At 28.0% G+C, this 57,671-nt stretch carries 61 protein-coding genes, 5 tRNA genes and 1 pseudogene (1 of these 67 cut by a window edge); 29 read left to right on the forward strand and 38 right to left on the reverse strand.

Features of this window, described 5'->3' with window-relative positions; translation table 11 throughout:
* The 7 genes and pseudogenes from BP769_RS05535 to BP769_RS05565 all read right to left on the reverse strand — a co-directional run.
* A pseudogene (locus BP769_RS05535) lies at nt 1-749 on the reverse strand (DNA-directed RNA polymerase subunit B); the annotation flags it as partial.
* A gap of 413 nt (nt 750-1,162) precedes the next feature.
* Entirely contained in the window at nt 1,163-1,396 is a 234-nt protein-coding gene (locus BP769_RS05540) for a DNA-directed RNA polymerase subunit H (RefSeq protein ID WP_413823834.1), read from the reverse strand.
* 84 nt (nt 1,397-1,480) lie between these two features.
* Nucleotides 1,481-1,554 (reverse strand) — tRNA-Lys (locus BP769_RS05545).
* Between the two features lie 150 nt (nt 1,555-1,704).
* Nucleotides 1,705-1,776: transfer RNA gene (locus tag BP769_RS05550), tRNA-Asp, on the reverse strand.
* Between the two features lie 187 nt (nt 1,777-1,963).
* A tRNA-Tyr gene (locus BP769_RS05555) sits at nt 1,964-2,037 on the reverse strand.
* An 11-nt stretch (nt 2,038-2,048) separates the two neighbouring features.
* A tRNA-Pro gene (locus tag BP769_RS05560) sits at nt 2,049-2,123 on the reverse strand.
* A gap of 149 nt (nt 2,124-2,272) precedes the next feature.
* Nucleotides 2,273-2,346 (reverse strand) — tRNA-Thr (locus BP769_RS05565).
* Between the two features lie 166 nt (nt 2,347-2,512).
* On the opposite strand from BP769_RS05565, the gene thiM reads away from it, so the two are divergent.
* On the forward strand, nt 2,513-3,385 hold the full coding sequence (gene thiM / locus BP769_RS05570) for a hydroxyethylthiazole kinase (protein ID WP_413823831.1): 873 nt from the start codon (nt 2,513-2,515) through the stop codon (nt 3,383-3,385).
* 23 nt (nt 3,386-3,408) lie between these two features.
* Entirely contained in the window at nt 3,409-4,041 is a 633-nt protein-coding gene (gene thiE / locus BP769_RS05575) for a thiamine phosphate synthase (protein ID WP_413823828.1), read from the forward strand.
* Nucleotides 4,042-4,078: 37 nt separating this feature from the next.
* On the opposite strand, the gene BP769_RS05580 is transcribed toward thiE, so the two are convergent.
* On the reverse strand, nt 4,079-5,308 hold the full coding sequence (locus tag BP769_RS05580) for a phosphoglycerate kinase (RefSeq protein WP_413823826.1): 1,230 nt from the start codon (nt 5,306-5,308) through the stop codon (nt 4,079-4,081).
* Nucleotides 5,309-5,341: 33 nt separating this feature from the next.
* Nucleotides 5,342-6,019 (reverse strand): triose-phosphate isomerase, encoded by a 678-nt coding sequence (gene tpiA / locus BP769_RS05585; RefSeq protein ID WP_409198568.1) that lies wholly within the window; start codon nt 6,017-6,019, stop codon nt 5,342-5,344.
* A gap of 166 nt (nt 6,020-6,185) precedes the next feature.
* On the opposite strand from tpiA, the gene twy1 reads away from it, so the two are divergent.
* On the forward strand, nt 6,186-7,100 hold the full coding sequence (twy1, locus tag BP769_RS05590; RefSeq protein WP_413823824.1) for a 4-demethylwyosine synthase TYW1: 915 nt from the start codon (nt 6,186-6,188) through the stop codon (nt 7,098-7,100).
* A gap of 89 nt (nt 7,101-7,189) precedes the next feature.
* On the opposite strand, the gene sucC is transcribed toward twy1, so the two are convergent.
* From sucC to BP769_RS05630, 8 genes are all read right to left on the reverse strand, one after another.
* Nucleotides 7,190-8,299, reverse strand: coding sequence for an ADP-forming succinate--CoA ligase subunit beta (gene sucC, locus BP769_RS05595; RefSeq protein ID WP_413862213.1), 1,110 nt, complete (start codon nt 8,297-8,299; stop codon nt 7,190-7,192).
* Nucleotides 8,300-8,339: 40 nt separating this feature from the next.
* The gene (locus tag BP769_RS05600) at nt 8,340-8,891 is read right to left on the reverse strand and encodes a 2-oxoacid:ferredoxin oxidoreductase subunit gamma (RefSeq protein WP_413823819.1); all 552 of its coding nucleotides are present in this window, start codon (nt 8,889-8,891) and stop codon (nt 8,340-8,342) included.
* A 5-nt stretch (nt 8,892-8,896) separates the two neighbouring features.
* Nucleotides 8,897-9,757 carry a 2-oxoacid:ferredoxin oxidoreductase subunit beta gene (locus BP769_RS05605; RefSeq protein ID WP_413823817.1) on the reverse strand — a complete coding sequence of 287 codons (861 nt, stop codon included), beginning with the start codon at nt 9,755-9,757 and terminating at the stop codon, nt 8,897-8,899.
* Nucleotides 9,758-9,760: 3 nt separating this feature from the next.
* On the reverse strand, nt 9,761-10,894 hold the full coding sequence (locus BP769_RS05610) for a 2-oxoacid:acceptor oxidoreductase subunit alpha (protein WP_413823815.1): 1,134 nt from the start codon (nt 10,892-10,894) through the stop codon (nt 9,761-9,763).
* A 1-nt stretch (nt 10,895) separates the two neighbouring features.
* Nucleotides 10,896-11,102 carry a 4Fe-4S dicluster domain-containing protein gene (locus tag BP769_RS05615; protein ID WP_413862215.1) on the reverse strand — a complete coding sequence of 69 codons (207 nt, stop codon included), beginning with the start codon at nt 11,100-11,102 and terminating at the stop codon, nt 10,896-10,898.
* Between the two features lie 227 nt (nt 11,103-11,329).
* Nucleotides 11,330-11,701 carry a dihydroneopterin aldolase family protein gene (locus BP769_RS05620; RefSeq protein ID WP_413823812.1) on the reverse strand — a complete coding sequence of 124 codons (372 nt, stop codon included), beginning with the start codon at nt 11,699-11,701 and terminating at the stop codon, nt 11,330-11,332.
* A gap of 37 nt (nt 11,702-11,738) precedes the next feature.
* Nucleotides 11,739-12,473 carry a class E sortase gene (locus BP769_RS05625; RefSeq protein WP_413823809.1) on the reverse strand — a complete coding sequence of 245 codons (735 nt, stop codon included), beginning with the start codon at nt 12,471-12,473 and terminating at the stop codon, nt 11,739-11,741.
* A gap of 26 nt (nt 12,474-12,499) precedes the next feature.
* The gene (locus BP769_RS05630; RefSeq protein WP_413823807.1) at nt 12,500-13,219 is read right to left on the reverse strand and encodes an archaetidylserine synthase; all 720 of its coding nucleotides are present in this window, start codon (nt 13,217-13,219) and stop codon (nt 12,500-12,502) included.
* 418 nt (nt 13,220-13,637) lie between these two features.
* Between BP769_RS05630 and BP769_RS05635 the strand changes: the two genes are divergently transcribed.
* The 19 genes from BP769_RS05635 to hemA all read left to right on the forward strand — a co-directional run bounded on the left by BP769_RS05635 (nt 13,638) and on the right by hemA (nt 30,087).
* Nucleotides 13,638-14,267, forward strand: coding sequence for a hypothetical protein (locus tag BP769_RS05635; RefSeq protein ID WP_413823844.1), 630 nt, complete (start codon nt 13,638-13,640; stop codon nt 14,265-14,267).
* 2 nt (nt 14,268-14,269) lie between these two features.
* Nucleotides 14,270-15,343: a rod shape-determining protein gene (locus tag BP769_RS05640; RefSeq protein ID WP_413862217.1), complete on the forward strand. Its 1,074-nt coding sequence runs from the start codon at nt 14,270-14,272 to the stop codon at nt 15,341-15,343.
* Nucleotides 15,344-15,543: 200 nt separating this feature from the next.
* Entirely contained in the window at nt 15,544-16,173 is a 630-nt protein-coding gene (gene rnhB / locus BP769_RS05645) for a ribonuclease HII (RefSeq protein ID WP_413862219.1), read from the forward strand.
* A 152-nt stretch (nt 16,174-16,325) separates the two neighbouring features.
* Nucleotides 16,326-17,690 carry an FAD-dependent oxidoreductase gene (locus BP769_RS05650; protein WP_413862221.1) on the forward strand — a complete coding sequence of 455 codons (1,365 nt, stop codon included), beginning with the start codon at nt 16,326-16,328 and terminating at the stop codon, nt 17,688-17,690.
* 161 nt (nt 17,691-17,851) lie between these two features.
* A complete protein-coding gene (locus BP769_RS05655) occupies nt 17,852-18,691 on the forward strand; it encodes a MotA/TolQ/ExbB proton channel family protein (protein WP_409198555.1) in 840 nt (279 codons plus the stop codon).
* A gap of 86 nt (nt 18,692-18,777) precedes the next feature.
* The gene (locus tag BP769_RS05660; RefSeq protein WP_413862223.1) at nt 18,778-19,188 is read left to right on the forward strand and encodes an ExbD/TolR family protein; all 411 of its coding nucleotides are present in this window, start codon (nt 18,778-18,780) and stop codon (nt 19,186-19,188) included.
* Nucleotides 19,189-19,231: 43 nt separating this feature from the next.
* Nucleotides 19,232-19,858 carry an IMP cyclohydrolase gene (locus BP769_RS05665; protein ID WP_413862225.1) on the forward strand — a complete coding sequence of 209 codons (627 nt, stop codon included), beginning with the start codon at nt 19,232-19,234 and terminating at the stop codon, nt 19,856-19,858.
* Nucleotides 19,859-19,993: 135 nt separating this feature from the next.
* Nucleotides 19,994-20,758 (forward strand): coenzyme F420-0:L-glutamate ligase, encoded by a 765-nt coding sequence (locus BP769_RS05670; RefSeq protein ID WP_409198552.1) that lies wholly within the window; start codon nt 19,994-19,996, stop codon nt 20,756-20,758.
* 28 nt (nt 20,759-20,786) lie between these two features.
* Nucleotides 20,787-21,542: a DAPG hydrolase family protein gene (locus tag BP769_RS05675; RefSeq protein WP_409198551.1), complete on the forward strand. Its 756-nt coding sequence runs from the start codon at nt 20,787-20,789 to the stop codon at nt 21,540-21,542.
* 5 nt (nt 21,543-21,547) lie between these two features.
* A complete protein-coding gene (locus tag BP769_RS05680) occupies nt 21,548-22,018 on the forward strand; it encodes a hypothetical protein (protein WP_409198550.1) in 471 nt (156 codons plus the stop codon).
* Nucleotides 22,019-22,059: 41 nt separating this feature from the next.
* Entirely contained in the window at nt 22,060-22,962 is a 903-nt protein-coding gene (cofD, locus tag BP769_RS05685) for a 2-phospho-L-lactate transferase (RefSeq protein WP_413862263.1), read from the forward strand.
* Nucleotides 22,963-23,077: 115 nt separating this feature from the next.
* Entirely contained in the window at nt 23,078-23,845 is a 768-nt protein-coding gene (locus BP769_RS05690; RefSeq protein WP_413827003.1) for a GTP cyclohydrolase III, read from the forward strand.
* Nucleotides 23,846-24,020: 175 nt separating this feature from the next.
* Nucleotides 24,021-24,728 (forward strand): MJ0144 family RNA dihydrouridine synthase-like protein, encoded by a 708-nt coding sequence (locus tag BP769_RS05695; RefSeq protein WP_413827068.1) that lies wholly within the window; start codon nt 24,021-24,023, stop codon nt 24,726-24,728.
* Between the two features lie 102 nt (nt 24,729-24,830).
* Complete coding sequence (locus BP769_RS05700) at nt 24,831-25,226, forward strand: DUF134 domain-containing protein (RefSeq protein WP_413827001.1); 396 nt, start codon at nt 24,831-24,833, stop codon at nt 25,224-25,226.
* A gap of 60 nt (nt 25,227-25,286) precedes the next feature.
* Nucleotides 25,287-25,586 (forward strand): hypothetical protein, encoded by a 300-nt coding sequence (locus BP769_RS05705; protein ID WP_409198547.1) that lies wholly within the window; start codon nt 25,287-25,289, stop codon nt 25,584-25,586.
* A gap of 168 nt (nt 25,587-25,754) precedes the next feature.
* Nucleotides 25,755-27,356 (forward strand): methyl coenzyme M reductase system, component A2, encoded by a 1,602-nt coding sequence (gene atwA / locus BP769_RS05710; protein ID WP_409198546.1) that lies wholly within the window; start codon nt 25,755-25,757, stop codon nt 27,354-27,356.
* A gap of 232 nt (nt 27,357-27,588) precedes the next feature.
* Nucleotides 27,589-28,071 (forward strand): methanogenesis marker 9 domain-containing protein, encoded by a 483-nt coding sequence (locus tag BP769_RS05715; RefSeq protein WP_413826998.1) that lies wholly within the window; start codon nt 27,589-27,591, stop codon nt 28,069-28,071.
* Between the two features lie 125 nt (nt 28,072-28,196).
* Nucleotides 28,197-28,814, forward strand: coding sequence for a precorrin-2 dehydrogenase/sirohydrochlorin ferrochelatase family protein (locus BP769_RS05720; RefSeq protein ID WP_413826996.1), 618 nt, complete (start codon nt 28,197-28,199; stop codon nt 28,812-28,814).
* A gap of 67 nt (nt 28,815-28,881) precedes the next feature.
* Entirely contained in the window at nt 28,882-30,087 is a 1,206-nt protein-coding gene (gene hemA / locus BP769_RS05725) for a glutamyl-tRNA reductase (RefSeq protein ID WP_413826993.1), read from the forward strand.
* Nucleotides 30,088-30,153: 66 nt separating this feature from the next.
* Here hemA and BP769_RS05730 read toward each other — a convergent pair whose 3' ends face one another.
* The 12 genes from BP769_RS05730 to eif1A all read right to left on the reverse strand — a co-directional run bounded on the left by BP769_RS05730 (nt 30,154) and on the right by eif1A (nt 40,698).
* Nucleotides 30,154-31,278, reverse strand: a complete 1,125-nt coding sequence (locus tag BP769_RS05730) for an AAA family ATPase (protein WP_409198542.1) — start codon at nt 31,276-31,278, stop codon at nt 30,154-30,156.
* Between the two features lie 91 nt (nt 31,279-31,369).
* Nucleotides 31,370-31,510 (reverse strand): hypothetical protein, encoded by a 141-nt coding sequence (locus BP769_RS05735; protein ID WP_413826991.1) that lies wholly within the window; start codon nt 31,508-31,510, stop codon nt 31,370-31,372.
* A gap of 51 nt (nt 31,511-31,561) precedes the next feature.
* Nucleotides 31,562-31,729, reverse strand: a complete 168-nt coding sequence (locus BP769_RS05740; RefSeq protein WP_409198540.1) for a hypothetical protein — start codon at nt 31,727-31,729, stop codon at nt 31,562-31,564.
* Between the two features lie 255 nt (nt 31,730-31,984).
* Complete coding sequence (locus BP769_RS05745; RefSeq protein WP_409198539.1) at nt 31,985-32,209, reverse strand: histone family protein; 225 nt, start codon at nt 32,207-32,209, stop codon at nt 31,985-31,987.
* Nucleotides 32,210-32,499: 290 nt separating this feature from the next.
* Nucleotides 32,500-33,336, reverse strand: a complete 837-nt coding sequence (locus BP769_RS05750) for a TIM barrel protein (protein WP_413826989.1) — start codon at nt 33,334-33,336, stop codon at nt 32,500-32,502.
* A gap of 103 nt (nt 33,337-33,439) precedes the next feature.
* Nucleotides 33,440-34,453: a phosphorylating glyceraldehyde-3-phosphate dehydrogenase gene (locus BP769_RS05755; RefSeq protein ID WP_413826987.1), complete on the reverse strand. Its 1,014-nt coding sequence runs from the start codon at nt 34,451-34,453 to the stop codon at nt 33,440-33,442.
* Nucleotides 34,454-34,601: 148 nt separating this feature from the next.
* On the reverse strand, nt 34,602-35,117 hold the full coding sequence (locus BP769_RS05760) for a DUF2284 domain-containing protein (RefSeq protein ID WP_413828405.1): 516 nt from the start codon (nt 35,115-35,117) through the stop codon (nt 34,602-34,604).
* Between the two features lie 108 nt (nt 35,118-35,225).
* Nucleotides 35,226-36,305, reverse strand: a complete 1,080-nt coding sequence (locus BP769_RS05765; protein ID WP_409199061.1) for a DNA topoisomerase IV subunit A — start codon at nt 36,303-36,305, stop codon at nt 35,226-35,228.
* 29 nt (nt 36,306-36,334) lie between these two features.
* Nucleotides 36,335-38,110: a DNA topoisomerase VI subunit B gene (top6B, locus tag BP769_RS05770; RefSeq protein WP_409198535.1), complete on the reverse strand. Its 1,776-nt coding sequence runs from the start codon at nt 38,108-38,110 to the stop codon at nt 36,335-36,337.
* A gap of 488 nt (nt 38,111-38,598) precedes the next feature.
* Complete coding sequence (locus tag BP769_RS05775; RefSeq protein WP_413823796.1) at nt 38,599-39,240, reverse strand: KH domain-containing protein; 642 nt, start codon at nt 39,238-39,240, stop codon at nt 38,599-38,601.
* A gap of 284 nt (nt 39,241-39,524) precedes the next feature.
* Nucleotides 39,525-40,298: a serine protein kinase RIO gene (locus BP769_RS05780; protein WP_413828404.1), complete on the reverse strand. Its 774-nt coding sequence runs from the start codon at nt 40,296-40,298 to the stop codon at nt 39,525-39,527.
* Nucleotides 40,299-40,383: 85 nt separating this feature from the next.
* Nucleotides 40,384-40,698 carry a translation initiation factor eIF-1A gene (gene eif1A / locus BP769_RS05785; RefSeq protein ID WP_409198532.1) on the reverse strand — a complete coding sequence of 105 codons (315 nt, stop codon included), beginning with the start codon at nt 40,696-40,698 and terminating at the stop codon, nt 40,384-40,386.
* Between the two features lie 242 nt (nt 40,699-40,940).
* On the opposite strand from eif1A, the gene glp reads away from it, so the two are divergent.
* From glp to BP769_RS05800, 3 genes are read left to right on the forward strand one after another with little or no spacing between them, the layout of a single operon-like run.
* Nucleotides 40,941-42,167: a gephyrin-like molybdotransferase Glp gene (gene glp, locus BP769_RS05790; RefSeq protein ID WP_413826976.1), complete on the forward strand. Its 1,227-nt coding sequence runs from the start codon at nt 40,941-40,943 to the stop codon at nt 42,165-42,167.
* A gap of 36 nt (nt 42,168-42,203) precedes the next feature.
* A complete protein-coding gene (locus BP769_RS05795; RefSeq protein WP_413862227.1) occupies nt 42,204-42,665 on the forward strand; it encodes a GyrI-like domain-containing protein in 462 nt (153 codons plus the stop codon).
* A 28-nt stretch (nt 42,666-42,693) separates the two neighbouring features.
* Nucleotides 42,694-42,921 carry a hypothetical protein gene (locus BP769_RS05800; RefSeq protein ID WP_413823788.1) on the forward strand — a complete coding sequence of 76 codons (228 nt, stop codon included), beginning with the start codon at nt 42,694-42,696 and terminating at the stop codon, nt 42,919-42,921.
* 121 nt (nt 42,922-43,042) lie between these two features.
* On the opposite strand, the gene BP769_RS05805 is transcribed toward BP769_RS05800, so the two are convergent.
* Nucleotides 43,043-44,065, reverse strand: coding sequence for a multidrug transporter (locus BP769_RS05805; protein ID WP_413826972.1), 1,023 nt, complete (start codon nt 44,063-44,065; stop codon nt 43,043-43,045).
* 736 nt (nt 44,066-44,801) lie between these two features.
* On the opposite strand from BP769_RS05805, the gene BP769_RS05810 reads away from it, so the two are divergent.
* Nucleotides 44,802-46,058: a hypothetical protein gene (locus BP769_RS05810; protein ID WP_413826970.1), complete on the forward strand. Its 1,257-nt coding sequence runs from the start codon at nt 44,802-44,804 to the stop codon at nt 46,056-46,058.
* A gap of 24 nt (nt 46,059-46,082) precedes the next feature.
* Here the strand turns inward: BP769_RS05810 and BP769_RS05815 are convergent, their stop codons facing one another.
* From BP769_RS05815 to BP769_RS05845, 7 genes are all read right to left on the reverse strand, one after another.
* Nucleotides 46,083-46,604 (reverse strand): resolvase, encoded by a 522-nt coding sequence (locus BP769_RS05815; protein ID WP_413826967.1) that lies wholly within the window; start codon nt 46,602-46,604, stop codon nt 46,083-46,085.
* Nucleotides 46,605-46,623: 19 nt separating this feature from the next.
* Entirely contained in the window at nt 46,624-48,192 is a 1,569-nt protein-coding gene (locus BP769_RS05820) for a DUF530 domain-containing protein (RefSeq protein WP_413826965.1), read from the reverse strand.
* 174 nt (nt 48,193-48,366) lie between these two features.
* The gene (gene metG, locus BP769_RS05825; protein WP_413826962.1) at nt 48,367-50,364 is read right to left on the reverse strand and encodes a methionine--tRNA ligase; all 1,998 of its coding nucleotides are present in this window, start codon (nt 50,362-50,364) and stop codon (nt 48,367-48,369) included.
* 816 nt (nt 50,365-51,180) lie between these two features.
* Nucleotides 51,181-51,402 (reverse strand): hypothetical protein, encoded by a 222-nt coding sequence (locus BP769_RS05830; RefSeq protein ID WP_413826960.1) that lies wholly within the window; start codon nt 51,400-51,402, stop codon nt 51,181-51,183.
* A gap of 33 nt (nt 51,403-51,435) precedes the next feature.
* Nucleotides 51,436-52,101 carry a ribose-5-phosphate isomerase RpiA gene (gene rpiA / locus BP769_RS05835; RefSeq protein ID WP_413826957.1) on the reverse strand — a complete coding sequence of 222 codons (666 nt, stop codon included), beginning with the start codon at nt 52,099-52,101 and terminating at the stop codon, nt 51,436-51,438.
* 89 nt (nt 52,102-52,190) lie between these two features.
* Nucleotides 52,191-52,625 carry a UPF0179 family protein gene (locus BP769_RS05840; RefSeq protein WP_413826954.1) on the reverse strand — a complete coding sequence of 145 codons (435 nt, stop codon included), beginning with the start codon at nt 52,623-52,625 and terminating at the stop codon, nt 52,191-52,193.
* Entirely contained in the window at nt 52,625-53,665 is a 1,041-nt protein-coding gene (locus BP769_RS05845) for an NAD(P)-dependent glycerol-1-phosphate dehydrogenase (RefSeq protein WP_413826952.1), read from the reverse strand. Before BP769_RS05845 ends, BP769_RS05840 begins: the two co-directional genes overlap by 1 nt.
* Before the next feature lie 187 nt (nt 53,666-53,852).
* Here BP769_RS05845 and proS point away from each other — a divergent pair, with 187 nt between their 5' ends.
* The 3 genes from proS to thiD are packed head-to-tail and all read left to right on the forward strand — an operon-like array spanning nt 53,853 to nt 56,735.
* Nucleotides 53,853-55,259, forward strand: a complete 1,407-nt coding sequence (gene proS / locus BP769_RS05850; protein WP_413826950.1) for a proline--tRNA ligase — start codon at nt 53,853-53,855, stop codon at nt 55,257-55,259.
* A gap of 42 nt (nt 55,260-55,301) precedes the next feature.
* Entirely contained in the window at nt 55,302-55,973 is a 672-nt protein-coding gene (gene cofC / locus BP769_RS05855; protein ID WP_413862229.1) for a 2-phospho-L-lactate guanylyltransferase, read from the forward strand.
* A 6-nt stretch (nt 55,974-55,979) separates the two neighbouring features.
* On the forward strand, nt 55,980-56,735 hold the full coding sequence (gene thiD, locus BP769_RS05860; RefSeq protein ID WP_413826945.1) for a bifunctional hydroxymethylpyrimidine kinase/phosphomethylpyrimidine kinase: 756 nt from the start codon (nt 55,980-55,982) through the stop codon (nt 56,733-56,735).
* A gap of 86 nt (nt 56,736-56,821) precedes the next feature.
* Here thiD and BP769_RS05865 read toward each other — a convergent pair whose 3' ends face one another.
* A protein-coding gene (locus BP769_RS05865; protein ID WP_413862231.1) for a TldD/PmbA family protein crosses the window boundary here: on the reverse strand, nt 56,822-57,671 show its 3' portion. 455 nt of this gene lie beyond the right edge of the window; the window shows 850 of its 1,305 coding nt (coding positions 456-1,305); its start codon lies off the right edge, out of view — the gene reads right to left on this strand; it ends in the stop codon at nt 56,822-56,824.

Genomic DNA, 57,671 nt, shown 5'->3' on the forward strand with positions numbered 1-57,671 from the left:
TTGAAGTTTTCAGATATTGCTGTGATGATTTTTTCATCAGTAGATAATCCTAATGCTCTAAGTAAAATCACAAGAGGTATTTCTCCAGGTACATATGGGAAAGAAATTCTTAGGAAAACACCACTTTTACGTGGTTTTTTATATTCTAAAGATATTCTTGCTCTGAAACCACTTTTAATAGAAGTTACTATTGCTTTTGCTCTTCTATCTTCAAATTCTCCAATTCTTTCTAATATGATTTTGTTTGGAGCAATTTCTTCCATTGTAACTACTGCTCTTTCAGAACCGTTTACTATGAAATATCCACCTGGGTCTTTTGGATCTTCTCCTTTAGCAACTAATTCATCAGCATTAAGTCCATGTAAATGGCAAATATCAGATTTAAGCATAAGTGGTAATTCACCTATGTATACTTCATCTTCTTCAGTGAGTGGATTTTGTGGTTGTCCTTCTTCGTCTAATGTCATTTCTAAGTACATATGTGCTGAATAATTTAAGTTTCTTAATCTTGCTTCAGTTGGATAAATCATACTTTTTGATCCATCTGCTTCTTTAGTGAATGGTTTATGGATATGTAATTTACCTGTTCTTACAGTATATTTACCATTTTCTAAGCTTATTGGATCGGTTATATCAATAATTTTTTGTATACGATTGTTAACAAAGTCGTTGTAAGATTTTAAATGGTGATCTACCAATTGGTATTCATCAAAAAATGAGTTTACTAAACCCCATGTATTTTCTTTCATGGACTTCCTCCAGATTTATAATAATTAAAATTTTTTTGTAAATAAAAAAAAATTGTTAAAATTCTTTATAATTATTTTTTTAAAATAGATTAAGTACTCTTAATTATATTATAATAGTTAAGAAGTTTTAAAAAAAAATTTTATCTAGATAATTTTCTTGAATTTAATTATTTTTTTATACAAAATATTTTTTTTATAATTTTTTCCTTGATATTTAATAAATTTAAATATCAATTCGTTAATTTTTCTTGCTTGAAAGGTTTAATTTGTAGTTATTATTGTTAATTAAAAATTGAATCCTAAAAAATAACCAGCTTTGAACCCTTAAATTTTTAATTTGAAATTTTTACCTATTTTTTATAGTTTTATAAGAAAAAATGATTTAGTTTTAGTAAAAAAAATTTTATCTTTTTTTACTCTTCAACTAGTCTGTAGGTTAAAAAGGTTCCTGCAGTTTGACTATCTCTAGTAATTCTTAAAATATCTCCTGGTTTAGCATCTATAGCTTTTGCAACAGGATCTTTTGCTTTAATTTTAGGTAATTCTTCAACATCATATTCTAAGCTTTTTGTAAATTTCTTAGTTTCAGAATCAGTTAAAATTTCATGCTTTGGAACATAATGATGTTCTAGAATATTCATCTTCACAATATTCCTCCAAATAGAATAAATTAAATTCGAAATTCGATTAAAATATCTAGTAATTAATATAAAGTATGTAAAAAATTAGAACGGGCCCGACGGGAATTGAACCCGCGGCCGCTTGGTTAAAAGCCAAGCGCTCTGCCAGACTGAGCTACGGGCCCTTGATTACAAATGAAAATAATTGTTATATTAATACTATAGTATTTACGTTTTTGTAGTATTTAAATGTAGGTTTTAATATTTAAAATTATAAGTTTTTTATGTCCTTTTGAATAGGCATATGCACTCTATAATAGGCTTAAATATTTAAACGCCCTGGCCGGGATTTGAACCCAAGTCGCGGGCTCGACAGGCCCACATGATAGCCCCTACACCACCAGGGCAAATATTACAAATCATGAACAAAAATCTTAAATTTTGCCCATTAATACAGTATTGATTTTACATATATATAAAGGTATTGTTTTTTAATTATTTTTTAAAATAAAAATAATTATTTCACATCTTAAACAAAATAGTTAAGATAGAATAGGATTAAATTTTATCCTTTTCACCAATACAAATATGAAATCCCGCCTGCCGGACTTGAACCAGCAACATTTGGATCTACAGTCCAACGCTCTGCCAAATTGAGCTAAGGCGGGTAGATATTTGATGGGACCGCCCGGATTTGAACCGGAGTCTCAGGCTCCCAAAGCCCAAAGGATCGACCAAGCTACCCTACGGTCCCAAGATATAATATATTATGTTTTCATTACTTATAAATATAACTCTTATTTGATTCAATTTAATAAAATTTATGTTGAAAATTAATTAAAAATTGTGAAAAATAATTTATCTTAATAGATAATATTTTTTTATTAGATAATATATTTATCAAGCCCCGGGTGGGAATTGAACCCACGACCACGAGATTACAAGTCTCGCGCTCTACCAGACTGAGCCACCGAGGCATCATAAATAAAATATTCAACATTAAGTTGTTAGTTTATTTTCATTTAAATACTTTTCGGTTATTTGAAAAAAAGAATAATTTATCATGAATATTCATGACAAATTATTTAAGTTACAATAACAAAAATAATATCTCCAAAGAAAATTTTTAAAATGAGGATAACAATGAAAAAAAAAGCTAAAACCATAACCAATGAAATACTAAAAGCTTTAGAAACTGTAAAGAGTGAAAAACCATTAACAGTGGGATTAACAAATAATGTAACCATAAATGATTGTACTAATGCAATGTTAGCAGTAGGGGGAACTGCAGCAATGTTTGATGACGATGAAGATGGTGCAGATTTTGCAGCAATAGCACAATCCTTTGTAATAAACATTGGAAAATTAAACAGTATGTCCATCAAAATAATAAAAGAATCTTGTAAAAGAACTGATGAGAACAATACCCCTGTAATAATAGATCCAGTAGGAATAAGTGTTACAGAAAACAGAAAAAACATAATTAAATACTTAATAAAAAATCATAAAATTACATGTATTAAGGGAAACATGTCTGAAATAAGAGCTGTTGGAGATTTAATGGAAATAACCAAAGACAGTACAACAGGAGCAGTTGGAGTAGATGCTAATGATAATGATTTAATTAGTGAAAAAAATCTCAGAGAAAATGCTGCAATAGTTAAAAAGATAGCTAAAAACTTAAACATTATTATAGTCGCAAGTGGACCAATAGATTTAATATCAAATGGAGAACAAACTTATAGTATAAGTAATGGTGATGAAATGATGTCATTAATCACTGGTAGTGGCTGTATGTTAAGTATGATAGTTGGTGTCTATGAAAGTGTAAACAACCCATTCATTGGAGCAATAGCTGCAACAGCCCATATGGGAATTGCTGGAGAAAAAGCTAGTGAATATGTTAAAGAAAATAATTTAGGTACTGGTAGTTTTAGAACTATGCTTATAGATTATTTATACAAAACTTCTCCAGAAGATTTAAAGAAAGAAGCAAAAATTAAAGAAATATGTTAAAAAAATAAAGGAAATGATTAATTATGAATAAAGATATTGATTATAGTTTATACTTAGTAACTAATAATAAAAATAAAACTGAAGATGAATTTTTAAACATTATTGAAAAAGCAGCTAAAGGTGGCATTACAATGCTTCAAGTTCGTGAAAAAGAATTACCTTTAACTGAATTTTTAGAAATAGGTAAAAAAGTTCAGAAAATAGCTAAAAAATATAATATTCCATTTATTATTGATAATAATGTAGCTATAGCAATGGATTTAGAAGCTGATGGAGTTCATGTAGGTCAAAGTGATATTGATGCTGCTGAAGTTAGAAAAGCAATTGGACAGGATATGTTACTTGGTGTTTCAGCTCAAACTGTAGAACAAGCAAAAAAAGCTGAAAATGATGGTGCAGATTATATTGGATCTGGTGCTGTTTTTCCATCTCCAACAAAACCTAATGCTCCACATATAAGTCTTCAAGATTTGAAAAATATTGCAGATTCTGTAAATATTCCAGTTGTTGTTATAGGTGGAGTTAATGAATCTAATGTTAAAGATTTTAAAGGTACAAATATTGAAGGGATTTGTGTTGTCTCAGCGATTATGGAAAGTGAAGATCCTGAATTTACTAGTGAAAATTTAAAAAAAGAATTTGATGCTATAAAATAAAAAAAAAGGAAATTAAAATAATATTTAAAATTTAATTTTATTTTTCAAAATTTTTTGCAGAATCTTCTAAAGCTTTAACTGCTGGTAATTTTTTTCCTGCAAGTAAACTTATACAAGCTCCACCACCACTACTTACATGATCCATTTTATCTTCATATCCTAAACTAGTAGTAGCTGCAGCAATATGTCCTCCACCAATTATACTATAACCTTTAGATATTGCTATAGAATTTATTATATCTTCAGTGCCTATTGCAAATTTCGGATTTTCAAAGACCCCTGCTGGACCATTAGCAAATATTGTTTTTGCATCTCTAATTATTTTTGCATATTCTTTAATTGTTTCTTTACCTATATCAAAGATTGAATGATTTGTTATTTGGTTAATAGGTAAGTCTTCTCTTTCTCCATCTACAGTTACTGCTACATCTTTTGGATATACTATTTGATTGGGGAATTCTTTAAGTAGTTGTTTTGATTTATCCACCATATTATAGTAACCTTTATTTTTAATGAAATCTTTATTAACATCTTTAATATCAGTTCCAGCTGCCCATAATAAAATATTTGCTATTATACCTGAAGTTATAACTGTGTCTGCTGTTCCATTTCTTAATACATTTTCCATTACCATTATGGAGTCGTCTGCTTTCATTCCTCCAAGAACAAATACACATGGTTTTTTAACATTATCTAATGCTTCAGTGAGTATTTTTAATTCTTTTTCCATTACTCTGCCTGCTGCTGAAGGAACTTTTTTAGTGAATCCTACAAGTGAAACTTGTGATCTGTGTGCTGCTGCAAATGCATCGTTTATAAATAAATCTATAAGTGGGGATAATTCTTTTACCATTATTGATTTTGATTGTTCTTCTGGAGTTCTTTGAAGTGTTTCTTCTGAGAAAAATCTTGCATTTTCAAGAAGGAGTAATTCACCTTCTTTTAAATCTCTTATTGCTTTTTTTGCTCTAACTGAAAATATTGAGTCTACATATTTAACGTGTATGCTTAGGATATCTGTTAATACTTCAGCGTGTTGTTTTAGAGTTGTGAAATCAGTTTTTCCTGGTCTGCTTTGGTGGGCTAGAATAACTGTTTTTGCACCTTTGTTTGATAATTCTTTTAATGTTTCGGAATGTAATTTTTCTCGGGTGTCATCTAAAATTGTTCCAGATGAGGGGTCTACAGGTGAGTTTATATCAATTCTTATAAGAACTGTTTTTCCTTCTATTTCAAAATCATCTAATGTGTTAAAGTTAATTGACATATTATTTTTCCCTACCTAATTATTTTACTCCTATTATATTTTACTTACTAAATCCAGTAATGCTTCTTTTGGATTTTTAGCTTTTATTATTCCACTAGCTAAAAGAACTCCTTCTGCTCCAAGTTCTATAGCGGCTTTCATATCTTCTCCGGTTGATATTCCTGCGCCACATAAAACTTTAACATTTTTGTTAATATTTTTTACTTTATCTACGGTTCCTGTGATGATTTCAGGTTCTGCTTTAGATACTGGTATTCCTGTTCCTATTAATTCTGGAGGTTCTACTGCTACGTATGTTGGTGAGAGTGTTGCTATGGCTTCACTTGTTGCAACATTGTTTGAGCATACACATGTTTTTAGGTTTGATTCTTTTGCTTTAGTAACTAAAGATTCTATATCTGCTAATTTCATTCTTTTTTCTGAATGATTTAGTAATGTTCCATCTATGCCATTAGCTAAAAATGATTCTAATAGATTTGATCCTGTGTTTCCACCTGGTTTTATTGGATCTATATGTTGTGCATAAACTGGTATGCTTGTTTCATCTTTTATTTTTGTTATATCTATTGCTTGTGGTGATGCTATCATTGGTATTCCTGTTTCATCATAAGCACTTTCTAAGTCTTTTGCTAATGATAATGCTTTGTCTCCACTAGATTCTAAATAAGTTTTATAATTTAATATTACAATAGGTTTATCATTTTTAGACAAATTTAATTACCCCATAAAAATTTTTTAATTTTTGAATTCCTTGAATTTTTTTTAGAAAATAATCTTTTTAAAGAATTCTAAACGTATATAATAAATAATATTATGTATAATTATATTTATAATTAATTTTAATTAGGTATATTTTTAAAAATTTATGGTTTTTATTATGTCATTAACTAAAAAGCAACAAGAAAAATTAGAGTATAGTGGTTATCGTTTTGTAGGTGAACATGGTCATTCTGCAGCCAAGATTTGCCATTGGCAGAAAAAAAGTATTTTGAATGAGGGAGTTTGTTATAAAGAGAAGTTTTATGGTATTGAAAGTCATCGTTGTCTTCAATTTTCTCCTGCAGTTCCTTTTTGTAATCAGAAGTGTAGTTTTTGTTGGAGGGATTTGTCTTTAACTGAAACTGAATGGGATGGGGATTATGATGATCCTAAGACTATTATTGATGAGGCTATTGCTGCTCAGACTAAACTTTTATGTGGTTTTTGGGGTAATGATAAAGCAGATAAAAAGAAATTAGAGGAAAGTAAGAAACCTACTAATGCTGCTATTTCTTTAGCAGGTGAACCTACTTTTTATCCTGAAATTGATGAGTTAATTGGGGAGTTTAATCGTCGGGATTTTAACACTTTTCTTGTTAGTAATGGGATGAATCCTAAAAAATTGGAAGAGTTAGAAAATGAACCTACACAATTATACATTTCCTTAGATGCACCTGATGAGAAAATTTATAAAGATGTTTGTAACCCTCAAATAAATGATGGTTGGAATCGTTTAAATGAAACCCTTAACTTTTTAAATAGTTATGATAGTAGAACATGTATACGGACAACATGTGTTAAGGGAAAAAATATGGTTAAAGCAGAAGATTATGCGAAACTTTTAGAAAAAGCAAACCCTACTTATGTAGAAATAAAAGCGTACATGTGTGTAGGATATTCAAGAGAAAGATTAACACTTGAAAACATGCCAACATTCCAAGAAGTAAAAGATTTTGCAGAAGAAATTTGTCAATACACAGGTCAAAAAATAATTAATGACTCTGAAATAAGTAGAGTTGTATTATTAAAATAAAAATTAAATGGCTCTATATAATCCCATAGAGTCTAAAATATTTAAAAAAAAAGTGAAAATTAAAAAAAAATTTTAATATTAAAATTTTTTTAATTTTTAAGAGAATTACAAATTTCAACAGCCTTTTTAGCAGCTTTTTCCATACTTGTTTCATATGGAATTCCTGCATCATCTAAAATCTTTTGACCTTCTTTTTCATTAGTACCAGTTAAACGTATTACAATATGAACTTCTTTATTAGTTGCTTTAATAGCATCCACTACACCTTTAGCAACATCATCAGCCCGAGTAATACCACCTAAAACATTTAAAAATACTACCTTCACAGGAGGGTAAGTTAAAACTAAACTTAAAGCTTTTTTAATAGTACTTTCAGATGATCCCCCACCAATATCTAGAAAAGTAGCAGGTTCACCACCAGCAAGTTTAATCATGTCCATTCCAGTTAAAGTTAAACCAGCACCATTACCTAATACTGCAATATCTCCTTCAAGAGTAACAAATGCAAATTCTTTCTTTTGGAAGTTTAATTCTTCCATAATATCTTTATGACGGAATAAAGCATCATTTTCAATTTCTAATTTAGCATCAGCAGCAATAAAACCTTCTGGAGTTAAGGCTAAAGGATTAATTTCCGCAGTATGAGCATCATATTTATCAAATACTTGATAAAGTTCCCAAATTACATTACCAATCCCTTGAATAAATTTAGAATCAACACCCATTTTAATTGCAATTTCACGAGCTTCAAATGGGAAAAATTCTCTTAAAGGATCAACATGATATTTAATAATTTTTTCAGGATTAGTTTTTGCTAATTCTTCTATTTCCATTCCACCTTCAGCACTAACCATTATAATAGGTCTTTTATTAGCTCTATCTATAGTAATGGATAAAAAGAATTCTTTAATAATATCTGCTTTTTTTTCAATTAATAAATGATTAACTGTTTCATCTTTAATTTTAGAACCTAAAAGTTCAGTAGCTTCCTGAAAAGCTTCACCAGGAGTATCTGCAAATTTAATACCTCCAGCTTTACCTCTTCCCCCAGTTAAAACTTGTGATTTAATTGCAACAGGAACTCCAAATTCTGTAGTAATAGCCATAGCTTCTTGAGGAGAATATGCAACTTCCCCATCTAAAATTTGAATACCTTCCTTTTTAAAGATTTTTTTTGCATTATTTTCATAAAATTTCATGATTATTCCCCAATAATTTTTTTTATACTATTTATTTAAATTAAATCAAATTATATCCTGCTTCAAATGCTTCTTGGTTTTTCTTTTCAGTTCCCTTAGGAACACTAGATAAAATTGCTTTTAATGCAGCATCTTTAGAAATTATTTTTGTAGCTTTAACTATTGCACCAACCATAACAATATTAGCAACTACTCTTAAACCAATATCATTAACAGCTGTTTCTGTTGCAGGTGCTTTGAATAATTTTATATTATGGTCTTTGATAAATTTAACAAGTACTGGATCATCTTCTTCAACCATATCTGGGTCTATAATTAATATTCCACCATCTTTTAAATCACCCATATATTTTATTAAAGCAGTATGTGACATTGCAACAAGGATATCTGGTTCTTGAACTTTAGGATAATAAATTTCATCATCACTAATTACAACTTCAGTTTTAGATGCTCCTCCTCTAGCTTCAGGACCATAAGATTGTGTTTGAACTGCATTTATATTATCATATAATGCTGCAGCTTTACCTACAATGATTCCAGCCATTATAACTCCTTGACCACCAAATCCAGCAATTCTTATTTCAGTTCTCATATTAATCATAACTCCTCATATGCTGTTCGTTTTTTATATGGTTTTTTAGAAGTTTCCTCATCTAATTTTTGAACATTATCTGTGAATTCAGGTTCTTGTCTATTGATAAATTCTCCAATAATAATTTTATCTTCAATTTCTTCTGGAGTCATTTTGTCAGCTTTTCTTTTATTAATACTATTTTCTTTTAAGTATTCGAACATTGAAGTTGCAGTTTTCATTTTGTTTTTTCTTCCATAGTATGTTGGACATTGTGTAACTACTTCAATGAATGCAAATCCATTAGTATTTAATCCTTTTTTAATTGAGTTAACTAATTGTAGTGGATTTGTTGATGTCCATCTAGCTACATAAGATGCTCCTGCAGCAACCACTAATTCGGATAAGTTAAATGGAACATCTTTAGAACCGTAAGGTGCTGTAGTTGCATAACTTCCTTTTGGTGAAGTTGGACTGATTTGTCCTCCAGTCATTCCATAAATATTATTATTAACACAAATGACGGTTAAGTTAATATTACGTCTTGCAGCATGAATTAAATGGTTTCCACCTATAGATGCACCATCTCCATCACCAGTAAATACTATAACATCTAAATCAGGATTTCCTACTTTTAATCCTGTAGCAAATGGTAATGCTCTTCCATGTGTTGTGTGTAATGAATCACATTTCACATAACCTGGTATTCTAGATGAACATCCTATTCCTGAAACCATAGCAATATTATCAAAATCAATATCAGTACCTTCTAATGCTTTAAAGAAAGCATTCATAACCATACCATTACCACAGCCAGGACAGAATATGTGAGGAAGTCTATCTTCTCTTAAATATTTTAAAAATGGACTTTGTTTTTCTTCAACCATTATTTATACCCCCTTGATTTCCTTAATCTTTGTTAAGATTTCATCAGGTTTGTGGAGTTCTCCTCCAATTTTTCCAAATAAATGAACATTTGCATCGGATTTAGCTACTCTTTCTACTTCATGAACCATTTGTCCAAGATTTTGTTCAAGTACTAATAAATCATCTGCTTGTTTTGCTATTTTTTCTAGTTCTTCATCTGGGAAAGGCCATGGTGTGTTGATTTTTAATGAACCTACTTTAAGACCTTCTTCTCTTGCTTGGTTAACTGCTGTTTTTGCAGATCTGTATGGTGAACCATAAGTTATTACTATTAAATCTGCATCATCACAATCTTCTTCTTTAAAAGATACGATATCTTCCCGGTTTTTTAATATTTTATCACATAATCTTTTAACAAGTTGTGAGTGTGTTTTTGGATTATTTGTATCTGGGTATCCTTTTTCATCATGTGTTAATCCAGTTATTGCTACGTTATATCCATCACCAAATGCTGGCATTTTTGGTGTGCCATTTTCTGGAGCTTTAAATGGTAGGTAATCTTCTGGAGATTCTTCAGGCATTTGACGAGTTTGAACATTAATATCGTTAGGTATTGACATTTTTTCTCTCATGTGTCCTACTGCTTCATCCGACATTACAAATACTGGGCATCTGTATTTTTCGGCTAAATTGAATGCTTCTATTGTGAAGTCAAAGAATTCTTGTACTGATGATGGTGCTAATGCGATTGGTTCATAATCTCCATGTGATCCCCATCTTACTTGCATCATATCTGATTGACTGGACATTGTAGGTTGACCTGTAGATGGTGAACCTCTTTGTACATTTATTATTACAATTGGAGTTTCTGTAATGAATGCATAACCAATGTTTTCTTGCATTAATGAGATTCCTGGTCCTGATGTTGCTGTCATTGATTTAGCACCACTCCATGATGCCCCAACTAGTGCTCCTGCAGATGCTATTTCATCTTCCATTTGTACAAATGCACCATCAACTTTAGGTAATTCTCTTGCTAATGCTTCTGCTATTTCTGTTGAAGGAGTTATTGGGTATCCTGCAAAGAATCTGCATCCTGCATAAATTGCACCTTTAGCACAGGCTTCATTTCCTAATAAGAAATATTCTTCAGACATTTTAGTCCTCCTTTTTATCTACAGCAATTGCTTGATCTGGACATGAAAGTTCACATAAGCCACATACATTACATTTTTCTTCATTTTTTGGGAAAGGTAAATAAACATCTTTTGAGTTTTTTTCTTTAGATTTCTCAAAAACATTCTTTGGGCATGTAATTATGCAAATGTCACATCCTTTACATAATTTTGAGTTTATATATATCATAAAATCGTCCTGAAATAAATTTTTTTTAAATATCTTATTTAATCCTATAATAAATTTTTTTTTAAATTTCTAATTAATATTGATTTATTAATTAGACAAACACTTTATTATATAGATTTAATAATTAATAAAATTTATTAAAAAAAAAGAATTGAAAAGAAGTGAATTTTTATTTTAAAACATGTTTTAATTTGTTATATTTAGTATTTATTTGATTATTTATACTTTTATTCAAATATATCTTCAACATACATTAAAGGATAGTTTAATTCTTCTATAAATTCAATACGTATTACTGCTAAAATATCCTCAATTTTAGAGTATATTTTAATGTCTAACATGTCACCATTAAGTGTAGTATAATCAAAATCTGTCATTGCTTCATCTAATTTTGATAAATCTATTTTAACATCTATTTTTTCTATAGCAGGTTGTAATTCTAATGATTGTTTGATTGCATTTTCTAAACTAGGTGCTGTTGCTTTACTTATAGGAGTTCCTACAAATTGATGGAATAATGCACCCATTGTTATTGCCCCTTCAAATATTGCTCTTTCTCTATTAGTTATATTATTAAAATATTCTTCATTTACATCCATTATGTTTACTCTCCTTTTTTATTAAAGCATGCCTTTTTTAGAAATTATAAAAACTATTTAACCATCCTAATTTATTAGCCATAATCTGTGAAGATATTGGGAAGAAATTATAATAGAATAATATTGCTGACAATATCAATATAACAATTAATATAATCATTCGATATTCTTTAGGATAGAAATATGTGAATAATAATCCTAATGCTAAAAATATAATACATATGTACAATCCATAATCTTTTTGAGGATTTTCTTTTAATATTGTATTATTTATTTCACCTACACTGGTTAAATCTCCTGAAACTATTAATCTTTCACTTGTTGATCCAATTGGATTACATGTTATTAAATCTATTTTTTGCAAAGTATTGTTTACTTGCATTTTATATGATGCTGGAACTATTTTTGTTGAATTTACAGTATAGTTTGCTTCACCTATACCTGGCCAATCTAATGTAATAATGTCTCCAGGTTTTAATTCATTTAACCTTAAGAATGGTGATCCTTGAAGTGTTCTATGTCCAAATAATATTACTTCCCCATGAGTTGGAGTGTAAGATTGTTCTTCTTTATAAACTCCTTGAGATATAGAAACATTATTAATTTTTTCTTGAACACCTAATTCTGGAATTGTTAATACTGGAGATTCAATATTTCGTTCTACAACTATTTTTGAAGAAAAATAGGTTACCTCTGTAAATGCATACATAGCAAGGATAATTAATGCTATTATAACGATTAATGTTTTGATATCTAATTTATTATGTAACATCTGTTAATGATTCCCTTTTTACAAATTTATTCATTTAAATTATCAATTGTGTTATTTAGATTATAATAAAGGAATATGATTAAATAGATTAATACAATTATAAATAAAATTAATGCTGGTATATTTATATTGAATAATGCTAATTTTAGTGGTGTTAATATTATTAATATTACTGAAATTGCAATCATAGGATAATTATCCACTTTTGGATATTTGAAATTACTAACCATCAATGTAGCAACAATAATCATTAAAATATATGCAAACCATATGTTGAAAACTCCTGTTAAATATAACGCTGTTAGTAATAATGCTATTCCTGGTATAGGGAAACCTATGAACCCTTTATATTCAATTTTTTCACCGATTACGTTGAAACGTGCTAATCTTAAAAGTCCACATAGTACCATGTATAAACATATGATAATAGTTAAAATTTCAAGATTTGGTGCTAGTTTCATTCCTAATGTATATAATAGTACTGCTGGAGCAACACCAAATGAAACGATATCTGCTAGAGAATCAATATTTTTACCAAATCCTAAATCATCATGAAAACCTAATTTTCTTGCAACCCATCCATCAACACTATCAAAAATTATTGCAATGATAATAAAAAATGCTGATAATGAGAAATAATTATTTATTGCCATTAGAATCCCTAAAACTCCGAATATCATGTTTAATGATGAAATTAAATCAGGTATTCGGATAAAATTAAAAATTCCGGTTTCTTGTAATTGCATTTTATCTTTTAACCTCTAGAGTAATTATATAACCCTAACCTTTTTTTTAATAAATAATATTTAAGTTAATTGTATACACAGATTTCTTTAAACTTTTATAAAAATTTTTTTAAAATTTTATATAGTAATGTAATGTAATAATATATATAATATAGAAATTTTTTTAATTAAATTAAATTTTTAAAACTTTTTTTATAGATTAATATATTAAATATAAATATTAGTAAAATATAGATAATTATTAAATGTTAGCACTATAAATTTAATTTTTATTAAATCGTTTAGAAATTGTTATATTATCTAAAAATAGTGTAACATATTTAAAAAATTAATATAACCTTATATTCTTATATAAATAAAATATACTTAATTTAATAGGGTTAGCATTCGAAAAAGAATGTTTTATGATGTGTATATAATGATAGAAGATAAAATTCAGATCCTCAGACAAGCTGCAAAAGTTTCATCTGAAGAAGATGTTGAAAAAGTATGGTGTGTTATAGCTGGAAATGATAAACTAGTTAATGACATAGTATACACAGCAATTGCATCTAAAAAAACTGTTAAAATTCTATTTAGAGAACATATCTCATTTACTGAAGGTAAAATTAATAAAAAATTTGATTTCATTATTTTAAAAGGAGATTCCTATAAAATTAGAGAAATCAGTAAATTATCTAAAGAACAAGGCAGTGCATCTATTGTAATTGCCCCTTACTATATTGAAAATGAAGATAATTTAATGACATTAGTAGGTCCTGAAGATAGAATAAAAAAATTTGTTAATGATACTGGAAGAGAAAATGCACCCATTTCAATTTTATTAGAAGATCAAACTACAGGGTTTATAGAAACTGAATTAAATATTTCAAAGGATATACCCAAATTTTTACAGAATATCGTAACTCCTCTATTCAATATGGATGAAGCAGTATTAAATACAATTCTCATTTCAATTGAACATGACGAGGATGTCGCTAAAATTCAAAAAATCGCTACATCAAATAAAATTTTTGTTATAGACTTTAAAGACATTATGGAGGAATAACCGTGAGTATTTTTGGAGATACCGAGGTACAAGAATCAGAACCAAAAAAAACAATAGTTAAAAATAGCTTAGGAATAGATTTAGGAACTTTAAATACAGTGATTGCAAAACCATCTGGAGACAAATTTGATTTATATCAAATCCCTTCCGTTGTTGCTGTTAAAAAAGATGATCCAACAGCAGTTTTATCTGTAGGAGAAGAAGCAAAAAGAATGTTAGGCAGAACTCCTGAAGATATTACCGCAGTAAGACCATTAAAAAAAGGAGTTATTGAAAATATAGCTCAAGCTCAAGCTTTATTAATTAAAGCCATGGAAATTGGTATTAAAGATGGTGAAAGTGTTGGAAGAATCGTTATTGGAATTCCAGGAGATTCATCTGAAGTAGAAAAAAATGCTGCTGAAGAAATTGGTAGAAAAGCAGGAGCAGAATATGTTCTAGTTATTAGTGAAGGATTAGCTGCAGCAATAGGTGCAGGATTACCTATAGCAGAACCTAATGGAACAATGGTTATTGATATTGGTGCTGGTTCAAGTGATTTAGTTGTTATTTCTCTTGGAGGAATTAATGATATTGAAACCGTCCGTTGGGGTGGAGACGATATTGATGCAAGAATTGTTGAATTAGTTGCAGAAAAATTCAATGTTGCAATAAGTATCCATGATGCTGAAGCTGCAAAAATTGAAGTTGGTATGGTTCATTGTAGTGAAGAAATGGAAAACTTAAGTGTAGAAATCATTGGAAAAGCAATGGATACTAACAGACCTAAAAAAGTAGTTATTGATTCAATGTTAGTTGCAGATGCAGCTGAACCAATAATGGTTGAAGTAATGAATGGATTACAACTCATATTAGAAAGATTACCTCCTGAATTAATGATGGGAATCTATTCAAATACTGTTGCTGTAGGTGGAACTTCCAGATTACGTGGAGTTAAAGAAAGAATATTTGATGAAGTAGAAATACCAATCAAAATATCCGATGACCCAATGACTGTTGTTGCAAAAGGAACTGCAATCGTAGCTGCAGAACCATTAGCTTTAGAACCAGAAGTACGTCTTAAAGCTATGAGATAAATTTCTCCTATAAACACGGGAAAAACTCAATAAAAGAAATTTGAATTCATTGAAAGATATATAAAACATAATCTTTTAATGAATAAACAAATTTTTTTTTAACTATTTTTTAAATTCTTTATATAAATCTTAAAAAAATAATAATAATAATTTTTATTTTTTAGAAAAAATTTTGTTTAAATGTTTGGTTATAGATAATTATGAATATTCTAGGATTAGATGAAGCTGGAAGAGGCCCTGTATTAGGCCCTATGATAGTAGCAGGTATTGTGATTCCTGAAGAAAAAACAAAAATATTAGAACGAATGGGTGTTAAGGATTCTAAAAAATTAACTCCTAAAAGAAGAACTACTCTTGCTCGTAAATTAGTGAAAATGTTTGAGTATGAAACTGTTGAAGTAACTGCAATGGATATTGATAATTTACGATCTAAAGATGTGAATTTAAATGAAATTGAAAAAATTGCTATGATTAAAATTATTGAAAATTTGAAACCAGATGCTGTTATTATAGATTCATTAGATGTTAAACCTAAACGATTAGAAAATGAAATTAAAAGCATAGTTGAATGTGATAATATTACAGCAGAACATAAAGCAGATGATAATTATTATCAAGTAGCTGCAGCTTCAATTATAGCTAAATGTACTAGGGATAAAATTATTAAAGATATTAATGAAGATTATATTCAAATGGGTGGGATTGGTTCAGGTTACCCTAGTGATCCTAAAACTAAAGATTTTTTAACTAATTTTACATATGATGAAATGCCTTATTTTGTACGTAAAAGTTGGAATACTGTACAAAAAATGAGAAGTATTAGATATTAAATTTTTAAATTCTTTAATTACATACTTTTTTTTAAATTATTCGTTATTTTCCTAAACAATATTTTTTATTACAACATTTTAAATAAAGATAAATATTATTAAATCACTAATTAAATTATTGAATATGAATTTATTTTTGAGGTGAATATATAATGAAACATTTTCAAAATATTGTTATTGGATTTGGAAAAGGTGGTAAAACACTTTCAGCATATTTAGGTTCTAAAGGTGAAAGTGTTGCGATGATTGAAAAATCAGACCAAATGTATGGTGGAACTTGTATTAATGTTGGTTGTATTCCATCAAAATCTTTAGTGACTAGTAGTTTAAAATTAAAAGGTAAAGATTTAAATTTAGATGAAAAAAAGAAGTTTTATAAAGAAGCAATTCTTGAAAAAAGAAGATTAACTGGTATGCTTCGTGAAAAAAACTTTAATATGTTAGATAAAAATGAAAATATTACTGTTTTTAATGGTTTTGGAAGTTTTATAAATGAAAATCAGGTACAAATAAAAACCAATGATGAAACTTTTAATATTGAAGGAGATAGAATCTTTATTAATACAGGATCTAGTTCTGTAAAACCTCCTATTGAAGGGATAGATAATAATCCTTATGTTTATTTCAGTGATAGCTTAATGGATCTTGATGAGTTTCCAGAAAGATTAGTTATTGTTGGTGGTGGATATATTGGTTTAGAATTTGCTTCTATGTATTCAAATTTTGGATCTAAAGTTACTATTATTCAACATGGACCTTTGTTTTTAAAACGTGACGATAGAGATGTTGCAGATGAGATTGAATCTATTTTTAAGAATAAAGGTATTGATATTATTTTTAATGCTGAAATCGAATCTATTATTAATAAAGATGATGAAGCTGTGATTAATTATACTATTGATGATGTTAAGAATAGTTTTTGTGCTGATGCTGTTTTAATTGCTACTGGTAGAAAAGCTAATACTGTAGGGTTGAATTTAGATCTTGCAGGTGTTGAAACTACTAAACGTGGTGCGGTTAAAACAGATGATAATTTACAAACATCTAATCCTAATATTTGGGCTATGGGTGATGTTGTAGGTGGTCTTCAATTTACTTATATATCTCTTGATGATTTCCGTATTGTGAAAAATCAACTTGAAGGTAAAATGGATTATAATTTATTTAATCGTAAGAATGTTCCATTTAGTGTTTTTATTGATCCTTGTTTTTCTAGAGTTGGTTTAACTGAAAAAGAAGCTATTGATAAAGGTTTTAATGTGAAAATATCTAAAATGCCTGCTGCAGGTATTCCTAAGGCACAAGTTCTTAAAAATCCTGTTGGCTTATTAAAAGCTATTATTGATGAGGATTCTAATAAGATTTTAGGTGCTGAGTTAATTTGTGAGGAATCTTTTGAAGTGATTAATATTATTAAATTAGCTATGGATTTAGATTTAGATTATACTTTACTTAAAAATCAAGTTTTCACCCATCCTACTATGAGTGAATCTTTAAATGATTTGTTTAATATTTAATTAATTTTTTTAAAATTTTTCTTTTACTTTTTTTTTAATTTTTTTAAAAATAAATATATATTACTTTAAATAAAACTACAGTTATTATTAAGTGAATATTTTTTATTATATTATTTAATAATTTTTATACATAATTTTATAAAATAATTAAAGAGGAAAACATGTTGATTGAAGCATTAACTGGCGGTATTAATGGTATTATTGAAATGTTTCAAGATGGTGGAATTATTACCTACATTATTACTTTTTTAGGTATTTGGGGTTTATTAATTTCATTACAGAAAGTATTCTATTTAAGACGTATTAGTAAAGTTGATGCTACTGAAATTATGGGTACTGTAACTGTTTCTATGGAAAAAGGTGGAGCTATTGAAGCTCTTAAAAATATTAGCCATTACAAGAATCCAGTATCTAGAATTATATCTGAAGCTTTAAAAATCGGTTATAAAAATAAAACCGAAGTCGAAGAAAGTATGGAACAGATTTTTATTGTTGAAGTTAGTAAAATGACTAAGAATCTTAGTACTCTTAAAACTATTATTGAAATTGCTCCTTTTTTAGGATTGATTGGTACAGTTTTAGGTATTTGGATGACTTTTAAAAGTTTAGGTGTAAATGTTAGTAGTACTACTATGGCTCAGGGAATCTATGTTGCATTAATTACAACTATTGCGGGATTAGCTGTAGCTATTCTTTTAATACCAATAAATACTTATATTAAAGGTTTGATTGATGAAGAAATGGATAAAATTGAATTAGCTACTAAAATGACTAATTGGAGTTATGCTGTAGTTAAAATTAGGGTTTATGAAAAAATGCCTTGTGTTATTGAAGCTTTACAAGAAGCTGAAGGTATTGTTAGTGTTAGAGAAATTTCAGAACCTTATTCTAATGTCCAAATTTCATTTAAACCTAGTATGCTAGAAAAAAGTATTAGTAATATTATTTTGGAAAAATGTGATGTTAAATCTGAAATAACTGAAAGTAAACTTAAACAATGAATTTATGAAATTTTAAAAGCTTGGGAGAATTTATTTTCAATTCTTTTAAGTTTTTCAAATTTTTTTATGTATATGAGGAAAATAAAATGGCAATTGATATTAAGAAACATAAAGAAAAACTTAAAAATGATGAGCCTGAAATCAAATTAGTGCCATTTATAGACATTTTATTTACTTTATTAATTTTTATAGTTGTAACTAGTAGTTTTGGTGCTGCTGATGTGAGCCATCAAGACAACGGAGGTACAGGTAAACCAAACATAACTGATAGTTCAGGAAATAATGAATATTATATGATTCCTGTAGCTGGTTTGCAAAAAGTTACTGTTAATGGTATTGATATGTCTGACCAAATTAAGGATAATGCTATTGGTGTTCAAGCTCAAGTTATGGATCAGGGTAGAATAGATATTAACCCTCAAGATAAATCGATTACGATTACGATACCATCGGGTATGGATCCTAATAAGGCAGTTCGTAGCCCTGAAACGGGTTAAATAAATTTTTTTTTATAATATTTTTTTTTGAGGTTGATAAAAAATGTATTTAGGTAGAATTTTATCTGTAGGTATGACTACAGATGGTAAACCTTTTGTAGCTTATAGAGTTTCTAGTAGATCTTTTCCAAATAGACAAGCTAAAAAAGGTGAAGATGAAGCTGCAATAATTCCAAAAGAAGGTTTTGAAACCGATATATTTAAAAATACTTATATTGCATATAATTGTATTAAAATTGTTGGTGATACTGCAATAGTTTCTAATGGTTCACATACTGATGTTATTGCAGATAAAATTAGTTTAGGAATGAGTATTAAAGATGCTTTAGGTTACTCTCTGTTAACTATGGATTATGAGAAAGATGATTATAATACTCCTAGAATTGCTGCTGTAATTAATTGTGCATGTAGTGAAAATGATTATGAGTGTTATGTTGGAATTGTTACTGATGAGAAATTATTAGTTGAAAAAGTAGGTTTTGGTGAAGCTGTATTTATATCTACATATGAATGCAATAATCCTGAAATTGTTAAATTCAGTGCTGAAAATGCTGATGAAGCGGCTCAACTAATATTTGATGGTGGAGCATTTGAAGAATTTGAAAAACCCGTAACATCTGCAGCTAGTGTGTATGATGGAAAATGGGATATTTCTGTTTTAACTCCATAATTTTAATAAGAATTTTTATTTTTTTTCTATTTTTTACTTATTTTTTTATTTTTTAAATTAAATTTTAAGCTTTTTAAATGTAATTTTTTCATAAAACAATAAATTTTTATATTATTAAACTATTATTTTATTAACATGACACTCGAATTAATTGGACTTGAAGGAATTCCTTTAGTAAAAAAAGGGGATAATATAACTAAATTAATTTTAAAAGCTTTAGAAGAACAAAATATTGAACTTGAAGATAGTGATATTTTGTTAATTGCTGAAACTATGGTTTCTAAGGCAGAGGGTAATATTATAAATTTAGGAGATATTTTACCATCTGATGATGCTATTATTATAGCTAAAAAAACTCAAAAAGATTCTAAATTAGTTGAAGCAATTATTCAAGAGTCAAGAGAAGTTGTAGCGGTTGGTCCTGATTTTATTATAACTGAGACTAAGGACGGTTTTGTGTGTGCTAATTCTGGAATTGATGAATCAAATGTTGATGAAGGTTTAGCTACACCAATGCCTAAAAATGCTGATAAGTCTGCTAGAGATTTAAGAGAAGCCTTAGAAGATGTTACTGGTAAAGAATTAGCTGTTATTATTACTGATACTCAAGGTAGAGCCTTCCGTGTTGGTGCTATTGGAACTGCTATAGGTTGTTCTGGTATTAATCCTCTTTGGAAACGAAAAGGTGAAAAAGATTTATATGGTAGAGAATTGAAATCTTCTGAAATTGCAACAGCTGATGAATTAGCTGCAGCTGCATCATTAATCCAAGGGCAAGCTGATGAAGGTTTACCTGTTGTTATTGTTCGTGGATTTACTGGTTTTAATTTATTAAGAAATAAGGACAGTAATATTAATCCTTTATTATTACCTAAACAATATGATGTATTTAGAAAATAAAGAATAAAATTTTTAAGAAGATGAGTTTATGGTTGAGAATGTAATTGATCAAATGTTTGAAATCCCATTACCTAAGTTAAGTAAAGAAATTAGACAAAAGATTAATAAAGCTTCAGATATCACTACAATATCTAAGAGTAATATTAATCAATTAATTTTGAATGAAGATGTTCAAAATGAAACTGGTTATAAATGCTTAGATGATGGTACTTATCTACTTTCAATGACCTTAAACTTTCCGAATCTTACAGTTGATATGATTGAATGGTGGTTTTGGTGGTACTCACAAAGTAGTACATATTACAGATTATGGTATCCTGGTTACCATTCAAGTATTATTAATTTAGATGATAAATTATATAAAGGAAAATTTCATGGTTTTGAACCATGCACTCATCATGTTACAGAAGATTTTGGTAAAGGTAATGTGACATTAGCTATTAAATTTCAAAATCCATGGATATTTGGATTTGATAAAACATTATTTAAAGATAATAATATTGGTACTGTTTTTTGTGCAACCATAGGTACTATTGGTGGAGTAATTGGCCATAGTAAAATGGTTCATGTAATTAAGGAGAAAGATGAAGGTATTCAAATTATTAGTCGTTTTTGGATTGGAGATAATATTCCAAGATTAATAAAAAGAAGATTACTTAATGAGGATACTGCTTATTTAATAAGTAAACATTATTTTATAGAATATACTAGACTTAATGAGATTTTACCTCCATTATATGATACATACCGAGAAAAATTCTATAAAATAGATATTGGAGAATAACTAGAATGGGTTCTATTGTTAAATATGAATGTGAAAATTGTGGTTTTAAATTTACTGATAAATCATTGATTTTTTATTTAAATGAAGATAAAGATGAAATAGTTGAAGAAAGTTTAACTATGAAAACTTCTAAGAAAATGGATAATTCTGAATTAGCAGGATATCTATATGTTGGATACTGTAAAAATTGTGATAATTTTATTAAAACTTATGTTCCAGAAATTAATAACACTAATTTAAATGAAAAAGAAATTTATAATTTAATACCTGATCTTATAGGTAATGATTTAAAATTTAATAAGATTTTAACTTTTGATTTTAATAAAACAAGTTTCCAACATAGAAGAAAAATTTTATTAGAGAATAATTGTCCTAATTGTGATAATCAAATGGCTCTTTTAATTGATGATTTACATCCATGTCCTCAATGTGGAGAAGAATCTGTTAATGCGATTGAAACTATAAATATTAAATAAAGAAAATATTTACTATTTTTTTTATAGAGGTTATTTAAATGATAATTACTATACTTTCTGGAGGTACAGGAACTCCAAAATTAATTCAAGGTTTGAAAAATATTGTTGATGCTGAGGATATTAATATAATTGTTAATACTGTTGAAAATGATTATTTTTCTGGAGTTTATGTTTCTGCAGATATTGATACTGTGCTTTATACGCTTTCAGATATTATTAATGAAGATTTATGGTATGGGATTAAGGATGATACTTTTATAACTAATGAACGTCTTGGTGAAATAGGTTCTCCAGAGTTATTGAGAATTGGGGATAAAGATCGGAGTACTAAAATTCAAAAAACATTATTATTAAAAGATTATAGTTTAACTGAAGCTGTTGATATTCAAAGAAAAGGTTTAAATATTAAATCTAAAGTTTATCCTATGAGTGATGAAGATTCTGAAATAAAAATTTTAACTGATAAAGGTGAAATGGAATTTCATGATTTTTTAATTAAAGAGCAGATGAAACCTGAAGTTTTAGATGTGATTTATAGTAATGTTAAACCTGCTCCTGAAATTATTAATACTATACAGAATTCAGATATTGTGATTATAGGTCCATCTAATCCTATTACTAGTATTTTACCTATTTTAAAGTTAGATGGAGTTATAGATGCTTTGAAAAGTACTTATGTTGTTGGGGTTTCTCCTATTGTTGGTGGTTCTGCGGTTAGTGGTCCTGCAAATAAGTTTATGAATGCTTTAGGTTATGAAACTAGTTCTTATGGTATTGCATCTATTTATAAAAGTTTTCTTAATAAAATGGTTATTGATTTAAAAGATGAGAATTTAAAGAGTGAAATTGGAAAGATTATTCCAGAAGTAACTGTGACTAATACTATTATGAAAACTATGGAAGATAAAAAAAATTTAGCTAAAAATTGTTTAAAAAAGATTTGATTTTTTAATTTCTTTAAAAAGACTTAAATTTTTTTTTAAATTTATTTAAAATATAATGAAAAGTTTTTATACTATTTAGTTAAAATCTATATATTAATAATATAGGTGAAATTATATGATACAAATGACATTGATACAAATTGATAACTATGGTCCTTGGACAGTTACTCCTCGCCCACGTAATGAATCTGACCTTCAAATTTTACAATCTGAATTATTTGCTGATGTGCAAAGACAATTTGCTATGAAGAAAGGTTTAGTGTTCTTTACTAGATTTGATAATATGCTAGCCATTACTAATGGTTTAGATACTGAAGATCATTTAAGAATTCAAAGATCTATTCGTAATAGATACCCGATTACAATAAGTATGGGTGTGGGTGCTGCTGAAACACCTCATGAAGCTCAGAAATTAGCAACAATTGCTTTACAGAATAAAGGTGGAGCTCAACAAAAAGAAAGAAAGGAAATTTTAGCTGTTGATTCTTTAGCTGAAAATAGTGAAAATTATGTTCAAGTTGCCCATGTGGATATTAATAGTGTGACTGAAACTTTAACTGATATTGAGTCTGCTTTTGATACTAGTTTTATGGTTAATAAGGCACAGCATTATTTAATGAGTAAATTAATTAAAAAAGGCGGTTTAGTGTTCTTTATTGGTGGAGATAACTTTATGTGCCCATGTAATGGTATGAGTGCTGAGGAAATTGAAGAAACTTTAAAAGAATTATATGATGAGATTGGTATTGGTTTAAAAGCAGGTATTGGAAGAGGTAATAATGCTGAAGATGCTGCTTATATGGCGGATATTGGTTTAGAAAATATTCGTGAATGCAACAATGAGAAATGGATTGACATTGTTGAAAAAGAATATAAAGATTAAATTTATTTAAATTTAATGTATTTCACCTATAAAAAAAGAAATTCCGTATATTAAAAACCATCCATTTTTTTTTAATTATTCTTTTTTTATTAAGTTTTTATTGAATTTTCCTTTTTTTTAAATTATTTTTTTATAAATGAGAGATTGATTTTTTATGATAAAAGTGATAGCTCCTATGGCTGGAATAAGTGATGGAAATTTTTTATTAAAGTTAATTCCTTATGGATTTAATGTTGCTACTTTAGGAGGTTTTAATATTGATGAATCTTCTATTGATGCTGGTAAAAAAATTATTTCTAGAGGTAGGAAAGAGTTTGATTTAGAAATGTCTAATGTTTTTTCTTTTATTAAAGATGAATCTGAGTTGATTCGTGAAAATTCTGATGTTTTAATTTCTTGTAATGTTCGTTCTGTTAATCCTGAGAATGTTATTAAAGTTAGTGAATTAGATTCTGTTGATATTGTTGAGATTAATTGTCATTGTAGACAAAAAGAGTTAACTAGTATTGGTTGTGGGCAAAGTATGTTAAAACGTTCTGATTTATCAGATTATATTGTTAGTGTTGTTGATAATGCTAGTTCTAAGGTTTCTGTTAAGATTCGTGCTAATGTTAGTGGTGTTGATACTTTGAGTATTGCTAAATTGGTTGATGAATCTGGTGCTGATTTTCTTCATGTGGATGCTATGAATCCTGGTGTTGCTAATGCTGATTTGGATTTGATTCGTAGAATTTCAGGTGAAACTGATATTTGTTTGATTGGTAATAATTCTATTAATTCACTTGAGCGTGCTGAGGATATGGTTAGTGCTGGTGCTGATGGTGTTTCTTTAGCTAGGGCTTGTATGAATGGTAAATTAGATTTTGATTTATCATCTTTGTAATTTTTTCTGTTTTTATTTATGTTTATAGTAAGTTTTATAAAGGTGTTATGAATATATATTCATAATATATAATAAAAAATTATATTATAAAGGTTGAAAATTATGGTTAGACCAAAAATCAAACGTCAAATAAGTAAAAATCCTGAACAAAGGTGCTTCAATCAAAACAATAATAATTTACCAGCTATAGAAATGGTAGCTGATGAATATGAAGCAATTAGATTAAAGGATTACCATAATTTTAATCAAAAAGAATCTGCAGAATTAATGAACATCTCCCAGTCTACCTTCCATAGAATACTGAATTCTGCTAGAAAAAAAATTGCTAAATCCTTAATTGAAGGGAGAAAAATCAATATAATTGAAACTGATAATATTAACGAACCAAATACTTATCATTGCAAAAAATGTGGATTTCAATGGAACAACAATAATAAAAAGTACACTGAATGTCCAGATTGCAAATCTAAAGATATTGAATTATTAATAGAAGAATAAAAAAAAATTTCAAATAATGTTCTAAAAGATTAAGGTAAAAAAAATAGGACGTGTAAAAAAATGGATGAACATGAAGTTTACCATTGCCAAAATTGTGGATTAGAATGGAAAAATAATAATAAAAAGTACACTGAATGTCCAGAATGTAAATCTGATAAAATCATACTCTTAAAAAATGATACATTGAATAAAAGAAGATCTTTTGGAGGAGAAGGTAGAGGTATTGGAATTCCTCCTTCTTCCTGTAAATGTCCTAAATGTGGATATGAAATCCCTAAAATTAAGGGTGAACCTTGTAAAAATACTAAATGCCCTAAATGTGGAACTCCTATGCATGGTAGTGGAAGATGTATTAATTAAATTAAAAATATTAAATCTGTTATAAAATAAGATAATAAATATTATAAATAAGAAATATAAAATCTAATATATAAGAATTTTATAAATTTACGATTATTAATCAAAAAAGGAATAATATTCATTATAAAATAAATTAAAAAAAGGAACAAAAAAATTAAAGGTGAACGAATGTCTTTTATTACATTTAAAAACATAGGAAAAACATTTAATGATGTCCCCGTTCTTAAAAACATAAACTTAGAAATTGATGAAGGAGAAACTTTAGGAATATTAGGTAGAAGTGGTAGTGGAAAATCTGTTTTAATCAGTATGTTAAGAGGTACAAAAGAATATGAACCAGATGAAGGTCAAATAATATTCCATGTTGCAATGTGTAAAGAATGTATGCATGTTGAAGCACCCTCTAAAATTGGTAAAAAATGTTCATGTGGTGGAGAATATGAAGAAAAAACCATTGACTTTTGGCATGCTGAAAGATTAGAATTTGCTGCTATTAAAAGAAGAATAGCTATAATGCTTCAAAGAAATTTCGCATTATACGATGAAGAAACTGTTATCGATAATGTTCTTAAAGCTATGGGTGATGAAGGTAAATATTTAGAAGAAAATATTTATAGGGCTTTAGAACTCTTAGATATGGTTCAAATGAGCCATCGTGTAACTCATGTAGCTCGTGATTTAAGTGGAGGAGAAAAGCAAAGAGTAGTTTTAGCTAGACAATTAGCGAAAAATCCAACTTTATTTTTAGCTGATGAACCTACAGGTACATTAGATCCTCAAACTGCTGACCGTTTACATGATACTCTTGAAAAAGAAATTAAAAATAAGAATATTACTATGGTTATTACTAGTCATTGGCCAGAAGTAATTAATACTTTAGCAGATAAAGTTATTTGGTTAGAAAAAGGTGAAATTAAAGAATGTGGAAAACCTGAAGAAGTTGTTGATAAATTTTTAGCTACTGTTCCTTTACCTAAAAAAGTTGAAAAACATGCACATGGTGGTCCTGAAATAGAAATTAAAAATATTAAGAAATATTATTATTCTATTGAAAGAGGAGTAGTTAAAGCTGATGATAACATTAATTTAAGTGTTAACCATGGGGAAATATTTGGAATTGTTGGATTAAGTGGTTCTGGAAAAACAACACTTACTCGTATGATATTAGGTTTAACTGATCCAAGTAGTGGTGAAATTAACATTAAACTTGGAGATGATTGGATTGATATGACTAAGGCTGGTCAATTTAATCGGGGAAGAGTGACTCCTTATATTGGATTACTTCACCAAGAATATTCTTTATATCCAAGTAGAACAATTCTTGGAAATTTAACTGATGCTATAAGTTTAGATTTACCTGGAGAATTTGCAAAAATAAAAGCTAGTCATGTTCTTGTTGCTGTTGGATTTGATGAAAGTACTGCAGGAAATATTTTAGAAAAATATCCTGATGAATTAAGTGTAGGGGAAAAACATCGTGTAGCACTTGCACAAGTTCTTATTAAAGAGCCAAATATTATTATTTTAGATGAACCAACTGGTACTATGGATCCAATTACTAGAGTTATTGTAACTGACTCTATTCTTCGAGCAAGAGATGAATTTGATCAAACATTCTTAATAGTATCCCACGATATGGATTTCGTATTAGATGTTTGTGATCGTGCTACTCTTATGAGAGGCGGAAAAGTTTTAGAAACTGGAAAACCTGAAGAAATCGTTTCATCATTAACAGTTAAAGAGAAAGAAGACATGTTAAAAGACGAATAATAATTTATCATACTTTTAATTCTTTTTTTACATTTTTTTTAAATAAAACCGTTTACATTATATACTTTAAAAATCATATTATTAGAATAAAAATATTAGTTTTATATAGAATTAAATTTTATATAGATATACTAATTAAAATGTAATTATGTCTTAATTTTAGGCATTCTTTTAATAGTGAAAAACTAATTAAATATAAAATTTTAATAAAATAAATTTAAGGAGTAATAATATGGGTTGGGATGACGCACCATCACATATATGTCGAGGGGGAGATGTTAGAGGATTAGCATTTTGTTGTCCTCCAGTTAAACCATGTCCTGTGATGAATGCTTTAAGAGAAGTAGGAATAACACCACAAGAATATATAAAAATTAAAGAAGATTTCGCTAAAAACACTAGATTGGGCGAAGGTGCTGGAACTTGTTTTGGTTCATTAGTTTGGTGTTGTAAAACATCTAAACCTTGTCCTTTAAGAGATATGGTATTGCGAAATATTAACATGAGTCCAGATGAATATTTAACTTTGAAAAAAGAATTATCCGAAGCATTAGTTGGCAATACAGAAGATGATTGTGAAGAAAATATTAATGCTCTTGTTGATGCATTCGAAATATCTGAAACTGAAGCTAATAAAGTTTTAACTGATTGTAATAATGATTTGCGTATGGCTATTAAGTTACTTAGAGTTAAAGCTTTAGAAAATGGAAAATAAAATTTATATGTTTTATTTATTTTTTATGAATTTTTTTTTATTAAAAAAATTCTACTAATTTTTTATTTTTTTTATGAAATATTTTTTATTAAACTAGTTTTTAATTAATAAAGAAAGGTAATTATATGGGTTTAACATCAGTTTTTTTAGAAGTGAAAGATAAAAATGTTTTTATTTTAGGAACTGGAGAGGTAGCTACACGTAGAGCTAATCGTTTTTTGGATAAAGGTTCTAATGTTATTTTAGCTGGAGATTTTATTTCTGAAGAATTATTAGATAAAGGAGCCATATTAGAAGATTTGAGTCATGTTGACAAGTTAGTTAAATGGTGCGATATTGTTATTTTAGCTAGTGGAGATAAGGATTTATCTGATTATGTTTCAAAAATTAGTGAGGGTAAATTAGTTAATCGTGCTGATTGTCCAGATGATGGTAATCTTGTTATTCCTTCAAGTTTTTTTATTGGTGATGTTGAAATTTCCTTATTTACTGGTGGTAAAAGTCCTTTGATGGCTAAGGAGCTTCGAAAAAAGATTCAATCTACAATTAGTTCTAAAGATATTCTTGAGATTCAACTTCAAGATTATTGTCGTAATCTTTTAAAAAATAAGATTCCTAATCAGAAAGATAGGAAGAATAAATTGTATGATATTTTAAAGGATGATAAAGTTAATATGCTTTTAGAGGAATCTAGATTAGATGAAGCTAAAGTTTATGTTGAGGGTTTAATTGAAAATATTTAATAATTAATAGTAATATAATATTAATAGAATTTCTTTTATGTTTATTTTTTTTTAGGGAGAGAATTAATTGATAATCAATATAGGTGTAGATCATAAAATTGCAGATATTGAGACTATGGAAATAGTTTCTAATGATTTAAAAAATTTATTTAATCAATTAAAAGAAAAGTATGATATTAATGAATATGTTGAAATATCTACTTGTAACAGATATGAATATTATATTCATGATGATTTTATTTCTTATGATGAACCATTATTAGATCATGATAATAAGAATATTATTATTCAATATGGTGATGATAGTATTATTCATCTTTTTAGAATGACTTCTGGTTTAGAGTCTATGATTGTTGGTGAAGATCAAATTTTAGGTCAGATTAAGGATTCTAAAAAAGTTGCAGATAAGGAAAATCATTGTGGTAAAATTTTAGATACTATTTTTTTAAAGGCAATTCATGTAGGTCAGGAAGTTAGACAGAAGACTATGATTAATCAGGGTAGTGTTTCTATTGGTTCTGCTGCTGTTGATTTAGCTGAGGAAATTATTGGTGATTTAAGAGGTAAGTGTGTTCTTGTTATTGGTGCTGGTGAAATGGGTACTTTAGTTGCTAAAGCTATTGCTGAGAAAGATTTGAAAGCGATTTTTGTTGCTAATAGAACTTATTTCCGTGCAAATAGATTAGCTAAAGAATTAGGTGGAGAATCTATTTTAATTGATGATATTGGTCATTATTTAGCTCATGCTGATGTTGTTATTAGTGCTACTGGTGCTCCTCATTATATTTTAACTAAAGAACGTGTTGCTCCTATTATTGAGGATAAAAATGCTGAAAATATTTTAATGATTGATATTGCTAATCCTCGAGATATTGATGAGGATGTTAAAGATTTAAATGTTAATCTTTTAAATATTGATGATTTAAGAGGGGTTGCTGAAAAAAATAAGGCTTTGCGTAAAAATGAATCTGAAGCTGCTGAGAAGATTATTTCAGAAGAATTTGATTTATTGGAAAATTCTTTTAAATTAATGAAAGTTGAAGATATTTTACGTAAGATTAGATCTAATATGGAAGATATTCGTCAAAGGGAAAGTGAAAAAGCTATTGTGAAGTTAGCTGATAGTGAAGGTAGTGTTAAGATTATTGATAATCTTACTAAATCTATTGTTAATAAAATTTTTTATGATATTTCTGTTAATATTAAGAATGCTGCTGAAGATGAGGATGAGTATTTGATTAATGCAGCTGAGAAATTTTTCATTAATGAATGAATTATTTTTATTAATTTGAATAAAAAAAATAGTAGGGTTTGTATTTATTAAAGAAAATTCTTTTTTTTATACAAACATGTTTTTTACTTCGTTTTGTTTTTGTTTTTTCATATCTATTGCATATTTAATGTCTTGTTTTGTTACTGTTTTTTTATCATTAGATATTGCATTATGTAATCCTGTTTTGAGTAGTTTTTCTTTAATGTCTCTTCCACTCATGCCTTTTGATATTTGTACTAATTTTTCGGTTGGTACTTCCATTTTTAGTGGGAATGTTTTCAGGTTGTTTTCTATGATTTGTTTTCTTTCTTGTTCTGTAGGCATTGCAAATTCGATTTCTTGTTCGAATCTTGATCTGATTGCGTAATCTAATGTTTCTATGTTGTTAGTTGCACCTATGGTTATTACTCCCTTATTTGGGTTTATTCCATCCATTTCTGTTAGTAGTGCGTTTACTATTTCAGATACATCTCCTCTTAGTGATTGGTATGATCTGTGTAATGCTACTGCGTCTATTTCATCTATGAATATTATGGATGGTGATGTTTTTTGTGCAAGTGTAAATAGTTCATGGATCTTATATGCACCATCTCCAACATGATCACCAATTAATGATGTTGCTTTGATTAAATATAATGGAACTTTGATTTCATTAGATAATGCTTTGGCTAACATTGTTTTACCAGTACCTGGAAGTCCATAAAATAGTATGTTTCGTGGTGCCCATTCTCCAAATTTTTCAGGTTCATGTAAATATTTCATTATAACTTTAGCTTTTTTCTTAGCACTTTCTTGACCTACCACATCACTAATACTGAAATTAGTTTTTATAGATTTCAAAGTAGGTTTAACTTTTTCTTCTTCCACAATAACTATGGAAGTATTTTCCCCAATTACAGAATTGTTTGGAAATACAGTGATAACTTTAAATGCAAAATCTGGGATTATTTTTTGGTCAAAAAGATAAGTGCCTTCACTTACATCCATACCTATCCATTGATCTCGTGCATATTGTTCAAATAGCACCTTATCTGATATTTCTATATTTGAACCATCCATTAAAGCAAAATTAAATGGATATCCAACACCTTTTAAAACAACTGCTTTAGCTTCTTTATTATTATTTACTTTAGAAGTGGTTATTGTATTCGTAGATTTATTAACGTCATTGTTTTGATTATTCGTTTGCAAAATTTCACACCAACTGAAAAAAATGGTTATTTAAACTTTTTATCCAAAAAAAAGTTTATTAAAAAAAAATTCTATAAAAAAAGATTCACTTTTATTTAATATTATTAAATTTTTGAATAGATTTATTAATTTGTTTTAAGGATTTATTCCCTTTTCGTGTAGGTTTTCTTCCTTGGTCAATTAATAATTGATCTTGAATCTTTTTAAGACTTGCATATTCTTTAATTTCCATAATATTTAAACCTTCTTAAAATAATGGTAGATTGTTTGAAATTAATTAATATTAACGTTTATCTAATTTTTCTTGAATATTATCTATTCTTTGAACTACAACTTTAAGAGCTCTATCTCCTTCTCTTGTAGGATTTCGTCCTTGTAATACTAATAATTGATCTCTTATATCTCTTAGTCTGTGTACATCGTCTATACGCATAATTGTTTTATAAAACATTTTTTAATCACCTGAAAATGGAATATAATTAGATTATATGATAAAAAAAATTATTATAATTTTTTATTATAAAATAATATGTATATTTTTTTATAAAAGTATAATTGTTTTATGTAATTTAAAAAAATATAATTTACAAAAAAGTTTTATAGTTTAATTTTAAATTATTTGGTATTTATTAAAATTATGTAAAAAAAAGTAGTATTATTAATTTTTGAAAAAAAGTTAAAATAAAAAAAATTAAATTTAATAAATTTAATCTTTGCAGCAAATTGCACTTTTAGCTAATTTAATATCTTCAGCTTTGATGGTTTTACGACCAGCATGTCTTGCTAAAGCTACAGCTTCTTTAGCTACTTCAGTTGCACATTCTTCTAATTTTTCTGCTAATGCTTCTTTAGCATCTTCACTTACTCTTTCTGCACCTGCATTTTTAACGATTCTTGCAATAGGTGCAAGAGGTAATTCATTGTTCTTCATTATTAAACATCTCCACAATAATTTTTTTTTATAATAAATATTTTCTTACATATATTTATTATATATTATAGTATTGTAATCAACATCCTATATAAATATATTGTCATATTAAGCAAAAAATAAGCATTATATTACTATTATGTAAAAACATTCCATCTAATCATAATAATTTTAAATTACAATTAAATTTAGGCATATTAAAAATTTATCTATCCAAAAAGTAAAATTGAACTATTTATAAATTAAAAATTTTATATCTAAAAAAAAAGTGAAATCAAAAAAATTTTATTTTAAATTAAAGATTCATAAATTTGTTTCATCTTCATAGAATCTTTATCCCTAAGAGGTGTTTCACAAATTATTGTAGCTTTCCAATCATTTTCAATAAGATTTAACAATAAATCCTTAATATAAGGCCCATACTCAGGATATTCATTTAAATTATGATGTCTTCTCTCACCATTATGAGTATACTCTATAGTTGTGAAATGACAATGCAATCTTTTTATATCTAAACCATTTTCTAATTTAGAGAAAATACAATTATAATCCTCTTTTTTATTCAAAATTCCCCGTCCACGAGCATGAACATGAGCAAAATCTATAGTTGGTTCAAAATGTTGAAAACCTTGACACATATTAATAATTTCATCTAGATTACCTAATTGAGATTTTTTACCTGTAGTTTCAGGGGCAAAAGTATAATTTTCAAACCCCTCTTCTTCACATCTTTCAAGTAATCTTTTATAAGATTGTTCACATATTTTTAAAGCTTTTTCTGGTTTTTGATTAGAATAAAAACCTGGATGGAACACTAAACGATATGCACCCATCCATTCACCTACTCTTGCAGAGTCAACTAATCTTTCTATGGAAGCATCTATTTTTTCAGGTTCCTTAGAACACATATTAATATAGTAAGGTCCATGCATTGATATTAAAACATCTTCTTTTTCTGATTGTTTTTTCAATATTTTAGCACTTTTCTCACCAATTCTAATTCCATGAGAAGATTGATATTCAAATGCATGTAAACCCTGTTTTGAGAGATATTTTGATGAAGTATAAGCACTTCCATTATAATCTAATGGTTTTCCTGCTGGTCCAAAAATTATTTTATCTTTCATGATTAATCACTTCTAAAAAAAAAAGGTTATGAATTATTTAATTTATAAAAAAAATTTAAAAAAAAGGTTTAGAAATTTTAATGAAATATGTATTTTTTTTATTTTATAATATTCCCATTGCTTTATTAGTTTTTGCTATGGATTTTTCATTATCTGATTCCATTTCAAGTAATGCACGTATTGCATCAACATTTTCAGGAACAACATCAGATTCTTGATGAACAGCTTGCATATAAAATAATTCATTATCTACAATATTTATTGATTCTCTCCATACTGGGATTTCATAGAAATCATTTCTATTTCTACCTAATTCTTTAGCAAATTCCATTAATTCTGCAGTAGATCCTAATCCTTCACTTGCATCTACAAGCATTACACGGGAACGTTTTTCAAAAGCATCAATAATTTCATCAATACCCACATCATTATTAATTTCAACCATTAAATTATGTTGATGCATTAAAGTTGTTGGAACTAATAATGCCATAGTTGTAACATCAATATCTCCCATAACAGTTTTCACATCAGGTCCATGATGAGAAGGTACTTTAGGAGGGTTAGGTACAATTGAATTTATTGGTCCTTTTTTCACTTCGTTAGGATCTGCTCCTCGACGAACCATAACTGCTCTTACTTTTTTAATGTCACATATTGGATCTATAGTTGATAAAGTTCTTGTTAATCCTGTTGTATTACATGAAACTACACGTGTATAATTTGCTCCAAATGAATCATCATAATTTGCAAAGGAATTGAATGATAATCCAGTTAGTTCATGATCTTCTCCACCTTGGTAAATAGCTTTAACTCCAGCTTTTTTATATTTCTCTAGATTTGCTTTTCCAAGATTTCCAGGGGTACAGTCAACGACAACATCAGCTTCTTCAATCATATCATCAACAGTACCTGCTATTTCAATTCCTGATTCCTTAAATAAGTGTTCACGTTCAGGAATACCAATATATAAAGGATAATCTTTATTTACTGCTGCTCTTGCTTCAAATGTTGGTCGTGTTTTACTTACACCCACAATTTTCATATCTTTTTGAGCTGCAACTGCATCAGCTACTCTTTTACCAATAGTTCCATATCCATTAATAGCGACAGATTTCATAATTTTTTAACACCTAAAAAAAATTTTTTAAAATTTAATAAAAACATATTTTATTAATTATAATACTATTTTTCTTTTAGTAATATAAGTAATTTGATATAATCTTTTAAAATAATTCCATACAAATCTTATAATACTAAGATTTTAATTAATCAAGTAAAACTAAACCATAACATAAATATGTTTTTTCAATCTCATCATAAGCTAAAATATCATATCCATTATTTGCTATTGTTTTATGAATATCTACTCCTACTGCAGAAAGTGAAGGTCTAGCTAGTTCAGGTTTTAAACATTCCTCAAGATTACATTCTTTACAAAATTTACAAAATCCCGCACCTAAACCAAATGCTTTATAAAAACCTTCTCTTGCACATTCATTTTCTACTTCTACAACAAGATTATTAATTATTTCAAAATTTTCATGAAATTCTAATAGGATAGCTTGAGAGTAAGATTTGATTATTTCTCGCATTTCACTAGGTTTTGGTGGGTAGGGTGAGCATGTTAAGGACTTTTTATAATGGGGGCATCCATATTGACATTTTAACCTAGTCCAAGGTTCAATAACTATAGAATCTGTAGGAATATAATCAATATTTATTCCATTATACTCATTAATTATATTAGATAATTTTATTTTTAATTGTTTTAAATCTCTCATAAATAAATCCAACACGTATTATTAATTGTATTATAAAAAAAAGTTAAAAAAAAGAAGAAAATTTTAGAAAATAAGAAAAATAATATTTAATTTATAATTATAAATTGTTTATTCTTCTATTCCTAATTTATGTGGGAAGTATGTATCTACAATATATTCTAATCCATATTTACTGAAAGATTGCTGTTCTGCTTTTTTACCTATTTTAAGCATCTTTTTTATTTCAGTCTGCCAGAAATCTGTTTGATATCTTGGATCTTTAGATAGTTCTTTTAATCTTAAAACATCTATATCTTTTAATGGATCAGTTGGAAGATCATAATTTATAATATCACTTGCTGTTACACCAATAAATTGTGCATTTGGAGTTGCAAGGTCATAGTTTACATGTGCTAATTTAGCACTTCCAGATATGATAACTTGTGCAATATGGAATCCCCATGGATCTCCATCGTTACAAATGTATACTGGTAAATTTAATTCTGTGTTTAATCTTTTTATGAATCTTCTTGTTGCACGTGCTGCTTGTCCTTTTAATCCAACAACTAATGTGTTGAATCTGTCATAAGCGTTTTCTTGAACTAATCTGTGAAACATTCCCATTGTTTCCACTGCGAGTACTCTTTCTACTCCACAGTCAAGAAATTCTACTTGGTCAATTGTTGGACTTATAGTGTAACCTGATTTTCCAGATTTTTTAGCATTTAATTCAACATCATCATCTAATAGGGTTAAATCACCGTATACGGATGCTCCATCTTCTTCGGGCATTAATCCAAGGTCTTCACGAGTTGTTCCAAGTGCTACTTCTAAATCTTCACCTACAGTATTTGATTCCTGTTGTGTGTTAAATTCTACACCCCAACCTTCAGATACATAATACATTTCCCGTATTGTTGCAGTTTTTTCTCTTTGAACTAAATCTTTACAGAAATTTGCAGTGAATACCATTTGTCCCATTTTACGGATTTGTTTAACATTTCCTAATGATCTTCGACCGTATCGGTCTCCGAGAACATAATATTTTTTAGCATCATCATATACTATGTTTCCTGTTCCTCTAGAAGGGATTTTTAATGAAGGTACTTTTTTTTGTTCTACATCAGCAACAATACCTTGACCTAATTCTTTGAGTTTATTGAATGTGTATTCTTTTCTTTTTTCTTTATGGGATAATCCTTTTTTCATATCTTCAGGTCTTTCTTCTTCAGCCATATTTAGTCACCTTCATTTTTTGTTAAAGTAGATTGTTTACTTTCTGATTGTGTTTTTTTTGCATCTTCTTCTTCAATGATTAGTTCATCTTCTAATTCTTCTACAACTGATTTATTTTCAATATTTGTCATATTAGAATGTTCTTCATCTACTTTGTATCCGAATTCATCTAGTTCTTCCATTAAAGCATCTTCTTCCTCTTCTTCAACTTCTTCTACAGTTTCACCTAATAAATCTGCAATGGATCTTTTAGTTACTTTGGATAGTACTTCTTCATAGTCTGGTACTTCAACTTCTCCAAGTTTTGCAGCTTCTTCTAAGATTACAGGTACGTAATCTTCGAATATTTTAGATCTCATTTTCTTTTCTTTAGCTGCTCGTTTCTTTCTTAAATGTTTTTGAAGTCTTCGTGCTAGTTTCATTGATGCTTGTCTTACTTCATGAACTATTTCAGGTTCTGGAGCAATACTTTGTTTTCCTGTGGATAAGTATGGTACTTGGGTTGAGATTATGTTAATGAATAATGTTATTGGAGCATTGTCAAGGTCTCTGATTCCGTATCGTTTCCAGTCTATACTTTTTAATGCTTCTGTTATTGCACATGATCCTTGATCGAATGATAATGGTACCCGATTTGCGAATCTCATTATTTCTGCTTTTCTTTGATCACTGATGAGTCTTCCACAGTCTCCTCCATATGCTATTCCTGCTTCTACAATGAAAGCTACTCCTCCTTTGTAGGTTACTGGTTTTCTTGTAATGGAAGTTATGAATTCTGGTTTAAGTATTTGTTTCATACCTTTTTCGATTTGATCTGAACCAATTGGTATTAAACCGTTTGTTGGTGGGGCCATGAATTTCATTTTAGAGAAAGCATGTACTATTGCTTCTGCTTCAGCCCATTTCATATCTTTTGGTCTTTTGTTTAAGTCGATTCCAGTTAGTTCTTCAACTTCTTTAATTCTTTTAGCAGACATTCTGGAAAGTGAACTTGTTAGTAAACTTTTAAATCGTCTTTTATCTGTGTGTTTAGCCATGAAGATTAAATCATCTGCGGTAACACCTTTTGGATGAGGTAATACTTCTTTTGGTAATGGAGGTACAATGTCTGATGCTCTATTAAATATATATTTGTGTCCTGATGGGTCTCTGAATATTATTTTTGCATGAGGGTTTCCTATCATGGTTCTACGTATATATTCAAATGCTCCTTGTTCTGCTAGGGAATATGAAACATCTTTAAATTGGAGTTCTATGCATACTCCAGTATGGTCTACAGGATATTTTTCTTTGTGTAGTAACATACCTTTGTTCTTTTTAACATCCATTTTAAAGTCCATTTTAATTCCTTTTAGTTCCCCGTTTTCTTGGTATCCTGAGATTACATGTGCTGGTTCACCTGTAGTCATTTGGGATAAAAGTACACATCCACTACATCCTAATCCTTGTTGTCCTCGGGATTGGATGTTTCTAAACTTGGATCCTGCAAACATTGTACAGTATACTTTCATTATGAATTTTTCTGGGATTCCTGGACCGTTATCTGAATGTCTTAGAACATAATGTTCTTTATCAAGTCTTTTTAAGTCTATTTTAATTTCTGGAAGAATTCCAGCTTCTTCTGCTGCATCAAAACTGTTAGTTATAAGTTCGTGGAATACTACGGTTAATGATCTTATTTTTCCACTGAATCCTAACATTTGTTTATTTTTTCTGAAGAACTCTGACGGTGTCAATTCTTGGAAGTTGTCAAAGAGTTCTGATGCTTGTTGGGACAAATTAATTTACCTCCATTAAAAAAATTTTTTATATATTTTGTAATTATGATGATTTTAATATTTTTTTCATAGCATTAGCTAAAAAAAATTTTTAAATAAAATTTTTTTATAAAAAGAAAAAACCTTTTTTTATAAATTTGAAAATTTATATTTTATTTTTTGGTAGAAAAAAATATTATTTTGTATAAAATTGAATAAACTCTACTAAATTTATCAATAGATATACCTATAGTTAATATTATATATAAGTTTTATTATAAAAAACTAAAATTAATATTTTTAAGATTAATTATTATTATGGAACTAGTGTAACTAATAAGTTTAATCAACAGAGTATGCCTAATTTTTGATAATAAATTTAGTAATGTAGGGAGTTTTTAAGAAATAGGATAAAAAAAATGGAAAAAATCTTAAAAATTAATTAAATAATAAATTCAAATTAATCTTTAAAATAAAATAAAAAAAAAGAATGGGAATTAAAAAAATAATTATTCTTCTAAATCTTCATCTGATTCAGATTCATCATCTTTATCATCTAAATCATCACGAAGTTGAATTTCATCATCATCAATTCCAACAATAGCCTTAAATTCTTTCATTTTTAAGTCTTGCTTTTTATTTTCTAAAAATCCATATACAGATTTATGTCTTGATCCATTAAGAATCATTTCAACAGCTTCTTTTGCAATCTCCACATTATCTAAAAGACCAATAATGGAAACTGTTTTTCCATAAATTGCCATATCCACTTCTGCCATTCCAACAATGATTTCTCTAGTTTTACCATCTTTTCCAATGATTCTTCCTTTATATCTAGCTAAAGCTTTTTTAGATTTTCCAACAAAAAGAGGTAACTTAATTATTTCTAAGTACATATCATCATCTAATAATTTTAATGCAGTTTCAGGATTAAAACCTCTACCTATAGCTTTGACGATATGATTAGTTTTCCAAACACCTAATTGATCTTCCATATCAGGAGTTGGATTTATTGTTACTAAACCTTCTTCTCCATCAATATCTAATTGGGTTTGAGTTACTTTCTCAATTTGTTCTTTAGTTTCACCGTTTTTTCCAATTAAAACTCCTACTCGATTGTTAGGAATTTTAAGATAGTCAGTTTCTGGCAATTTATTCACCTCAAATTTTATTATAATAGTAGAAAAAAGTTTTATTTAAACATTTTTTCCAAATATTATTAAATACATTATTCTTATATTATTTTAATCTTATTTATTCATTTTGAAAAAAAATGAATTTTTATATTTTAAAAAATTAGAAACTAACTTCCTATTATTTTTTTTGGATATAAACAAGCGTTATTATTAATATTGAAATTAATTATTAAAAGAATATTTTCCAAGCATTTGAAAAGTAAACTTCTTTTATAAAAAAATAGTAGAAAGTAGTTTTATTAAATTTTAAGATTTAAATAATCTTTAATTTTACTTTCAGAAGTTTGAACTCCTAATTTACTGAATTCTGTAGAGATATTTTTTATATCTCTCAACAATAATTCTTTAGCTATTGGATGATCTCGAACTACAGATTGTGAAACATCAATTATTACAGGATTTTGATTAAAATTCATGATATTGAAAGTTGATAGGTCACCATGGATTAAGTTAGATTTATTTATGAATCTATCCATTTCTAAAAGTAATCTTTCATAAAAATCTGTAGGATCTTCTGGAGGATCGTATCTTGCTGTTTTTGCAGGTTCCCCTTGATCATTTCCAATAAATTCTAATAATAATACATTATCTAAGGCAACAATAGGTTTAGGTACATTTACACCATTTTCATATAATCTGTTTAGGTTTCGGTATTCTTTATTAACCCAAGCTTTTATTAGTTGTCTTTTATTTGTTGATTTGACATTGAAACGTGGATCACCATCAATGTAATAATGCATTTTTTTAAAATCAGATGTGGTGATTCGATAAATTTTTACAGCTATTATGGATCCATCATCTTTTATGCCTTTAAGGACGTTTGCTTCTTTACCTGTGCTAATTGCCCCGTTTAAGATGTCTAAATAGTTTTGGTTAGCTAGTTTGTATAAGGTTTTTAATGTTTTATCATCGAATACTTCACTAGCTACTTTTTTATCATCATCATCTTTTATTCTTTTTTCAGAGATTAATTTTTGTAATTCTGCATCAGCTTTATTTATTTTAGAATCCATTTTTATTAACCTTCTGAAATTATTTTTTTTGAAATATTTTTTATTTTTGATATGGGAATTAAAATTTACTTAAAAATAGATGGTTTTACATTTTTAAGTAGCCTTTTCTTTCGAGCCAGTTAGATTCTGTTCTAGTGTATCTCCAAATTACATCCGCTTTTTCATTGGTTTGGAAATCCCATGGTTTAACGAGTACAACATCTCCTTCACGAATCCAAATACGTTTTTTCATTTTTCCAGGTATACGGGTCATTCTTATGTATCCATCTGAGCATCTTACTCGGATTTTTCCATGTCCCATGATTTGTTCTACTACTCCTGGCATTTCTCCTCTTCGGGGTGTTCTTACTCTGTGATACTCTTGTGGGGCATTGTTGTTATTATGTTTTTTATTAGTCAAAAATTTTCCTCCTGTTTATGAACCTTAAATGATTTATAAGTGTCTTAATAATGATTTTAGTTGTTAAGAAAATAAATACTGGGTTTTTTTAATATTTTAAAAAAATTGTAAACATACAATATTTTATAATATGAATATTATTTTATAATTCTTTATATATAATATTATATATAATTGGAATTAATGATATACTAATTAATAATAAAAAATTTTTATTTATTTTTAAGAAAATTGTGATTAAAATGGGAAAGGAATTTTTAAAGATTAAAGAATCTGGTGATGCTAAGAAGATTATTGGGGATTTATTTGAAAAGTATTATACTCCAGAATCTGAAAGTGTTAAATTAAGTGATAGTCTTAATCGTGTTTTATTTAATGATATAGAAAGTAGAATAGATTTTCCTCCTTTTAACAGAGCACTTAAGGATGGTTATGCTGTTAAAGTAGAGGATACTTATGGTGCTAGTGAAGAAAGTCCAAATATTGTTAAGATTGTGGATGTTGTTGAAGCTGGGGATTTTAGTGACAAAACATTGAATCTTGGAGAATGTATCCAAATTAGTACTGGTGCTCCTATGCCTGATGGTGCTGAAGCTGTTGAAATGGTTGAGTTTACAGATTTAGATGATGATGGTAATGTTAATTTATTTAAAAGTTTAACACCTACTCAAGAAATTGGGCAAAAAGGTTCTGATATTAAAAAGGGTAATAAGATTTTAAGTAAAGGTGATCTTTTAACTCCTTCTAAAATTGGGGTTATAGCTGCACAAGGAATTAGTGAAGTTGATGTTTATAAAAAGCCTAAAGTTGGTATTATTTCTACAGGGAATGAATTATTAGATAATGATGAACTTATTATTCCTGGGAAAATTTATGATGTTAATAGTGATATGTTAAAAACTGGGGCTGATGCTGCTGGTTCAGATGCAGAAACTTTAGGTATTATTAAAGATGATTATGATTCTATAAAAAATAAGATTAATAGTAGTATTAAAGATTTTGATGTTGTATTAGTTTCTGGTGGGACTTCTGCAGGTGTTGGGGATAATTTAAGAAGTATTCTTGATGAATTAGGTTGTGTTTATATTCATGGGATTACAGTTCAACCAGGTAAACCTACATTAGTTGGGGTTATTGATGGTAAAATTGTGATTGGTTTGCCTGGAAATCCTGTTAGTGCGCTTGTGATTTTTAACGTGTTTGTAGTTCCAAGTTTAGAGAAATTAGCTGGTATTAAAGTGGATGAGAATAAGAATACTTTTACCGGACCTATAACTAAAAGAATCCATTCTCCTATTGGTAGAATGCAATATCAGTTAGTTAGAATAAAGAATGATGGTGTTGAACCTATATTTAAGGATTCTGGTGCTATATTTTCTTTAGCTACTGCAGATGGTTATACTAAAGTTGATAAAAATATTGAGTTAGTAGATGAAGGGGAAATTGTAACTGTTACTTTATTTAAATAAAAAAGTTAATATTTAATTAATGAGGAAATGATTATTATGAATGTTCAAGAAAAAATTGTACCAGATCATAAAATTGCTGTTATGAAACATAAAGGATCTTTAAGTGATATGGAAGTTATGATTTCTAAGTTAACTGTATGGGTTGAAGATAAAGAGATTAAAACTATTGGTAATTATTTTGTTATATTTTATCGGATGCCTGATAGAGTTAAAGAAGATGATGTTGTTTATGATTTAGGTGTTCCTATTTCTGATGATGAAGTGGATAAAACTCCTGAAATAGATATTGCTGATATGGTTGAACACACTGTTCTTTCAGGTATTCATCAAGGGTCTCGTGATAATATTCGGGAAAGTTATGATGAAATGATTGAATTTGCTGAAGTGAATCATTATGATATTATTGGTTCACCTAAAGAAATATTTTTAAATAGTCCTTTTGAAGTTGAAGAGAAGGATTGTTTAAGAGAAATACAGTTACCTGTTATTAAAATGTAAAATATTAAATTAGAGATGAGGGATTTTTATGAATGTGCCTTATAGTGAAAAAGAGCAAGATAAAAAGGTAGATAGGATTTATAAAAAACTTACAGAAACTTCATCTAAAAAGGTATCTCATTCTTCTAAGGATGTTTATGATTTAATTGATAAATTTAATTTGAAAAATGATAATGTTCTTAAGAAAAGAGAAAAAGAAGAAGATGCTAAAATTGATGAAATTTATGAAAAGTTAAGAATTCGTGCTAAGAATTGATTTTAACTTATATTTTTTTCATTAATTATTTTTTTAAAAAATAGTTTTATGTGTAAGTGTGTACACGTATAATTATTTATATACAGTTAATTTATTAGATAAAAAAAATATAAAAAAAATTTTAAATATGATAAAATAAATCTTTAAAACTTAAAAATTGAGACATTAAATGATTATCCAAAACACCAGGCATTAATACAGCAATAAAAATACCTACAAGACCGAAAAAGATTCCAATACCCCAAATCATTTTAACAGCAGTCTTCTCATCAACAGGTTTTCTTAAAACAAAACGAATCAAAGATTTAAAACCTTGATCTGGACTGAAAAGAGTACCATCAGATGAAACCTGAGTAGGCTTTTGATCTGCACGATTCATAACACCTGCACTATAAAACTTCAATGCAGCATCAATAATATTAGGTAATAAAATAATAAAAGCAATGAACTTTAATCTTCCAATAAATGCAATAGCTGCAATAGCTGCACCAATAATTAATGTACCAGTATCCCCTGGAAATACCTTAGCAGGATGCTTATTAAAGTATAAAAATGCAATTAAAGGACCTAACATACTCATACTTATAATAGCAACATCATACTTACCAAGAACAATACAAGAAATAGTAAGAGAAACCATTGCAATAACACCTAAACCTGATTCAATACCATTTAAACCAGCAAGCATATTAGTTAAATTAGAACAAATACTAACTGCAATAGGAATACAAATAATATAAAAAATTCCAACATTCGGAGGAGCTGCCCAAATTAAAGGTATACCTGCAAAAAAGAGCAATATTAACTTCTCATAAGATGAAAGCATTATTAAATCATCTACCATACCAATAATACCCACAAGTAGAATAACCAATAATACTATAATTAATTGAAATGTAAGTGTAGAAAATAAATAAACACCACAAAACATACCAATAACAAAACCAAATAATATTCCCAAACCACCCATTTCTGCAACAATAGGTTTTAATGATTTATGAATATCCTTACCTACAATATGAGCATTTTCTAAACGATGAATAAGATGAGGCATAATATACCAAGTAACTGCAAATGATACAATACCACAAATCAATGCAATTAAAACCAAAGGCAAATGTGGAGGTGTTAAAACTGAAATCATGAACTTTTATTTCTCCATTTAAATTTTTTTTAATAAAAAACATTACTTAATTAAAGTAAAAATTAATCTTATTATATTATTATTAATATTAAAAATTATCCATTTAATTCTTTAAAAAAAGGATTATTGAAAAAAATAATAAAACTAAAAAAAAGATAAAAAATTATTAATAATAATTATTCCCCCCCCTTTTTTGTGGATACATCACTTTTATAAGTATTTAACCCTAAGTATCTTTTTCTTGTTTATTAAACCTTTAAAATTTAGGTGTAAGATGTGAGAGTGTTATTATTTCTTTTATAATGAAATTTACATATAGAATATTAATTTTATCTTAGGAGCATTATAGAAAAAATATATTATTTAGTAAAACACAATTAATTTTAAAGGTTATTACTAATATGTGTAAAAATTTTATAAAAATTAATTAATTTACATTTTTAAACAAAACAAAATGGAGTTTTAAAATATTATGAAGATTAAAAAAACCTTAATTAGTACTATATTAATAATGTTAATGGTTTTAATCTTAGTTAGTTCATGTTCGGCTGAAACTAATTAAACTGATAACTTATTAAATAGTAGTACTGATAATCAAATATTATCTGGTAATATAGTTCAAAGTAATGAGGACCCTTATTTAGTAGGAAATAATTTTCTTAAAGAAAATTCACAAATAGAAAATCAAACATTAAGTGTAACTGGAGATAATAATGAATATTATGTTAATTGTAATGTGAACACTTCTGGTAATGGATCCATAGATAATCCTTATAAAACCGTTGATGAAGCTGTAAACACAATTAATTTAGATGAAACCAATAATTTCACTGAATACATTATAAGTATTGCACCTGGGACTTATAATGAAAATAATATCATAATTTTAAAGAATATTACATTCACTGGAGATAATAAGGACAATACATTTATTAATGGTGATTCAATATTTCAAACCCTTGAAGATGAAAACATATACAATATTAATTTAATCAATTTAGGATTTACTAATAATAATATTACAACAAACACAAGTAGTGCACTTACAATTCCTTTATATGGTAATGTTAATATTCTGAATTCTACTTTTACTAATTTTAACACACAAAATGGAGTAATTAATGTGAATACTGGTAATATAACTTGTATTAACTCTAATTTCACTAGTAACATTGCATCATTAAATGGTGGTGGGATATATTTAAATAATGGTAATATGTCTTGTGTAAATTCCATTTTCATAAATAATAAGGCAATTTATAATGGTGGAGCATTATACATTTATCAAGGTAATTTAACTTGTAAAAGATGTATTTTCACAAATAATCCAGCAAACGAAAGTATGGGTTGTGGTGGAGGTATAAGATTACGTCATGGTGAAATAATTATCATGGATTCTCTATTTACTAATAATCAAGCTAGAACTGGTGGAGATATCTATTTATACAATGGAACCTTAAACGTGAATAATTCTAGTTTCACCAATTCAACAAGTATAGTTTACGGTGGTAGTATAAGTATAGAAGATTCTAATGCAAGTATACTTAATTCAAAATTTAATAATACAAAAACCATAAACACTATTGGTGGATGCATATATTCCCAAGAATCTAATTTAACATTATTTAATACAAGTATAAGTGATTCTAATGCAAATATAGGTCCAGGGATTTGTCAATTAAATGGATCATTAAACATTGCAAATTCTAGTTTCATAAATAATCATGGAAATTCTTATGCAGGAGCAGTATTCGCTATATACTCAAATTTAAACATAACCGATTCTAATTTCATAAATAACACTGCAAAATATGGTGGAGCTTTAGATATAGATGGATTAAGAAATATTCAAATCATAAATAATAATTTCACCAATAATAGTGCAATTAATGGTGGTGTATTCTGGTCATATAATAATGACTTTAATTACTCAAATAACAATTATGAGGGTAATACTGCTGAATATGAGGACATGATTTTTATTAATTTATAGAAGTTAAAAAAATGTGAAAATAAGTTATTTATCATTTAAAATATTATAAACAGATCGAAGAGGAATATTAAAGTCTTTTGATATATTCTTTGGTTTTTCACCGTTTTTAACTAAATTTTTAATTTTTAAACGTAATTTATCATCATATTTTCTTTTATAGAAATTATAATCTTTTTTAGAATCTGTTGAATATTTTGATCTGAAGTAATATACTCTATTTAAAGGAATATTGAACTGTTCACTAACACTTTTAGGTGAATTTCCTTCTTTTAAAGAGTCTAATACTTTATCTATGTCTTCTTGAGGGTGTACTCGTTTTCTTCCCCAATTATATTCCACTTCTACTTTTATGTCTAATGAGTTTAATGCTTCAAGATATTTCGGAGAAATATTATCATATAAACTCTGCGAACATGTTATTCTTCTAAGACTAGGATAATTGTCCATTAATTCTATTATTTTTTCTGAAGTTAATGGATGAGTAATATGTATCTGCCAAGCATTAATATCTAAGTCTGTTGAATTTTTTTGATCCTCATTAATCATTTGAATTTTAACCCTTTTTTTAATTTTTTATCATTTCTAAAAACTTTTTTGATTTTTTACTTCTAGGTCTTTTATTATTTTCTAAATTTTTGATTTCTTTTTCCACACGTTTTTGGGATACAGAGAATACTTTAGCAGATTCTTTTATTGGAATATCTGAGTTAGTACTTATCATTGCTGCACCTAGTGCGGTGTAATCTAATTTTATATTAGAATTTTTTATTTGTTTTTCTAAATTAAATTTTTTGTAAAGTAAAAGATCCATGTCTGGTACTGGTATGATTTTCTCATTTTCCATGTCTTGTAATATTTTGATTGTTTTGTTTGAATATTTTTGGAAAATTTTTCTTTGTTGTCTATCAATATCTCCTCTAATGTATGGGAATGGTCCTCCATATCTTTTTCTTTTATCATTGGAGGTTGTTATGTAATATTTGAAGATATCCCATCTTATTAATGTTGGAGCTATTTCTGAGAATATTGTTTGTTCTATTTGGTCTCTTCTTTTAATATCACTTTTTAATGTTCTATCTAAGTGACCGAATTTATCCATTAATCCTATATCTTGTAATATTTCACTTACTTTATTGTTTCTCCATTCTTCTAATGTGTCAATTTCTTCTATGAAATTAGGGTTGTCTAATTTAACATCTTTGACTACTTCGTCATAGATTTGTAAGTGTTCTAAGTTTCTAATATTTTGTTCTAGGATTGTTTGTTTGTGCTTTTTAACTATGGTTTCTGAATGTTTCACATAAGCTATTGCTAGAGCAGTTCTTGTGTGTTTATCATTTATTATTGTTGGTCTTGATCTATGGAAATCTAATCTTTCTATTCTGAAGTTTCTTCCATAAATTCTTCGAAGTTCTTCTTCATAACTATCTACGAATTCAGAATCTAAGGATACTCTTTTTGTTATCCATCGATTATTTTCTTTTACTGATATTACAGGAGATACATTAGTTATTACTGTTTTTCTTTTAGTTTTAAGTAAATTTAGAACTTTTTTAAGTGAATCTCTCCCCCATTCTGATAGTTCACTCATTAATACCATGTAATTACCAGATAATGGTAAGTGTGGTATTATTTCTAGTCTGTAGACTCCAGATTCATCTACATCAAAATCAAAGTTTTCACTACCACAGTCACATTTTATATTTGGATTATTGAAGTTTGTTGGTCTGTAACTTTTTCCACAGTCTTTACATTTAAATTGACCATAGGATTCAAGGTTGCCCATTGCTATTTTATGTGAGTCTATTGCCGCTTTAACTCTATCTAGAATGTTTCGTTTTGCTGTTGCTTTTAATCTGAAGTGTTGATTATGACGATTGATTTCTGATATTTCATCAAATCCAACATCTGAGGTGGATGAAACACCATAACGGTTTAATGATCTAAATGGTGCAGTGTAACCATTTGCATCCATTTTTTCTTTTAAATCTTGTAAGGTGTTTAATCTTTCCTGAAACCTGAAGTAGACTGTTTTAAACTCTTCAATATTGTTAATGTGTTTTATATCAATTTTTTCTTTATCTATTTTATTTAAATACTTTTCAGCATTTGTTATGAGCATGGATTCATCCATTTTATTACTCACCTGTGAGGCTAATTTTTTTTCATAAAAAGACTAAATAAATGGGGGGTATTTTTTTTATTAATTCTATCTTTTAATATTAAATATTTTTTTTATTTAAAGTTTTTTATACGCCGAATATTTTTTAAAAAAGGGGGTAGAATTAATATTTTATAAATTATTTTTTTATTGTATTTCTTCACCAACATCAACTGGTTCTTCTGGTACGAGTAGTGCTGCACTTTCACCTGATGCTAAAAGCATTCCTTGGGATTCTACACCGAATAGTTTTGCAGGTTCTAAGTTTACTAGTACAGTTACTTTTTTATCTATTAATTCTTCTGGACTGTATCTTTTTGCTAATCCTGCAACTATTTGTAATGTTTTATCTCCAACATTTACTTGTAATTTTAATAATTTATTAGATTTTTCTATTTTTTCTGCTTCTTTTATTTGTCCAATTCTTATTTCTACTTTATCAAAGTAATCTATGCTGATTTTTTCACTCATTTTCTTTTCTCCATTATTTGTAGTTTTTTCTAAGTTTTTGTATAATTTTTCTTTTTCTGCTTTGATTGTTGAATCTTCTATTTTTTGGAATAATGGTTTTGGTTTGTTAATTTCATGACCTATTGGAAGGTATTCTGTTGCTTTATCCCAAGTATCATTATCTGTGATGTTAACTATTTTTGCTATTTTATCTGCAGTTTTTGGGATGTATGGTTTTGTTAATGTTGCAAGGCTTTTTGCTAATTGATCACATAAGTATACAGTGTTTGCTGCTTTTTGTGGATTTTCTTTTATTGCTTTCCATGGTTCTTGGTCATTAAAGTATTTGTTAGCTGCTTTAGCTACTTTGAAAACTTCAACTAATCCTTCTCTGAATTTGAAATCGTTTATGTAATTTTTTTCTGTTTCAGGTAATTGTTTTATTAATTTTTCAAATTCAAGGTCTTCTGGACTTGGATTTTTGTATTCTGGTACTTTTCCATCAAAGAATTTGTGGGTGAATGTGAAAGTTCTGTGTAGGAAGTTTCCGAGTACATCTGCAAGTTCATCGTTTACTCTTCTTTGGAAATCGTCCCAACTAAAATCTGTGTCTTTGTTTAGTGGTGCGTTTATTGTTAAGTAGTATCTTAGTAGGTCTGAGTCGAAGTCACGTACAAAATCAGATACCCATATTACCCAGTTTTTACTGGTACTCATTTTTTTACCTTCAAGGGATAGGAATTCTCCGGCGAATATGTTGTCTGGTAATTTACAACCATAACCTGAGAGTAATGCTGGCCAGAATAGTGCGTGATGGTAGATGATATCTTTACCTATGAAATGTATTGCTGTGTCATTCCAGTAGTCTTCCCATGGTTTTCCTGTTTTTCTTGACCATTGTGCTGCTGATGATATGTATCCGAGGAATGCTTCTCCCCAAACATATATGACTTTTCCTTCAGCATCTTTTAATGGTACAGGTATACCCCATTTCATATCTCTTGTCATTATCCAATCGTCTAAACCTTCTTTTAACCAGTTTAGTGCATAGTTTCTTACATTGGATGGTAATTTTTTATTGTTTTCTATGTATTCTTTTATGTCATCTTCGAAATGACTGAGTTTGTAGAAGTATTGTTTACTTGTTTTTATAACTGGTGTGTGTCCACATGTTAAACATTGTGGTTCTTCTAGTTCAGTTGGTTCTAAGTGTCTTCCACAACTTTCACAGTGGTCTCCTCTTGCTCCTTCTGCACCACATACTGGACATATTCCTTCTACGTATCGGTCTGGTAAGAATTTATGACAATTTTCACAGTATAATTGTTCTATAGTGTGTTCGTATATTAATCCTTTATTGTATAGGTTTAAAAAGAAGTTTTGACTGATTTCATAGTGTAATTTATCTGTTGTACGTGTGAAACTGTCTAATGTGATGTCGCAAGATTTTACATCTTCAACTATCATATCATGATATCTTTTAGCTATTTCTATAGGTTTTTTTCCTTCGTTTTCTGCTTGTACAGCTATTGGTGTACCATGTTCATCAGTTGCACAGACAAATAATACTTCGTTTCCTTGCATTCTATTACATCTTGCGTAGATGTCTGCAGGAATGTAAGTTGATCTTAAATGTCCTAAGTGGCAAGGTCCATTTGCATAGGGTAATGCGCATGAAATAAAAATTTTTGACATTTTATCCGTTTTCCTCCAAAAAAGTTTTATTGTTTATTAGTATAATGTGATAAAAGTTAATTTATAAAATTACATTATAGTTTTAGTTTTGTTTAATATTAGTAATATATTTGTTTATATATTATTACTATAATATTTTTTTTTAGAGTTGGAGTTAAGTTATTTTAGAAATAGTATAAAATTTAAAAATAAGAGGATTTTTTATTAAAGTTATATTGAAACCTTTTTCGTGTTTTATATTCGTTTTTTCCAATAGAATTAATTTTGGGTAAATAAATGAGTTCTTGTTAAATGGAGTTTATGAAAAAAACGATTCATTAGACTACAATTTTTTTGAATTTTTTTTTAAGATAATTTTTTAGTTTCATATAACTTTAATAAAAAGCTTATTTTCTTATATTTTAATTAATAATAATAGCTGAGCGTGAAAATTTTTTTTAAATAACATATTATTGGAATAGTAAATAAATTTATTTTTTTAATTAATAGTTATATCATCGTTATTATAACTTGTCAAAACTTTTATTCCTAACCAAAAAAGTCGAACACTTTTTTATAAAAATTTTAGAGTTTAATATTCCTTAACTATTAATTAAAAAGTTATTATTTATTTTTAATAGTAGTTTAATTTTATTTTTGAGTAGTTATTAAAATCTTTTTATTATTAATTATTTTTTTAATCCTTTTATCTGAATTAAAAAATGTTATATAAAAATATAAGCATTATTTAGTATAATTTTTTTAGTATATAAAGGTTTCTATAAAAAATGTGGAAAAAAAATAAAATATTTTCTAAATAAAATAAAAAAAAATGTTTTAGTATTGTTTTCTATTAATCCAAGCTTGATAAAAGATAAAAATACCAATCATTAATAATATTATTTGAGGGAAAATACTGAAAAATACATATGGAATCAATGCTAACTTAGCTAAAATCCATAAAACTGCATAAATAATTATAGCTATACCTATTAAAATTAAAAACTTATTTAACATCTTTCTAAATTCATAAGGTATATTAAGTCCAGGAATTGGCATGAAAATCACACTCCATTTAATAAAATTTAATATTTATAATTCTTTTAAACCATTTTCAGTTCCAAAAATTACTTTATCCACCATTTCAGTAAATATACCATTTTCCACAACACCTGGAATAGTGTTAAGTTCAATTTCCATATCCACAGGACTATCAATTGTAGGGAATTTAGCATCAATAATGAAATTTCCATTATCAGTTATTACAGGTCCATCTTTTTGAACACCCATTCTTATAACTGGATTAGCACCCATATCAGTTAAAGCACCAATTACAGGTTGTGTTGCTTCTTTAATAACTTCAAGAGGAACTGGAAATGCTCCAAGTTTTTCAACTTCTTTAGATTCATCTGCAATTATAATTAATTCTTTTGCAGAGTAATCTACAATTTTTTCAAGAGTATGAGCTGCTCCTCCACCTTTTATAAGATTTTTTTGAGGATCCACTTCATCAGCACCATCAACAGCTAAATCTATACTGTACTCATTTAATGTTGTGCATGGTATATTCCATTTTTTTGCAAGTAAAAATGATTGATAACTTGTAGGGATTCCTAATAATTCTAATTCTTCTTCTTTAACTCTTTGTCCTACTTTTTCTATGAAATAATGAGTTGTTGAACCGGTTCCAAGACCTAAAACTTGACCATCTTTTACTAATTCTGCTGCAGCATATCCTGCATTTAATTTAAGGTTCATAGTTCTTTTTCCACCTTTATTAATTTTTTTTTGTTTAATATTTAATTTTTATACAGATAAAATTTTATTTAAATTATATAATATTGTTTTTAGAATCTAGCTAATATCTTCTTTAAAGATAAACCCATTTGACAATCATCTGGTGATTCTCTTAAGTCTTTTGCTATTGATACTTTATCTTCAGAGATTAAACCATCTGGGAAGCATAAGTGATGATATTTACAATCTTTAATTGTGCATACTGGTTTTTCATAGTTAAAATATGATCCTTCAAATACTTTTTTTGAATCTAATAACATTTCAATATCTGCTAATTCTACTTCTATAGGTACTACTTTTTCTTCTGCATGAATTGGACATTTAAGTTCTGAATCTTTGACTTCTGTTATGGTGTATTTTCTTCCAACTTTTAATGAACCTATACATGTTGTATTGAATCTACATGTTTCGCATTCATCAGCAGGTCCTTGAAATATGAAACTTGTTCCTTTTTTCGCTAATTCTTTACCTATTAATGTTATCATTAAATCACCCCTGTATTTATTGCTAGTTGTTCTGCTGCTTCTCTAGATAATCCTCTATCTCCAAGTATGGTGTATCTGTCTCTTATTGTATGTGCTATTGTTAAAGCTTCTATTATTTCTTCAGAACTTACTCCTAATTCTTTTGCTGTAGTTGGTGCTTTAACTTTTTGTAATGAGTCACGTATACATTTCCAGTTTCCACCATGTAGGTTCATCATCATTATAGTTCCGACTCCACATTGTTCTCCGTGAAGAGCTGGTTTTTCTGCTATTTTATCTAGGGCATGTGAGAAAAGGTGTTCTGATCCACTTGCAGGACGGGATGTGTTTGCTATACTTATAGCAACTCCTGTACTGAATAATGCTTTTGCAATTAGTCTTGTACTTTTTTCTAATCCTGGTTTTATTTGGTCAGCACCTTGAGTTATTAGTTTTGCAGTCATTTGTGATAGGGATGATGCTGATTCACTGTAACTAACATTTTGTAATCTTTTAGCTAGTTTCCAGTCTTTTACTGCTGTGTAATTTGCTATTACATCTGCACATCCTGATGCTAAAAGGCGGTAAGGAGAATTTCTTATAATATCAGTATCAGCAATTACTGCAATTGGAGATTGTGCTTTAATTGACACACTGCCTTTATCACTTTTTATTGATGCTAAAGGTGATGTTATTCCATCATGTGATGCTGTAGTTGGAACTGATAAAAAGTAGGTTCCAGTATTTGATGAGGACATTTTAGCAACATCAATGATTTTACCTCCACCTACTCCAAGTACTACTTGAGCTTTACCTAATTTTTCTTCTACTAATTTCACACTTTCTTCAGTGGCTGAGTTTACTTTAACTACTTCAACACTGAAATCTGCATTTTCTAAACTATCAATAACTTGTTTACCTGCAATTTTATATGTGTGTGGTCCACAAACCATTAATGCATCATTATAAAACCTTAAATCATTACATATTGTTCCTGTATTATCAATTAAACCTGGACCAATATGTACTTCACGAGGTAATTGAATTTTTTTAGTTACCATGACAAAAATATTCTCCTTATAATTTATTTATCATTCAATAATATTCTATATTTAATAGATTAAAAAAAGTTTTGGTATTTTATAATATTTTGGAATATTTAAAGAAAATTTAAATTTTTTGGATAAGATATATAAAATTTAAAAAACAATAAAATATTAATTGTTAAATTATTATTAGGTGATAAATTTGGAAAACTTTAGTGAATGGTTCCACAATATTTTAGAAGAAGCAAATATAACTGATGCTAGATATCCAATTAAAGGTATGAGTGTTTGGTTACCATACGGATATCAAATAAGAAAACATATGTTAAATGTTCATAGTGAATTACTTGATAAAGATCATGAAGAAGTATTATTCCCTTTATTAATTCCTGAAAGTGAATTAGCTAAAGAAGGAAGACATGTGAAAGGATTTGAAGATGAGGTTTATTGGGTAACTCAAGGTGGTAAAAAACCATTAAATGAAAAGTTAGCTTTACGTCCTACAAGTGAAAGTAGTATTTATCCTATGTTATCTTTATGGGTTAGATCTCATATTGATTTACCAATGAGATATTATCAAGTTGTTAACACTTTCAGATATGAAACTAAGCATACTCGTCCTTTGATTAGAGTTCGTGAAATAACTACTTTTGCAGAGGCACATACAGTTCATTCTAGTTCTGAAGACGCAGAAGAACAAGTTAAAATAGGTATTGAAATTTATAAGAAACTTTTCAATGAACTTGGAATTCCTTACACTATTACAAAAAGACCTATTTGGGATAAATTCCCTGGTGCAGAATATACTATGGCTTTTGACACATTATTACCTGATGGAAAAGCTTTACAAATAGGAACTGTGCATAATCTTGGTCAAACATTTGCAAAAACTTATGATATAACCTTTGAGAATAAGGAAGGTGAACATGAATATGCTTATCAAACCTGTTATGGTATTAGTGATAGAGTAATAGCTGCAGTTATTGGAATTCATGGAGACGATAAAGGATTAGTTTTACCTCCAAAAGTATCACCTAAACAAGTTACTATAATTCCTATATTGTTTAAAAAAGGAAAAGAAGAAGTTTTAAACAAGTGTAATGAAATTAAAGAGAGTTTAGAAAATGCTGGTATACGTGTGAGAATTGACAGCAGAGATATTAGACCAGGTAAGAAATTTTATGAATGGGAATTAAAAGGAACACCAATTAGATTAGAACTTGGTCCAAGAGATTTAGAAAATAATAAAACCGTTCTTGTTAGAAGAGATAATCTTGAAAAGGTAGAACTTAGTCTTAAAGAGGATATTGTTTCACCAGTTAAAAATGCTTTAAGTGATATTGATGGTTTATTAAGAGAGAATGCTTGGGATTCCTTTAAGGATAATATTAAATCAGTTGAAGATGTTAATGAGATTAATAGTCTTATTGAAAATGGTAATATGGTTAGTTTCCCATGGTGTGGAGATGAAGAATGTGGGAAAGCTATTGAAGAGTTAACTGATATTGATTTACTTGGAACTTATAAGGAAGATATTGAAACTGATGATGTTTGTGCTCATTGTGGTAAACCTGCTAAACATATTGCTTTAATAGCTAAAACTTATTAAATTATAAAAAAAAATTTTAAAACTTTAGGAGTATTGATAGTTGTGGATAAGATTTATGCAATAATACCTGTAAGTAAATTCACTGATGCTAAAACACGATTGTCCCCATTTTTATCTAGTGAGGAAAGAGAAGACTTGTTAAAAGCTATGTTGAAGGATGTTACAGGTACTCTTAAAAGGTTAGTTGATAAGATTATTATTATTAGTCGTGATAGTGAAGTTTTAGATTATGCTAAAAAGTTAAAAGTTGATACTTTAGTTGAAAATGAGGATAGTAATTTGAATAAGGCTCTTAATCAGGCTATGACTTATTGTAGAGGTAAAACTCGAAAAGTATTAATTATACCTTCCGATGTTCCTCTTATTGGTAAAACTAATATTAAATTAATTATTAAACAAGCAGGTAAACTTGATTTTCTTATTGTACCATCTAAAGGTGGGGGAACTAATGCTCTTATTATTAAGCCTTGTGGTATTGATATGGAATTTGGAGAGTTTAGTTTCCAAAAACACATGGAAAATGCTGAATCTAAAGGATTTTCACCTTTAGTTCATGATTCTTTCTATATGGCTTTAGATGTTAATACAACTGAAGATTTAGGGGAGATTATGATTCATGGTAAAGGTACTGATACTAAGAAGTATTTAGAGTCTTTAAATATTAGTGTTGAAAGTATTCATGGTCATGAAAGACTAAAAGTAACACGAGATTAATTATTTATGATTGGTATTACAATTGCAGGTTTAGATCCTTCTGGTGGGGCTGGAATATTAACTGATGTTAAAACATTAAGTAGTTATAATATTCACCCTACAAGTATTGTTACTGCATTAACTGCCCAAAATCCATCTAAAGTATATTCTGTTAAACCAATTAGTGTTGATTTTATTAATGAACAATTTGATTCTGTTTTAAGTGAATATGATATTTCTTATGGTAAAACTGGTTTATTATATTCTAAGGATATTATTAAAGCTGTCTCTAAAAAAGTCACAGAATATGATTTGAAAATTGTAGTTGATCCTGTAATGGTTGCTAGTGCTGGTGATAGTTTAAGTGAAAATAATATTTGTAAAGCGTTTAAAAAATATTTACTTCCTCAGTGTATACTTAGTACTCCAAATGTTTCTGAAGCAGAACAATTAAGTGGAATTGAAATTAAATCTAAAGAAGATGCTATTGAAGCTGCTTATAAGATTGGTGATTATTGTAATGTAATCATTACAGGTGGCCATTTAAATGGGGTTAACACTTTCTATGATGGTGAAATTAAAGTTTTTAATCAAGAATTAATTGAGAGTGAGAATACTCATGGTTCTGGTTGTACCTTTTCAGCAGCAATTGTTGCTAATTTAATTAAAAATAATGATATGGATTTATTTAAATCTATTAATGAAGCTATGAATTTCACATTTAATTCCATTTTAAATGGAAGATATAAAACCTTAAATCCAAGTTTTATATTTAAAAAGTAAGAATAAAGTAGTTAAATGAGGATTATATTGATTTATTCCTCATTAAAATTTTTTTTATATATTTTTAATATTGAATTTCTTTTTTTTTAACCAATTACTCTTAAATTATGTAATAAGATTTTTGGGAGGATAAATGATCCATATTGTTTTATTTGTGAATCTATTGCTTCACAATTTTTAAATGTTTCAAAAACGTTTCCAGATATCATTGCTTTTTTAATTGGTTTGGTGATTTCTCCATTTTCAATTAAAAATCCATTGTTTACTTCTACACTGAAATCTCCACTTATTGGGTTTGCAGTGTGTGCTCCTAGTAAGTCTGTTGCAATTATTCCATTATCTATTTCATCTATTTTTGTCATTTTGTTAAAATCAAGGATTATGTTTGATGAACTTACTCCTGGTGTTGAGGAGTATGATCCTCTGAAACCATTTCCTGTACTTTTTATTTTAGCTTTGTTTGCTGTGTAAATGTCATATATGAATCCTTTAAGCACTCCATCTTTTACTAGTTCTGTTTTTTGTGATGGTGTTCCTTCTCCATCGAATTTGGAACTAGATAAACCTGCATCTATAGTTCCATCATCGTATATGGATAAGTTTTCACTAACGATTGATTGGTCTACTTTGTCTTTAAGTATTGATCTTCCTCTTTGAACATTATCTGCATTGAATCCGCTCATGAAAGTGTTTAGTAATCCAGTTGCGGCATTATAATCTAGGACTACTTCTTTATCTCCAGTATCTATGTTTTCCCCACCAACTGAATCTATTGCTAGTTGAGATACTTTTTCTGCTAATTCTTCTCCGTTGAAGTCATAGTTACATGAGGATATTGAGTCATATGCACTTGAAAATTCATCTTTTTTAAAAGCGTTTACTGCAATGTATGCTCCAAATCCGGTGCTTTTTTCAGATGCTTTTACTCCATTAGAG

It is taken from the genome of Methanobrevibacter sp. UBA417 (assembly GCF_002508845.1).
Taxonomy (GTDB): Archaea; Methanobacteriota; Methanobacteria; order Methanobacteriales; family Methanobacteriaceae; genus Methanobrevibacter_A; species Methanobrevibacter_A acididurans.

Bases quoted from the DNA above. Each gene is read 5' to 3' on its own strand.
- thiM (WP_413823831.1), top strand. From the start codon at position 2,513: ATGAAAAAAAAAGCTAAAACCATAACCAATGAAATACTAAAAGCTTTA.
- thiE (WP_413823828.1), top strand. From the start codon at position 3,409: ATGAATAAAGATATTGATTATAGTTTATACTTAGTAACTAATAATAAA.
- BP769_RS05580 (WP_413823826.1), bottom strand. From the start codon at position 5,308: ATGTCAATTAACTTTAACACATTAGATGATTTTGAAATAGAAGGAAAA.
- twy1 (WP_413823824.1), top strand. From the start codon at position 6,186: ATGTCATTAACTAAAAAGCAACAAGAAAAATTAGAGTATAGTGGTTAT.
- sucC (WP_413862213.1), bottom strand. From the start codon at position 8,299: ATGAAATTTTATGAAAATAATGCAAAAAAAATCTTTAAAAAGGAAGGT.
- BP769_RS05600 (WP_413823819.1), bottom strand. From the start codon at position 8,891: ATGAGAACTGAAATAAGAATTGCTGGATTTGGTGGTCAAGGAGTTATA.
- BP769_RS05605 (WP_413823817.1), bottom strand. From the start codon at position 9,757: ATGGTTGAAGAAAAACAAAGTCCATTTTTAAAATATTTAAGAGAAGAT.
- BP769_RS05610 (WP_413823815.1), bottom strand. From the start codon at position 10,894: ATGTCTGAAGAATATTTCTTATTAGGAAATGAAGCCTGTGCTAAAGGT.
- BP769_RS05615 (WP_413862215.1), bottom strand. From the start codon at position 11,102: ATGATATATATAAACTCAAAATTATGTAAAGGATGTGACATTTGCATA.
- BP769_RS05620 (WP_413823812.1), bottom strand. From the start codon at position 11,701: ATGGATGTAAATGAAGAATATTTTAATAATATAACTAATAGAGAAAGA.
- BP769_RS05625 (WP_413823809.1), bottom strand. From the start codon at position 12,473: ATGTTACATAATAAATTAGATATCAAAACATTAATCGTTATAATAGCA.
- BP769_RS05630 (WP_413823807.1), bottom strand. From the start codon at position 13,219: ATGCAATTACAAGAAACCGGAATTTTTAATTTTATCCGAATACCTGAT.
- BP769_RS05635 (WP_413823844.1), top strand. From the start codon at position 13,638: ATGATAGAAGATAAAATTCAGATCCTCAGACAAGCTGCAAAAGTTTCA.
- rnhB (WP_413862219.1), top strand. From the start codon at position 15,544: ATGAATATTCTAGGATTAGATGAAGCTGGAAGAGGCCCTGTATTAGGC.
- BP769_RS05650 (WP_413862221.1), top strand. From the start codon at position 16,326: ATGAAACATTTTCAAAATATTGTTATTGGATTTGGAAAAGGTGGTAAA.
- BP769_RS05655 (WP_409198555.1), top strand. From the start codon at position 17,852: ATGTTGATTGAAGCATTAACTGGCGGTATTAATGGTATTATTGAAATG.
- BP769_RS05660 (WP_413862223.1), top strand. From the start codon at position 18,778: ATGGCAATTGATATTAAGAAACATAAAGAAAAACTTAAAAATGATGAG.
- BP769_RS05665 (WP_413862225.1), top strand. From the start codon at position 19,232: ATGTATTTAGGTAGAATTTTATCTGTAGGTATGACTACAGATGGTAAA.
- BP769_RS05670 (WP_409198552.1), top strand. From the start codon at position 19,994: ATGACACTCGAATTAATTGGACTTGAAGGAATTCCTTTAGTAAAAAAA.
- BP769_RS05675 (WP_409198551.1), top strand. From the start codon at position 20,787: ATGGTTGAGAATGTAATTGATCAAATGTTTGAAATCCCATTACCTAAG.
- BP769_RS05680 (WP_409198550.1), top strand. From the start codon at position 21,548: ATGGGTTCTATTGTTAAATATGAATGTGAAAATTGTGGTTTTAAATTT.
- BP769_RS05690 (WP_413827003.1), top strand. From the start codon at position 23,078: ATGATACAAATGACATTGATACAAATTGATAACTATGGTCCTTGGACA.
- BP769_RS05695 (WP_413827068.1), top strand. From the start codon at position 24,021: ATGGCTGGAATAAGTGATGGAAATTTTTTATTAAAGTTAATTCCTTAT.
- BP769_RS05700 (WP_413827001.1), top strand. From the start codon at position 24,831: ATGGTTAGACCAAAAATCAAACGTCAAATAAGTAAAAATCCTGAACAA.
- BP769_RS05705 (WP_409198547.1), top strand. From the start codon at position 25,287: ATGGATGAACATGAAGTTTACCATTGCCAAAATTGTGGATTAGAATGG.
- atwA (WP_409198546.1), top strand. From the start codon at position 25,755: ATGTCTTTTATTACATTTAAAAACATAGGAAAAACATTTAATGATGTC.
- BP769_RS05715 (WP_413826998.1), top strand. From the start codon at position 27,589: ATGGGTTGGGATGACGCACCATCACATATATGTCGAGGGGGAGATGTT.
- BP769_RS05720 (WP_413826996.1), top strand. From the start codon at position 28,197: ATGGGTTTAACATCAGTTTTTTTAGAAGTGAAAGATAAAAATGTTTTT.
- BP769_RS05735 (WP_413826991.1), bottom strand. From the start codon at position 31,510: ATGGAAATTAAAGAATATGCAAGTCTTAAAAAGATTCAAGATCAATTA.
- BP769_RS05740 (WP_409198540.1), bottom strand. From the start codon at position 31,729: ATGTTTTATAAAACAATTATGCGTATAGACGATGTACACAGACTAAGA.
- BP769_RS05745 (WP_409198539.1), bottom strand. From the start codon at position 32,209: ATGAAGAACAATGAATTACCTCTTGCACCTATTGCAAGAATCGTTAAA.
- BP769_RS05750 (WP_413826989.1), bottom strand. From the start codon at position 33,336: ATGAAAGATAAAATAATTTTTGGACCAGCAGGAAAACCATTAGATTAT.
- BP769_RS05755 (WP_413826987.1), bottom strand. From the start codon at position 34,453: ATGAAATCTGTCGCTATTAATGGATATGGAACTATTGGTAAAAGAGTA.
- BP769_RS05760 (WP_413828405.1), bottom strand. From the start codon at position 35,117: ATGAGAGATTTAAAACAATTAAAAATAAAATTATCTAATATAATTAAT.
- BP769_RS05765 (WP_409199061.1), bottom strand. From the start codon at position 36,305: ATGAAAAAAGGATTATCCCATAAAGAAAAAAGAAAAGAATACACATTC.
- BP769_RS05780 (WP_413828404.1), bottom strand. From the start codon at position 40,298: ATGGATTCTAAAATAAATAAAGCTGATGCAGAATTACAAAAATTAATC.
- glp (WP_413826976.1), top strand. From the start codon at position 40,941: ATGGGAAAGGAATTTTTAAAGATTAAAGAATCTGGTGATGCTAAGAAG.
- BP769_RS05795 (WP_413862227.1), top strand. From the start codon at position 42,204: ATGAATGTTCAAGAAAAAATTGTACCAGATCATAAAATTGCTGTTATG.
- BP769_RS05800 (WP_413823788.1), top strand. From the start codon at position 42,694: ATGAATGTGCCTTATAGTGAAAAAGAGCAAGATAAAAAGGTAGATAGG.
- BP769_RS05805 (WP_413826972.1), bottom strand. From the start codon at position 44,065: ATGATTTCAGTTTTAACACCTCCACATTTGCCTTTGGTTTTAATTGCA.
- BP769_RS05815 (WP_413826967.1), bottom strand. From the start codon at position 46,604: ATGATTAATGAGGATCAAAAAAATTCAACAGACTTAGATATTAATGCT.
- BP769_RS05820 (WP_413826965.1), bottom strand. From the start codon at position 48,192: ATGGATGAATCCATGCTCATAACAAATGCTGAAAAGTATTTAAATAAA.
- metG (WP_413826962.1), bottom strand. From the start codon at position 50,364: ATGTCAAAAATTTTTATTTCATGCGCATTACCCTATGCAAATGGACCT.
- BP769_RS05830 (WP_413826960.1), bottom strand. From the start codon at position 51,402: ATGCCAATTCCTGGACTTAATATACCTTATGAATTTAGAAAGATGTTA.
- rpiA (WP_413826957.1), bottom strand. From the start codon at position 52,101: ATGAACCTTAAATTAAATGCAGGATATGCTGCAGCAGAATTAGTAAAA.
- BP769_RS05840 (WP_413826954.1), bottom strand. From the start codon at position 52,625: ATGATAACATTAATAGGTAAAGAATTAGCGAAAAAAGGAACAAGTTTC.
- BP769_RS05845 (WP_413826952.1), bottom strand. From the start codon at position 53,665: ATGGTAACTAAAAAAATTCAATTACCTCGTGAAGTACATATTGGTCCA.
- thiD (WP_413826945.1), top strand. From the start codon at position 55,980: ATGATTGGTATTACAATTGCAGGTTTAGATCCTTCTGGTGGGGCTGGA.